Origin of the sequence: Pseudomonas sp. GGS8 (assembly GCF_024168645.1) — a bacterium.
Taxonomy (GTDB): domain Bacteria; phylum Pseudomonadota; class Gammaproteobacteria; order Pseudomonadales; family Pseudomonadaceae; genus Aquipseudomonas.
Genome location: NZ_JALJWF010000001.1, coordinates 792,672 through 849,259 on the forward strand (window position 1 = coordinate 792,672; position 56,588 = coordinate 849,259).

54 protein-coding genes and 1 riboswitch (2 of these 55 cut by a window edge) are annotated in these 56,588 nt (G+C 59.0%); of the genes, 24 read left to right on the forward strand and 30 right to left on the reverse strand.

Going from position 1 to position 56,588, the window contains the following annotated elements; translation table 11 throughout:
- Positions 1-379: the 3' portion of a BON domain-containing protein gene (locus J3D54_RS03495; RefSeq protein ID WP_019582358.1), read on the forward strand. 200 nt of this gene lie to the left of the window's left edge; the window shows 379 of its 579 coding nt (coding positions 201-579); its start codon lies off the left edge, out of view; the stop codon is at positions 377-379.
- A 99-nt stretch (positions 380-478) separates the two neighbouring features.
- Here J3D54_RS03495 and J3D54_RS03500 read toward each other — a convergent pair whose 3' ends face one another.
- The 7 genes from J3D54_RS03500 to rplM form a co-directional block, all read right to left on the reverse strand.
- Positions 479-892 (reverse strand): ClpXP protease specificity-enhancing factor, encoded by a 414-nt coding sequence (locus tag J3D54_RS03500; protein WP_064616201.1) that lies wholly within the window; start codon positions 890-892, stop codon positions 479-481.
- Between the two features lie 16 nt (positions 893-908).
- Positions 909-1,526 (reverse strand): glutathione S-transferase N-terminal domain-containing protein, encoded by a 618-nt coding sequence (locus J3D54_RS03505; protein WP_007905304.1) that lies wholly within the window; start codon positions 1,524-1,526, stop codon positions 909-911.
- A 150-nt stretch (positions 1,527-1,676) separates the two neighbouring features.
- A complete protein-coding gene (locus tag J3D54_RS03510) occupies positions 1,677-2,459 on the reverse strand; it encodes a cytochrome c1 (RefSeq protein WP_253416706.1) in 783 nt (260 codons plus the stop codon).
- Positions 2,459-3,670, reverse strand: coding sequence for a cytochrome bc complex cytochrome b subunit (locus tag J3D54_RS03515; protein ID WP_253416707.1), 1,212 nt, complete (start codon positions 3,668-3,670; stop codon positions 2,459-2,461). Before J3D54_RS03515 ends, J3D54_RS03510 begins: the two co-directional genes overlap by 1 nt.
- Positions 3,670-4,263 carry a ubiquinol-cytochrome c reductase iron-sulfur subunit gene (gene petA / locus J3D54_RS03520; protein ID WP_105347901.1) on the reverse strand — a complete coding sequence of 198 codons (594 nt, stop codon included), beginning with the start codon at positions 4,261-4,263 and terminating at the stop codon, positions 3,670-3,672. The genes J3D54_RS03515 and petA overlap by 1 nt, the downstream gene beginning before the upstream one ends.
- 266 nt (positions 4,264-4,529) lie before the next feature.
- Positions 4,530-4,922: a 30S ribosomal protein S9 gene (gene rpsI, locus J3D54_RS03525; RefSeq protein ID WP_003228056.1), complete on the reverse strand. Its 393-nt coding sequence runs from the start codon at positions 4,920-4,922 to the stop codon at positions 4,530-4,532.
- Positions 4,923-4,936: 14 nt separating this feature from the next.
- Entirely contained in the window at positions 4,937-5,365 is a 429-nt protein-coding gene (gene rplM, locus J3D54_RS03530; protein WP_007939824.1) for a 50S ribosomal protein L13, read from the reverse strand.
- Between the two features lie 245 nt (positions 5,366-5,610).
- On the opposite strand from rplM, the gene J3D54_RS03535 reads away from it, so the two are divergent.
- Positions 5,611-6,651, forward strand: coding sequence for an NADP(H)-dependent aldo-keto reductase (locus J3D54_RS03535; RefSeq protein ID WP_253416708.1), 1,041 nt, complete (start codon positions 5,611-5,613; stop codon positions 6,649-6,651).
- A gap of 129 nt (positions 6,652-6,780) precedes the next feature.
- Here the strand turns inward: J3D54_RS03535 and J3D54_RS03540 are convergent, their stop codons facing one another.
- The gene (locus J3D54_RS03540) at positions 6,781-7,917 is read right to left on the reverse strand and encodes an acyl-CoA dehydrogenase family protein (RefSeq protein WP_253416709.1); all 1,137 of its coding nucleotides are present in this window, start codon (positions 7,915-7,917) and stop codon (positions 6,781-6,783) included.
- Positions 7,918-8,161: 244 nt separating this feature from the next.
- Between J3D54_RS03540 and J3D54_RS03545 the strand changes: the two genes are divergently transcribed.
- The 5 genes from J3D54_RS03545 (at position 8,162) to J3D54_RS03565 (ending at position 14,615) form a co-directional block, all read left to right on the forward strand.
- Positions 8,162-9,058 (forward strand): GlxA family transcriptional regulator, encoded by an 897-nt coding sequence (locus J3D54_RS03545; protein ID WP_253426489.1) that lies wholly within the window; start codon positions 8,162-8,164, stop codon positions 9,056-9,058.
- Positions 9,059-9,285: 227 nt separating this feature from the next.
- Positions 9,286-11,232 carry an FAD-dependent oxidoreductase gene (locus tag J3D54_RS03550; RefSeq protein ID WP_253416710.1) on the forward strand — a complete coding sequence of 649 codons (1,947 nt, stop codon included), beginning with the start codon at positions 9,286-9,288 and terminating at the stop codon, positions 11,230-11,232.
- Between the two features lie 196 nt (positions 11,233-11,428).
- Positions 11,429-12,316: a nitrilase family protein gene (locus tag J3D54_RS03555; protein WP_253416711.1), complete on the forward strand. Its 888-nt coding sequence runs from the start codon at positions 11,429-11,431 to the stop codon at positions 12,314-12,316.
- 15 nt (positions 12,317-12,331) lie between these two features.
- The gene (locus J3D54_RS03560) at positions 12,332-13,540 is read left to right on the forward strand and encodes a hypothetical protein (protein WP_253416712.1); all 1,209 of its coding nucleotides are present in this window, start codon (positions 12,332-12,334) and stop codon (positions 13,538-13,540) included.
- A gap of 79 nt (positions 13,541-13,619) precedes the next feature.
- The gene (locus J3D54_RS03565) at positions 13,620-14,615 is read left to right on the forward strand and encodes an asparaginase (protein ID WP_253416713.1); all 996 of its coding nucleotides are present in this window, start codon (positions 13,620-13,622) and stop codon (positions 14,613-14,615) included.
- Between the two features lie 50 nt (positions 14,616-14,665).
- Here the strand turns inward: J3D54_RS03565 and zapE are convergent, their stop codons facing one another.
- The 3 genes from zapE to J3D54_RS03580 all read right to left on the reverse strand — a co-directional run bounded on the left by zapE (position 14,666) and on the right by J3D54_RS03580 (position 17,860).
- On the reverse strand, positions 14,666-15,760 hold the full coding sequence (gene zapE / locus J3D54_RS03570) for a cell division protein ZapE (RefSeq protein WP_253416714.1): 1,095 nt from the start codon (positions 15,758-15,760) through the stop codon (positions 14,666-14,668).
- A gap of 90 nt (positions 15,761-15,850) precedes the next feature.
- Positions 15,851-17,206 (reverse strand): tryptophan--tRNA ligase, encoded by a 1,356-nt coding sequence (locus J3D54_RS03575; RefSeq protein WP_253416715.1) that lies wholly within the window; start codon positions 17,204-17,206, stop codon positions 15,851-15,853.
- A 24-nt stretch (positions 17,207-17,230) separates the two neighbouring features.
- Complete coding sequence (locus J3D54_RS03580; protein WP_253416716.1) at positions 17,231-17,860, reverse strand: alpha/beta hydrolase; 630 nt, start codon at positions 17,858-17,860, stop codon at positions 17,231-17,233.
- A 145-nt stretch (positions 17,861-18,005) separates the two neighbouring features.
- On the opposite strand from J3D54_RS03580, the gene J3D54_RS03585 reads away from it, so the two are divergent.
- A complete protein-coding gene (locus J3D54_RS03585; protein WP_253416717.1) occupies positions 18,006-18,440 on the forward strand; it encodes a DUF1043 family protein in 435 nt (144 codons plus the stop codon).
- A gap of 150 nt (positions 18,441-18,590) precedes the next feature.
- On the opposite strand, the gene J3D54_RS03590 is transcribed toward J3D54_RS03585, so the two are convergent.
- The 7 genes from J3D54_RS03590 to J3D54_RS03620 all read right to left on the reverse strand — a co-directional run bounded on the left by J3D54_RS03590 (position 18,591) and on the right by J3D54_RS03620 (position 29,754).
- Positions 18,591-19,322: an OmpA family protein gene (locus J3D54_RS03590; protein WP_253416718.1), complete on the reverse strand. Its 732-nt coding sequence runs from the start codon at positions 19,320-19,322 to the stop codon at positions 18,591-18,593.
- Positions 19,323-19,427: 105 nt separating this feature from the next.
- A complete protein-coding gene (locus tag J3D54_RS03595; RefSeq protein WP_253416719.1) occupies positions 19,428-20,069 on the reverse strand; it encodes an MBL fold metallo-hydrolase in 642 nt (213 codons plus the stop codon).
- Positions 20,070-20,154: 85 nt separating this feature from the next.
- On the reverse strand, positions 20,155-22,893 hold the full coding sequence (locus J3D54_RS03600; protein WP_253416720.1) for a LuxR C-terminal-related transcriptional regulator: 2,739 nt from the start codon (positions 22,891-22,893) through the stop codon (positions 20,155-20,157).
- A gap of 230 nt (positions 22,894-23,123) precedes the next feature.
- On the reverse strand, positions 23,124-24,488 hold the full coding sequence (locus tag J3D54_RS03605) for a DUF1329 domain-containing protein (protein ID WP_253416721.1): 1,365 nt from the start codon (positions 24,486-24,488) through the stop codon (positions 23,124-23,126).
- Between the two features lie 28 nt (positions 24,489-24,516).
- Entirely contained in the window at positions 24,517-26,406 is a 1,890-nt protein-coding gene (locus J3D54_RS03610; protein WP_253416722.1) for a DUF1302 domain-containing protein, read from the reverse strand.
- A 334-nt stretch (positions 26,407-26,740) separates the two neighbouring features.
- Positions 26,741-28,423, reverse strand: coding sequence for a fatty acid--CoA ligase (locus J3D54_RS03615; protein WP_253416723.1), 1,683 nt, complete (start codon positions 28,421-28,423; stop codon positions 26,741-26,743).
- 146 nt (positions 28,424-28,569) lie between these two features.
- Positions 28,570-29,754: an MFS transporter gene (locus J3D54_RS03620; RefSeq protein ID WP_253416724.1), complete on the reverse strand. Its 1,185-nt coding sequence runs from the start codon at positions 29,752-29,754 to the stop codon at positions 28,570-28,572.
- An 84-nt stretch (positions 29,755-29,838) separates the two neighbouring features.
- Here J3D54_RS03620 and J3D54_RS03625 point away from each other — a divergent pair, with 84 nt between their 5' ends.
- Positions 29,839-30,609 (forward strand): helix-turn-helix domain-containing protein, encoded by a 771-nt coding sequence (locus J3D54_RS03625; RefSeq protein ID WP_253416725.1) that lies wholly within the window; start codon positions 29,839-29,841, stop codon positions 30,607-30,609.
- 13 nt (positions 30,610-30,622) lie between these two features.
- On the opposite strand, the gene J3D54_RS03630 is transcribed toward J3D54_RS03625, so the two are convergent.
- The gene (locus J3D54_RS03630; protein ID WP_253416726.1) at positions 30,623-31,252 is read right to left on the reverse strand and encodes a LysE family translocator; all 630 of its coding nucleotides are present in this window, start codon (positions 31,250-31,252) and stop codon (positions 30,623-30,625) included.
- A 290-nt stretch (positions 31,253-31,542) separates the two neighbouring features.
- On the opposite strand from J3D54_RS03630, the gene J3D54_RS03635 reads away from it, so the two are divergent.
- From J3D54_RS03635 to J3D54_RS03645, 3 genes are all read left to right on the forward strand, one after another.
- On the forward strand, positions 31,543-32,508 hold the full coding sequence (locus J3D54_RS03635) for a 2-hydroxyacid dehydrogenase (protein WP_253416727.1): 966 nt from the start codon (positions 31,543-31,545) through the stop codon (positions 32,506-32,508).
- A 33-nt stretch (positions 32,509-32,541) separates the two neighbouring features.
- The gene (locus J3D54_RS03640; protein ID WP_253416728.1) at positions 32,542-33,540 is read left to right on the forward strand and encodes a class I SAM-dependent methyltransferase; all 999 of its coding nucleotides are present in this window, start codon (positions 32,542-32,544) and stop codon (positions 33,538-33,540) included.
- A 195-nt stretch (positions 33,541-33,735) separates the two neighbouring features.
- A riboswitch (yybP-ykoY riboswitch) is annotated at positions 33,736-33,858 on the forward strand.
- 92 nt (positions 33,859-33,950) lie between these two features.
- Positions 33,951-34,535 (forward strand): TMEM165/GDT1 family protein, encoded by a 585-nt coding sequence (locus J3D54_RS03645; protein ID WP_253426491.1) that lies wholly within the window; start codon positions 33,951-33,953, stop codon positions 34,533-34,535.
- Positions 34,536-34,621: 86 nt separating this feature from the next.
- On the opposite strand, the gene J3D54_RS03650 is transcribed toward J3D54_RS03645, so the two are convergent.
- The gene (locus tag J3D54_RS03650; RefSeq protein ID WP_253416729.1) at positions 34,622-35,440 is read right to left on the reverse strand and encodes a M48 family metallopeptidase; all 819 of its coding nucleotides are present in this window, start codon (positions 35,438-35,440) and stop codon (positions 34,622-34,624) included.
- 274 nt (positions 35,441-35,714) lie between these two features.
- Here J3D54_RS03650 and J3D54_RS03655 point away from each other — a divergent pair, with 274 nt between their 5' ends.
- Complete coding sequence (locus J3D54_RS03655; protein WP_253416730.1) at positions 35,715-37,856, forward strand: methyl-accepting chemotaxis protein; 2,142 nt, start codon at positions 35,715-35,717, stop codon at positions 37,854-37,856.
- Between the two features lie 37 nt (positions 37,857-37,893).
- Here J3D54_RS03655 and J3D54_RS03660 read toward each other — a convergent pair whose 3' ends face one another.
- From J3D54_RS03660 to J3D54_RS03670, 3 genes are read right to left on the reverse strand one after another with little or no spacing between them, the layout of a single operon-like run.
- The gene (locus tag J3D54_RS03660; protein ID WP_253416731.1) at positions 37,894-38,517 is read right to left on the reverse strand and encodes an SOS response-associated peptidase; all 624 of its coding nucleotides are present in this window, start codon (positions 38,515-38,517) and stop codon (positions 37,894-37,896) included.
- A gap of 35 nt (positions 38,518-38,552) precedes the next feature.
- The gene (locus J3D54_RS03665) at positions 38,553-38,813 is read right to left on the reverse strand and encodes a DUF2007 domain-containing protein (RefSeq protein WP_253416732.1); all 261 of its coding nucleotides are present in this window, start codon (positions 38,811-38,813) and stop codon (positions 38,553-38,555) included.
- A 12-nt stretch (positions 38,814-38,825) separates the two neighbouring features.
- Complete coding sequence (locus J3D54_RS03670; RefSeq protein WP_253416733.1) at positions 38,826-39,008, reverse strand: CPXCG motif-containing cysteine-rich protein; 183 nt, start codon at positions 39,006-39,008, stop codon at positions 38,826-38,828.
- A gap of 138 nt (positions 39,009-39,146) precedes the next feature.
- Here J3D54_RS03670 and J3D54_RS03675 point away from each other — a divergent pair, with 138 nt between their 5' ends.
- A complete protein-coding gene (locus J3D54_RS03675; RefSeq protein WP_253416734.1) occupies positions 39,147-40,313 on the forward strand; it encodes a 1-acyl-sn-glycerol-3-phosphate acyltransferase in 1,167 nt (388 codons plus the stop codon).
- A 177-nt stretch (positions 40,314-40,490) separates the two neighbouring features.
- Here J3D54_RS03675 and J3D54_RS03680 read toward each other — a convergent pair whose 3' ends face one another.
- On the reverse strand, positions 40,491-40,769 hold the full coding sequence (locus tag J3D54_RS03680) for a hypothetical protein (protein ID WP_253416735.1): 279 nt from the start codon (positions 40,767-40,769) through the stop codon (positions 40,491-40,493).
- Between the two features lie 194 nt (positions 40,770-40,963).
- Here J3D54_RS03680 and J3D54_RS03685 point away from each other — a divergent pair, with 194 nt between their 5' ends.
- Entirely contained in the window at positions 40,964-41,170 is a 207-nt protein-coding gene (locus J3D54_RS03685) for a hypothetical protein (protein ID WP_007939788.1), read from the forward strand.
- 240 nt (positions 41,171-41,410) lie between these two features.
- On the opposite strand, the gene J3D54_RS03690 is transcribed toward J3D54_RS03685, so the two are convergent.
- Complete coding sequence (locus J3D54_RS03690; RefSeq protein WP_253416736.1) at positions 41,411-41,995, reverse strand: YajG family lipoprotein; 585 nt, start codon at positions 41,993-41,995, stop codon at positions 41,411-41,413.
- Positions 41,996-42,200: 205 nt separating this feature from the next.
- Here J3D54_RS03690 and J3D54_RS03695 point away from each other — a divergent pair, with 205 nt between their 5' ends.
- Entirely contained in the window at positions 42,201-42,434 is a 234-nt protein-coding gene (locus tag J3D54_RS03695; protein ID WP_253416737.1) for a hypothetical protein, read from the forward strand.
- A 740-nt stretch (positions 42,435-43,174) separates the two neighbouring features.
- Positions 43,175-44,683, forward strand: coding sequence for a malate dehydrogenase (quinone) (mqo, locus tag J3D54_RS03700; RefSeq protein WP_253416738.1), 1,509 nt, complete (start codon positions 43,175-43,177; stop codon positions 44,681-44,683).
- 218 nt (positions 44,684-44,901) lie between these two features.
- Here the strand turns inward: mqo and J3D54_RS03705 are convergent, their stop codons facing one another.
- Positions 44,902-45,189 carry a PA4642 family protein gene (locus tag J3D54_RS03705; protein ID WP_253416739.1) on the reverse strand — a complete coding sequence of 96 codons (288 nt, stop codon included), beginning with the start codon at positions 45,187-45,189 and terminating at the stop codon, positions 44,902-44,904.
- 63 nt (positions 45,190-45,252) lie between these two features.
- Complete coding sequence (locus J3D54_RS03710) at positions 45,253-45,738, reverse strand: hypothetical protein (RefSeq protein ID WP_253416740.1); 486 nt, start codon at positions 45,736-45,738, stop codon at positions 45,253-45,255.
- 150 nt (positions 45,739-45,888) lie between these two features.
- Here J3D54_RS03710 and dauA point away from each other — a divergent pair, with 150 nt between their 5' ends.
- A complete protein-coding gene (gene dauA / locus J3D54_RS03715; RefSeq protein WP_253416741.1) occupies positions 45,889-47,610 on the forward strand; it encodes a C4-dicarboxylic acid transporter DauA in 1,722 nt (573 codons plus the stop codon).
- A gap of 57 nt (positions 47,611-47,667) precedes the next feature.
- Here dauA and J3D54_RS03720 read toward each other — a convergent pair whose 3' ends face one another.
- Positions 47,668-48,225 (reverse strand): hypoxanthine-guanine phosphoribosyltransferase, encoded by a 558-nt coding sequence (locus J3D54_RS03720; RefSeq protein ID WP_253416742.1) that lies wholly within the window; start codon positions 48,223-48,225, stop codon positions 47,668-47,670.
- A 166-nt stretch (positions 48,226-48,391) separates the two neighbouring features.
- On the opposite strand from J3D54_RS03720, the gene upp reads away from it, so the two are divergent.
- Both upp and J3D54_RS03730 read left to right on the forward strand, forming a co-directional pair.
- Complete coding sequence (gene upp, locus J3D54_RS03725; RefSeq protein WP_007939777.1) at positions 48,392-49,030, forward strand: uracil phosphoribosyltransferase; 639 nt, start codon at positions 48,392-48,394, stop codon at positions 49,028-49,030.
- A gap of 2 nt (positions 49,031-49,032) precedes the next feature.
- Positions 49,033-50,307: a uracil-xanthine permease family protein gene (locus J3D54_RS03730; RefSeq protein ID WP_253416743.1), complete on the forward strand. Its 1,275-nt coding sequence runs from the start codon at positions 49,033-49,035 to the stop codon at positions 50,305-50,307.
- A 116-nt stretch (positions 50,308-50,423) separates the two neighbouring features.
- Here J3D54_RS03730 and hemH read toward each other — a convergent pair whose 3' ends face one another.
- Entirely contained in the window at positions 50,424-51,446 is a 1,023-nt protein-coding gene (gene hemH, locus J3D54_RS03735) for a ferrochelatase (RefSeq protein ID WP_253416744.1), read from the reverse strand.
- A gap of 13 nt (positions 51,447-51,459) precedes the next feature.
- The gene (locus tag J3D54_RS03740; protein ID WP_253416745.1) at positions 51,460-52,362 is read right to left on the reverse strand and encodes a TIGR01777 family oxidoreductase; all 903 of its coding nucleotides are present in this window, start codon (positions 52,360-52,362) and stop codon (positions 51,460-51,462) included.
- A 196-nt stretch (positions 52,363-52,558) separates the two neighbouring features.
- Between J3D54_RS03740 and J3D54_RS03745 the strand changes: the two genes are divergently transcribed.
- From J3D54_RS03745 to phrB, 4 genes are all read left to right on the forward strand, one after another.
- On the forward strand, positions 52,559-53,545 hold the full coding sequence (locus J3D54_RS03745; protein ID WP_253416746.1) for an NAD(P)/FAD-dependent oxidoreductase: 987 nt from the start codon (positions 52,559-52,561) through the stop codon (positions 53,543-53,545).
- Between the two features lie 155 nt (positions 53,546-53,700).
- Entirely contained in the window at positions 53,701-54,663 is a 963-nt protein-coding gene (locus J3D54_RS03750) for a DUF523 and DUF1722 domain-containing protein (protein ID WP_253416747.1), read from the forward strand.
- Positions 54,663-55,604: a MerR family transcriptional regulator gene (locus J3D54_RS03755; RefSeq protein ID WP_253416748.1), complete on the forward strand. Its 942-nt coding sequence runs from the start codon at positions 54,663-54,665 to the stop codon at positions 55,602-55,604. Before J3D54_RS03750 ends, J3D54_RS03755 begins: the two co-directional genes overlap by 1 nt.
- A gap of 34 nt (positions 55,605-55,638) precedes the next feature.
- A protein-coding gene (gene phrB / locus J3D54_RS03760) for a deoxyribodipyrimidine photo-lyase (RefSeq protein WP_253416749.1) crosses the window boundary here: on the forward strand, positions 55,639-56,588 show its 5' portion. The gene runs 490 nt beyond the window's last position; only the first 950 of its 1,440 coding nucleotides appear in the window; it begins with the start codon at positions 55,639-55,641; the stop codon falls past the right edge of the window.

Sequence of the window (56,588 nt, forward strand, 5' to 3'; positions counted from 1 at the left end):
CAACTCGCACATCGTCGTCACCAGCTTCAACGGCGTGGTGCTGCTGGCCGGGCAAACCCCGCGCGCCGACCTCAAGGCCAAGGCCGAACAGGTCGCCGCCTCCGTTCAGCGCGTGAAGAAGGTGCATAACGAACTGCAAGTCCTACAGCCCTCCTCGCTGTTGGCGCGTCAGAACGACACCTGGCTGACCACCAAGATCAAGACCCAGATGCTCACCGACCCCTCCATCCCGGGCTCGCGCATCAAGGTTGTGACTGAAAACGGCATCGTTTATCTGCTCGGCCTGCTGACCAAGCAGGAAGCGGCGCAAGCGACCAATCTGGTGCAAGGCGTTTCTGGCGTACAGAAGATTGTGAAGTTGTTTGAGTACATCGACTGATACTTGCTTACCGGCGATAGCGTTCTGGAGATCGCCTTCGCCGGCAAGCCTGGCTCCTACAGTCATAAAAAAGGCGATCCTTGCGGATCGCCTTTTTTATTACTTCACCACCTTCAAGCTCGGTCGACCGCTGGGACGCGGCGGCTCGCTGTCGGGTGGCGGAATATCATCATCCGGCTCGATATCTTCCTCGTCCTCCAGAGGCGATTCCATATCGAACACCATGCCTTGGCCGTTCTCCCGAGCGTAAATGCCCAGGATCGACGCGATAGGCACGTACAGTGTGTGTGGCACGCCACCGAAGCGCCCCTCGAAACTGACCGCCTCGTTATCCATGTGCAAATGACGCACGGCTGCCGGGGATACGTTCAGGACAATCTGCCCGTCACTGGCAAAACCCTGAGGCACCTGCACCGACGGATACTCGGAATTGACCAGCATGTGCGGGGTGCAATCGTTGTCCACAATCCACTCGTAGAGCGCGCGGACCAGATAAGGTCGACTGGAGTTCATAGCGGCTCCTTAAGCCTTAGCGCATATCGCGTTCGACACCAGACAGACTTGCCTGGAAAGCCTCACGCGCAAACGAGCGCTCCATGTAATCAAGCAGCGGCTTGGCAGGCCGCGGCAGTTCTATACCCAGAATCGGCAATCGCCAGAGTATTGGCAATAGGCAGCAATCCACCAGACTTTGTTCCTCACTGAGGAAAAACGGCTTGTCGGCGAATAACGGCGACACGCCTGTCAGGCTTTCGCGCAGCTCTTTACGAGCCACTACGCGAGCTGCTTCCTTGGTCCGCGAATCCAGAATCAGATCCACCAGACCACACCAGTCACGCTGAATACGATGAATCAGCAGACGACTGTTGGCACGCGCCACGGGATAAACCGGCAGTAGCGGCGGATGCGGATAACGCTCATCCAGATATTCCATCACCACGGTCGACTCCCACAACGCCAGGTCACGATCGACCAGGGTGGGCAGGCTTCCGTAAGGATTCACTTCAATCAGTTTAGGCGGCTGACGACCAGCCTCCACGTAAATGATCTCGGCGCTGACACCCTTCTCTGCAAGTACGATGCGCACTCGGTGGGAATAGTGGTCGGCGGGGTCGGAGTAACAGGCCAACCGATTGGTCACGCCCATGGCGGTCCTCCTCGCTTGTTGAAATTATCGGAAACGGAAAAACACGCGCGCCCAGAGGGCGCCTCCCGTAACGCCTGGCTCACCAGACTCGTTACACCTTCAGAGACGCCCCTGGGCGCGCGCGATTAACAGCAATGGCTTACCGCTTTATCAATGGACGTCTTTCCAGTATTCACGCTTGAGCAAGTAAGCGAATACGAAGAAGAACGCCAGGTACAGCAACACATAGGTACCGATGCGCTGATGCTGCAGCTTCACCGGGTTGGCCGAGTAGGCCAGGAAGGTCACCAGATTCTTGACCTTCTCGTCGAACTGCTCTTCGTTCAGCGTGCCGGTTTTCGGCAATACCGTCAGCTGGTCGCAGGCTTCATGGGTCAAAGCCGTACCGGTCAGCGGATCGTATTGCTTCTTGCCGTCATCGACGATTTGAACTTGTTTACAGCCTACCACTTGACGACCCTGCAGGCCGACCAAAACGTTAGGCATGCCGACGTTCGGGAACACCTTGTTGTTCACGCCCCAAGGACGCGACGGGTCTTCATAGAAGGAACGCAGATAGCCGTAGAGCCAGTCAGTGCCACGAACACGCGCCACCAGTGTCAGGTCGGGCGGCGCCGCACCGAACCAGGCTTTGGCGTCAGCTGGCTGCATGCCAGTGCTCATGTGATCACCGATCTTGGCGCCGGTGAACACCAGCTTCTCGAGCATCAGCTCGTGAGGAATGCCCAGGTCATCGGCAACACGCTCGTAGCGCTGGAACTTCGCACTGTGGCAGCCCATGCAGTAGTTGGCGAATGTACGTGCGCCGTCCTGCATGGCGGCCTTGTCGGAAACGTCGATATCGACTTTTTCCAGCTCGGGCCCACCGTGTTCGGCTGCAAAAGACAGCACAGGCATCGCCGCAAGAATCAGTACAGCAAATAGCTTTTTCATCAGCCAGTCACCCTTTCCGGAACCGGTTTGGTCTTCTCGAGCCTGGTGTAGAACGGCATCAGAATGAAGTAGGCGAAGTACAGGAAGGTACATACCTGCGACAGCAACGTACGTTCCGGGGTAGGTGCCATGACACCCAGCCAGCCAAGAATCACGAAGGAGATGCAGAACACCCAGAGCCAGATCTTGCTCAGCCAGCCCTTGTAGCGCATGGATTTCACCGGACTACGATCAAGCCAGGGCAGGACGAACAGCAAGGCAATCGAAGCACCCATGGCAACAACACCCAGGAGCTTGTCCGGAACTGCCCGCAGAATCGCGTAGAACGGCGTGAAGTACCAGACCGGAGCGATGTGTTCAGGGGTCTTGAAGGCGTTCGCCACTTCAAAGTTCGGCTTCTCGAGGAAGTAGCCACCCATTTCCGGGAAGAAGAACACGATCGCGCAGAAGATGAACAGGAACACCACCACGCCAACGATATCTTTCACGGTGTAGTACGGATGGAAGGCAATGCCGTCCAGCGGTACGCCGTTTTCGTCTTTGTGTTTCTTGATGTCCACGCCGTCCGGGTTGTTCGAACCGACTTCGTGCAACGCCAGAATGTGCAGCACCACCAGACCGAGGATCACGATCGGCAAGGCCACCACATGCAGGGCGAAGAAGCGGTTCAGGGTAATACCGGAAATCAGGTAGTCACCACGGATCCACTGGGTCAGGTCGTTACCAATGACCGGGATCGCACCGAACAGCGAGATGATCACCTGGGCACCCCAGTAGGACATCTGGCCCCACGGCAGCAGGTAACCCATGAAGGCTTCAGCCATCAGCGCCAGGTAGATCAGCATGCCGAACACCCACACCAGCTCGCGCGGCTTCTGGTACGAACCGTAGAGCAGACCACGGAACATGTGCAAATAGACCACGATGAAGAACATCGAAGCGCCGACAGCGTGCAGCAGGCGCAAGATTGGGCCGTAACTGACATCACGCATTATGCCCTCAACGGAAGCAAAAGCCTCTTCCGCCGACGGGGTGTAGCTCATGGTCAGCCAGACACCGGTAACGATCTGGTTGACCAGAACGAGCAGCGCCAGGGAGCCGAAGAAATAGAAGAAGTTGAAGTTCTTCGGGGCGTAATACTTGCTGAGATGGTCTTCCCACATTTTGGTCGCGGGAAAGCGCGCATCAACCCAATCCATGAACTTGCTCATCACGCTTTCTCCGTATCGACGCCAATGACAATGATGTCATCGGTCTCATAGGAATGCGGGGGAACTGGCAGGTTCAAAGGCGCGGGTTGCGACTTGTAGACGCGGCCAGCCAAATCGTAGTGGGAACCGTGGCAAGGGCAGAAATAGCCCCCTACCCAATCCTTGCCCAGATCGGCAGGTGCCACTTCCGGACGGAAGGTCGGTGAGCACCCCAGGTGAGTGCAGATACCGATCAGCAGCAGGACTTGCGGCTTGATCGAACGCGTTTGCGGGTCGACATAAGCCGGTTGTGTCGAGTTCTTGGAGGTGGGGTCAGACAACTGGCCCTCGATCTTTTTCAGATTCCCCAGGATTTCCTCGGTACGGCGGACGATGAACACCGGCTGGCCGCGCCACTCAGCAATCATTTGCTGGCCTGGCTCGATTTTGCTGACATTCACTTTCACCGGTGCACCTGCAGCTTTCGCCTTGGCACTGGGAAACCATGACCCCACGAACGGGACCGCAGCCCCCACCGCTCCTGCAGCACCCACCACGGATGTGGCTGCTACCAAGAAGCGACGCCGGCCTGCATTCACGCCGTCATTGCTCATTCAGTCCTCTCCCATCAGCTTTGTGGCCTGTTAAATCAGGCGTCTACTAAGTAAAAATCTGAACTTATAAAAATTTTGCCGAATGGTAATGAAAAGCCCCAATTCTGACAAGGTAATTACCGAAGGGCCCCACTGCCAAGCCTTGCAGTATAGGGGCTCTGCGGATGTGGCAAGTTGTCACAGCGTAATTCTTTGATAAATCGCGCCCATAAAAAAACGCCCAGCTTCGCGAGGAAACTGGGCGTTCTTTTTGAACGTGAAACGAATTAACGCTTCGAGTACTGCGGACGCTTACGCGCTTTACGCAGACCGACTTTCTTACGTTCAACTTCACGTGCATCGCGAGTTACGAAGCCGGCTTTGCGCAGAGCAGAGCGCAGAGTTTCGTCGTAGTCCATCAGAGCGCGAGTGATGCCGTGGCGGATTGCGCCAGCTTGACCACTTACACCACCGCCGATCACGGTGACGTAGATGTCGAACTTCTCGACAGTCTCAGTCAATTCCAGCGGCTGACGAACTACCATGCGGGCAGTTTCGCGGCCGAAGAAATTATCCAGCGAACGGTTGTTGATGGAGATGTTACCAGTGCCCGGACGCAGGAAAACGCGTGCGGTTGCAGTCTTGCGACGGCCAGTGCCGTAATTTTGAGTCGCCGACATAATGAACTATTCCGTTAAAACTTCAGTTCTTGGGGCTGCTGAGCAGTATGAGGGTGAGCAGCGCCCGCATAGACTTTCAGCTTACGATACATGTCGCGACCCAGCGGGTTCTTAGGCAGCATGCCTTTGACCGCGGTCTCGATCACGCGCTCAGGGGCTTTAGCGATCAGCTTTTCGAAGTTGATCGACTTGATGCCGCCCGGGAAACCGGAGTGGGAGTAGTACATTTTGTCAGTGGTTTTAGCGCCAGTAACACGTACTTGCTCAGCGTTGATTACGACGATGTAGTCGCCGGTGTCGACGTGAGGAGTGTACTCAGCCTTGTGCTTGCCACGCAGACGGCTCGCGATTTCAGTGGCCAGACGACCCAGGGTCTGACCAGCAGCGTCGACGACAAACCAGTCGCGCTTTACTGTTTCCGGTTTAGCAGTAAAAGTTTTCATTCTTTATAGCCTCAGGGGCCGCCCTGTAAATTAGACGGCGGATCTTACTGAATAGTGCGTACTTTGACAAGTCAAAGGCAGCCGGATACAGACGCTTTCGGGGGCTCGGGTCGGCGCGTCCGTTCAACGGCAAGATTCTTCGGCGGCGGCGCATCACTTCCACTGCAGAAAGAGGTGCGCAATTATGCAGATTGCGAAAAATATTTCAACCTGCTTTTATGATTGTTTTGCCCAAGGAGCACCCGATGGACTATCGCCAGCTAGGCCGTACCGATCTGAATGTGAGTGCCATCTGCCTCGGCACCATGACCTGGGGCGAGCAAAACAGCGAGGCTGAAGCCTTCGCCCAGATCGAACGCGCCAAAGGCGCCGGGATCAATTTCATCGACACCGCCGAGATGTACCCGGTACCCCCCAAGGCTGACACCTACGCCACCACCGAGCGCTACATCGGCAACTACTTCAAAAGTCGCGGAGATCGCGCCGACTGGATCCTGGCGAGCAAGATCGCCGGCCCCGGCAACACCATCGATTACATTCGCGACAAAAACCTGCGGCACAACCGCCAGCACATCAGCGAAGCCGTGGATGCCAGCCTCAAGCGCCTGCAAACCGACTACATCGACCTGTACCAGTTGCACTGGCCGGAACGCAGCACCAATTTCTTCGGTCAGCTCGGTTACAAACACAAGATCGAAGCCAATCTGACGCCACTGGAAGATACGCTCGAAGCACTGGACGAGCAGGTCAAGGCCGGCAAGATCCGCCATATCGGCCTGTCCAACGAAACCCCATGGGGCACCATGCGCTTCCTCGCCCTCGCCGAAGCCCGCGGCTGGCCGCGCGCGGTATCAATCCAAAACCCCTACAACCTGCTCAATCGCAGCTTCGAAGTCGGCCTGGCGGAAATTGCCATCCGCGAACAGTGTGGCTTGCTGGCCTACTCGCCACTGGCGTTCGGCTTTCTGTCGGGCAAGTACGAAGGTGGCGCGCGTCCGCCCAAAGGTCGCCTGAGCCTCTACAGCCGCTTCAGCCGCTATTTCAACCCGCAGTCGGAAGCAGCGTGCAGTCGCTACGTGGCACTGGCTCGTGAACACGGCCTGGATCCGGCGCAGATGGCACTGGCGTTTGTCACACAGCAACCGTTCGTGACCAGCAACATCATTGGCGCCACGACGCTTGAGCAACTGGACAGCAACATTGCCAGCTTCGACTTGAAGCTGTCGGATGAAGTGCTGGCAGGGATCGAGGCCATTCACCAGGATCATCCGAATCCTGCACCTTGATTGATCTTCAGATCCAATCGCGGGCAAGCCCGCTCCCACAGGTTCTATGTTGATCACAAATTTGTGATCAACCGCGGATCAGTCTGGGAGCGGGCTTGCCCGCGATGGCGTCCGCACACGCAACGCCAATCAAAGCGACCGCGCAATGATCTCCTTCATGATTTCATTGGTCCCGGCATAGATCCGCTGCACCCGCGCATCCGCCCATGCCCGGGCGATCGGGTATTCCCACATGAATCCGTAACCGCCATGCAACTGCACGCATTCGTCGAGCACCTTGCATTGCAGATCGGTGCCCCAGTACTTGGCCATCGCCGCGGTTGGTACATCGAGCTTGCCTTGCAGATGCAACTCCAGGCAGCGATCGACGAAGACCCGGCCGATCTGGATCTCGGTCGCCATTTCAGCGAGCTTGAAGCGGGTGTTCTGGAAGTCGGCGATGGCCTTGCCGAACGCCTTGCGCTCACGGGTGTAATCCAGCGTCCACTGCAACGCCGCTTCGGCTGACGCCAAGCCGCCCACCGCGACCGTCAAGCGCTCCTGCGGTAACTCCTGCATCAGGTATGCGAAGCCCATCCCGGCTTGGCCCAGCAGGTTTTCCTTGGGCACCCGAACGTCCTGGAAGAACAGCTCCGAGGTGTCTTGAGCCTTCATGCCGACCTTTTCCAGACGCTTGCCCTTGGCGAAACCCGGCGTGTTGGCCTCCACCAGAAACAAGCTGGTGCCCTTCGCCCCCGCCTTCGGATCGGTCTTGGCCACAACGATCACCAGGTCAGCCAGAAAGCCGTTGGTGATGAAAGTCTTCGAACCGTTGATCACGTATTCGTCGCCCTCCAGCACCGCTGTAGTCTTCACCCCTTGCAGGTCGGAGCCGGCACCCGGCTCGGTCATGGCAATCGCAGTGACCATCTCGCCGGATACCAGCTTGGGCAGGTATTTGTGCTTCAACGCCTCACTGCCGTAATGCAGGATATAAGGCGCAACAATGTCCGAATGAAGAGAAAAGCCGATCCCGGTCAGCCCCAGACGACCGACCTCCTCGATCACCACAGCGCTGTAGAGAAAGTCTGCCCCCAGCCCGCCGTATTCTTCTGGCAGATGCGAACAGAGCATCCCCGCCTCCCCCGCCTTGTTCCAGAGACTGCGGTCGATATAGCCTTGTTTTTCCCATTGCCCATGGAACGGCACGGCCTCTTTTTCGAGGAACGCTCGCACGCTGTCGCGAAAAAGTTCGTGCTCGGGGCTGAACAAGGTTCTGGGGATCATGCGTCACCTGTCGTTATTGTCAGACGGAATTGATCTTCAGAGACTAAGCCTCGCTTCCGATACGGGACACTGGACACATCCGACAAAAAATAAGACGATCCAGCCGTCTGGTGACCACTTTCCCCTATAAGAATAAAGTTGAATTATGTCTAATCATGTCTCCACGCCCTTGCGGCGCGTCAGTATCCTGGCTATCGACCGGGTTTTCGCTTCCACCCTCATGCAAGCCAAGGATTTCTTCCATCTGGCCAGCCTGCGCTATGGAAAACAACTGGGCCACGGCCTGACACCGGCATTCGAAACCCGGCTGGTCAGCCCCGACGGCAAACCGGTGAACAGCTTCAGCGACGTGATCATGCCGGTGGACGGCCGCCTGGAAAATGCCGACGTCATCATCCTCCCCGCCTTCTGGGACGATTTCGACACCCTGTGCAAACGTTATCCACAGGTCCTGCCGTGGCTGCGCGAACAACACGCCCGTGGTGCCGTGCTTTGCGGCGAGGCCACGGGAGTGTTCTGGCTCGCCGAAGCCGGGCTGCTCAACGGCAAGGAAGCGACCACGTACTGGCGCTTCTTCAATGCCTTCGCCGAGCGCTTCCCGCAGGTTCATCTCAATCAGGACAAACACCTGACCGACGCCGACAACCTGTATTGCGCCGGCGGCACCACCTCGGCCTGCGACCTCTACATTTACCTGATCGAGCGCTTTTGCGGCGCCAACGTGGCCCAGGCCGTGGCCCGCGACATTCTCTATGAAGTGCAGCGCAGCTATGCGCCGGGGCGGATCGGTTTCGGTGGTCAGAAACTGCACCAGGACGTGATCATCCTGCAGATCCAGCATTGGCTCGAAGAACACTTCGCCGACAAATTCCGCTTCGAAGACGTGGCCCGCGAACACGGCATGAGCATCCGTAACTTTATGCGGCGCTTCCAGACCGCCACTGGCGATAAACCGCTGCATTACCTGCAACGCTTGCGCATCGAGACCGCCAAGGGCTTGTTATCCGGCAGTCGCAAGAGCATCAAGACCATCAGTTATGAAGTCGGTTACGACGATGCAAGCTTCTTCGCCCGGCTGTTCCGGCAGCATACGGAGTTGTCGCCGAACCAGTATCGGCAGCAGTTTCAGCAGGCGGCATAGCCCCTAGAAAACAACACAAATCAACTGTGGGAGCGGGCAGGCCCGCGCCCACAGGCTCCATGGCTTGACTGACTGGCATCACCAGCAAATACAGGTTTTCTTCGCAATGTATTTTCCTACGCAAAAAGCGGAATGCAGAGCGCCAGCGCACCCGATTCGACTCACATACGCAGCCCCTTAAAAACTCCAACATCTTCCCCTGCAAACGCCATCAGGGAAGATCAAAAATGACTATCGGATCAAGCTACAACTACCCCTCTGACATTCCCAAGGATGTCGTTCGAAGCAAACGTTCAACTGAAAACAAATGGGCGACTCGCTTTCCAAATCCACCAGACTTGTGCTTCGACTACCGAGCACTGGTTGAACAGGAAAACGGCATCTCCAAGGCAACTGACCCGCAACATAAAATCTGCATTATTGGCGCCGGTGTCACCGGACTGACTGCTGCTAGAGAACTTTATCGTTGCGGGTTCACCCATATCACCCTCATAGAACAATCCAGACGTATAGGCGGCAGACACCTGACCGTCTCTGGAAGCAGCCCCTCCACGATGAGCCACACACCGTTTGAAATGGGCGCCATGCGCATGCCCTTCTTCAACCGGGCGGACGAGCCACCGACAGAGGGCCGGTCGCTGATGGCTTACTACACCAAGGCGTTTGATTTGGCGTTTTCGGATTTCGCCAATCCCGGAAGCCAATGGGTCCGCTCGACGGGCATCTATCTTCGAGAGGGCAGCATGGGCGGCGGATCGACTCCGCAGATGCTGATCTGGAAAAATGAAGACGGCCAGACACCGCCTCCCGGCGAGGAACTGCAAAAGGTCTATACCAAGTGGAAAGTCTTTGCCGATCGCATGACCCGGCACGTCGCCGAGGTTTACGCCAGTCAAGAATGGGAAGCCATGTGGGCCGCCATCGTCGAAAAATACGAGAGCGTTTCGTTTCGCGATCTGGTCAGCATGCCCACGGTGCAAGCCTGGGATAAACGCTCACCGGGGGATTTTGGCGGAATGGGAATGTCCGCAGAGGAGTCCGCAATCTTCTATGCCATTGGCATCGGCGACGGTAGCTGGGGAGCCTTTTACGATGTGTGCTCTCTTTACCCACTGCGCACGGCCATTTTTGGATTCAGCAGCCAGCTGCAACTGATCCATGGCCGGGTGGACTCAACTGGCGATCCGCTGGATTCACCCTACCTGCACAACGATGTGGTCTTTGACTCGACCGGGCGGAGTTTCGACAGGCCCCGCTACATCGGTCTCGCCGCGCTGGACGAATGCCTGCTGTTCATGAAAACCGCCGAAACCGGAAAGTCCTTCTACGAACACTGCCGGGAACGGAACAACGGCTTGCTCATGGACTCGTCCGTTACAAAACTTAAAAAACTGACCAATCAGAAAACACGCGTCTATTACAACCGCATCCACAGCCAACCCGAGCAAACCCAAGAATGCTCCGATGACTTTGACTCAGTCATCATGACCCTTCCCTCCTGGCTGATTGAAACTCGCATCACGCTTGAGAACTTCACACCACAGATGCTGCCTTTCGAGACGATCAATGCCTATAAAACGGCGCACTGGGAAACCAGTTGCAAGGTCTTCGCGCCATTAAAAAAAACATTCCTTTCGAAAAACAGCAAAATCCCGCAAGCCATCGTCACAGACAGTTTCATTCACGATGTCTACACCTACCGCTACAACGAAAACTACAGTTATGACTGCATCCTTTTAAGTTACACATGGGAGGATGACGCCACCAAACTCGCCTCATTCACCGACAAGGAACTGGTGAGAAAATGTGCCAAAGAGCTGGACCGAATCCTGATGAACTCCGCCAATATCCAGGAGAGGATTTCTCCCTATATCGGCCTTGATCAAGCGGTGGTTCAACGCTGGATAACCGATAAAAATTCGCTGGGCTGTGCGAAGTTATACCGCCCTGGCACCTACTACGATGCCGTCGGCCTGATGAAGTACAACCGGGACTTCGCGCATGTTTCAGGCCTGTATTTTTCCGGCGAGTCATTTTCAGTCGATGCCGGCTGGACGGAGCCTTGCTTTCGGGGCGCCGTCGATGCGGCCATTCATATCTGCAACAAAACCGCCGCGACCTTCAATGGCGGTTTTTCGATGAGCGACTATCCGCACTATAAAGTCGGAACCTGACGGCCGTCCCTGTTCTGGAGCCGTGCACGAGGCGCATTGGCTCCTTCCTTCCCCGCCAGTCAAGTGTCGAGCCCATTTATCTTGGGATACGGACTACAACCTAAACGGAAACAGCTGACTTACTCCCTGCCCCTGTTTCACCTCTTATGAATACGCAATTTAACCGCGTGAATAACAATAAAAAGAGGTTTCGGGAATGAACGAGCCAACAAGCCCTGTTCGTGTAGCAGTCGTGCAATTCGATCCACAAGTCGGCATGGAGAATCGTGAAAAGAATCTGCGTCGTAGCCTGGAACTGGCTATGGAGGCGGTGAACGGCGGAGCGAATCTCATCGTCCTGCCCGAGCTTTCAAGTACAGGTTATTTTTTCAGCAACCGGCAGGATGCGTTCAAACATTCGGAGGCGGTTCCCGACGGGCCGAGCGTGCAAAGCTGGATGGACTTCGCCCGCCAGCACAAGGTTTATCTGGTCGCCGGTTTGAGCGAGCGCGACGGCATGCAGCTGTTCAACACCGGTGTTCTTGTCGGGCCCGAGGGCTTTATCGGCAAGTATCGAAAAGCCCATTTGTGGAACCTGGAAAAAATGTGGTTCACGCCAGGTGATCTGGGCTTTCCGGTTTTCGACACCCCGATAGGTCGCATAGGGTTGTTGATCTGCTGGGATATCTGGTTCCCGGAAGTACCGCGTATTTTGAGTCAGCAAGGCGCGGACATCATTTGCAGTCTGAACAACTGGGTCTGGACGCCGCCACCTCTGTTCGATGACGCCGGCAAGTGCATGGCTTCGTACCTGACGATGACGGCCGCTCACGTTAACAATGTGTTTATTGCAGCGGCGAGCCGGATCGGTGAAGAGCGAGGTGCACGTTACCTGGGCTGCTCGGTGATCGCGGGCACCAATGGCTGGCCGATTGGCGCAGTGGCTTCAGCAGACAAGCAGGAAATCCTGTTTGCCGATATCGACCTCACCAGCTCGCGCAGCGCGCCCATCTGGAACAACTTGAACGATTTGCACCGCGATCGTCGAGTCGATCTCTACGATCAGATGCTCGGTTACACCCAGCACCCTTGTCTTCCACGCTGATAAGGGGCATGACCAATGGAAACTACAAACGAAAAACCGAAAAACCGGCTTACCACCAGATCGCCGCTGGATATGGCGATCATCTGGCTGATGCTCGGCACCACACTGTTGATCATCTGGCTTTCGTTCACCTACCGCTCATCCTGGTCAGCCCATTGGCCAGACTACAGTCACATGGTGTCGAGCCTTCCGGAACCGAATGCCTGGTTACGCTGGGTCCTGGGAGACATCAGCGAGGTGGCGTTCTACAAACACGAGTTCGCTTCGATCGGGCTGCTGGCTGGAGCCTATCTGGCCTACTGGGCGAATCGAACGGGAAAAGCGTGGCAGGGCTTTACCATTTCCTACGGCAGCGGATTATGGCCGTGGCTGATTACCAGTTCACTGCTTGGACTGCTGCTGAGTAACCTGCTGTGGGGCTGGACAGTCACAGCCACCAGTTGGCAACCCACATTTGCAGCCTTCGTTTCATTGCCGGCAGCGATGGTGCTGATGTTTGGCGCAGGCTGGAAGGTCACGATCAACGGCGCAATCATGGGCGCCGTGTTAGTCACCCCAATGTGTTTGCTGATCGTCAACTACGTCTGCAATCCACTCGGCTTGCCAGCCGTGATCGGCAATGTCTCGGGTATGGCAATTGCCAGCGTCGGCACGTTTCTACTCTGCCGTTACCTGCCGAGCCTGGTGAAGTCCGACTCACCCGAAAAGCCATCGGAGTCGCCGTCCGCATCCGCCATCACCAAGACACCTGACTACGGTATCTTCTGGAGCCTGCGCCGGATTTTGGCGGACTTTTCGGAAGCGCCGTTCTTTGGCAATGAATGGGCCAGCCTCGGCTTGATAGCGGGTGCCTTGGTGGCTTACACCTTGAACCCGACGAGCCCAGTGTACGGCACGGGCTTGCTGCCACAACTGATCGCCGCGCAGGCGCTGACCTCCGCGCTAGGGGTGATGATCTGGCGTCGACAATGGATGTTGCATGGCTGGTATCCCACCTACGTTCCGCTGGTGTCAGTCGTGCCGGCAGCCATTCTGACGTACGGCGGCAGTTGGCAGGTCATCACCTCAAGCGCATTGCTGGGGGCGCTGATTGCGCCACCGCTGGCGTGCGCAATCGCCAAGCGGTTACCGGCCGACATGCATCCCTTCATCGGTAATGTCCTGTCTATGGCCATCAGTACTCTGCTCATCATTCCGTTTATCGGACTGCTGATAGCCGACTGACAAATGCCGCTATCGGGCTGTATCACGAACTCAGCTCCGGATACAGCCGACTTCTTACCACAAGCAAGCGAGGTATCCCATGGACCTGCCCAAACTGGCCATTGCGGCGCTCGGCGGCACTATGAGCATGCGAACCAGGATTGCCGGTGAAGGTGTTATCCCGACCGTCAGTGGTGAAACCCTGCTGGCATCGGTACCGCACCTGACGACACTGGCTCGGTTCACCGTTGAAACACTCGGGCTGCTGCCAAGTGCTTCACTGAATTTCGAGTGTTTATTGAGCGTTCTTTCCTGGGCGAAATACCAGGTTGAGCAAGGCGCTGTTGGCGTTATCATCACACAAGGCACGGACACTCTCGAAGAAACAGCAACATTCTTTGATTATTTATGGGACTGCAGCGAACCGTTGATCATCACCGGTGCCATGCGCTCAGCCGCTCAGCCTGGAGCCGATGGTCCGGCAAATCTGTTGGATGCCTGCCGAGTCGCGCTCGCCGAAAACAGCCGGCAACGAGGCGTTCAAGTGGTCATGAACGGGCAGATTCACCAGGCATGCAGCATCCGCAAGACCGATTCATTGGCATTGCAGGCGTTTTCCTCTCCCATCGTTGGTCCCGCAGGCACGCTCGTGGAAGACACTGTCCGCTATCTCCGCCAGCGGACCCGACAGATGCGTTTACCCTTGCCACAACAGACCACACAGAAGATTGCATTGCTGGAAGCATCATTCTGCGCCGACACGCTGTTATTGGAAAACATCCTCGAACTGGGCTACGACGGGCTGGTAATCGCGGGTTTCGGTGCAGGACACGTCTCAGAAAGCTGGGCTGACGTCTTGGAAAAAATCGCAGAGAAAATCCCTGTCATCATCGCGACCCGGGCCGGTTCCGGCTCCACTGCTCAATCGACCTATGGTTTTATCGGCAGCGAAATGGATCTGATCCGTAAAGGTGCATTGATGGCTGGATTTCTCTGCCCGCGCAAAGCCAGGATTCTACTTTGGCTACTCGTTGGCTGCGGGCGACAAACTGAGCTGGCGCGCTACCTCAAAGAGGACATCCGGTTTCAAAATTGACCCACATAAAAAGGCCTGCATCGCAGGCCTTTTTTATTTTCCGAAATGTCCTACGGCTTGTGCGCCCGGGACAGGAATTCGTGAGACTGCATTTCCAGCAAGCGGCTAAGCGTGCGCTGGAACTCGAAGGTCAGGCGACCGCCGGTGTAGAGGTCTTTAAGCTCGACTTCGGCGGAGATGATCAGCTTCACGTTACGGTCGTAGAACTCGTCGACCATGTTGATAAAACGTCGGGCGATGTCGTCGGTGGTGACGCTCATCTGCTCAACATTGCTGAGCAACACAGCGTGGAAGATTTTACCCAGTTCGATGTAATCGTTCTGGCTACGTGGGCCGTCGCAGAGTTCGCGGAAGTCGAACCAGGCCACGTCATCGCAGGTGCGCACGGCACGAATTTCACGGTTCTCGATCACCAGTACGTCGTTCTCGATGGCTGCCGTGCATTCCGGCGTCAGGGCCCGGAAGCTCTTGCGCAGGCTTTCCTGGGCGGCTTCGTCCAGCGGGAAGTGGAACAGCTCCGCTTGCTCGAGGTGACGCAGACGGTAATCGACGCCGCTGTCGACGTTGACGATTTCGGTGTTCTGCTTGATCAGTGCAATGGCCGGCAGGAAACGCGCACGTTGCAGGCCGTCCTTGTACAGACCGTCCGGCACGATGTTCGAGGTCGCGACCAGGGTCACGCCGTTCTTGAACAGCTCTTCCATCAGCGTGCCAAGGATCATGGCATCGGTAATGTCCGAGACGAAGAATTCATCGAAACAAATCACTCGCGTCTCGTCGGAAAAGCGCTTGGCGATGATCGTCAGCGGGTTTTTCTCGCCGCCTAGAGTTTTCATCTCTTCATGCACGCGCTTCATGAAGCGGTGGAAGTGAGTGCGGGTCTTCTCCTTGAACGGCAGCGCTTCGAAGAAGGTGTCGACCAGGTAAGTCTTGCCGCGACCCACGCCGCCCCAGAAGTACAGGCCCTTGACCGGTGACTGGTCTTTCTTGCCAAACAGTTTGCCGAGCAGGCCCGGTTTACTCTGCGAGGCCGCGACCAGATCGTCGTACAGGCGCTGCAAATGACGCACTGCCGTTTCCTGCGCAGCATCGTGGAAGAATTCCGGGCGTTTCAGATCAGCTTGGTATCGTTCTAGGGGCGTCATAATTCGTTAGCAAGGCAACAAAAACGGGCCGTCACTGTAGCGACGGCCCGTGGGAATGGCAATCGGCCCTTGGTCGGACCGAGCCGTTGTTTATTCCTGAACCGGTGTCAGCGCAACCTGCAATGCGCCGATGGCAGCATCGCGAGCAGCGCTGTCAGCGAAGGCCGGGCTGTCGGCTACGCACTCGCCTTCCAGCCAGACGCTGAAGCTCAGGTCTTCACTGCGCACGTCCAATGGCAGGCCGGACTGCAGTTGTTTGGTCACCTGACCTGCGGTTTTGCCATCAGCGAAGTGGCGCGATAGCAGCAACTGCTCACCATCAGCCGCCAGCAGACGGAAGCGGAAACTGCCATCGTCTTCACGGAAGCTGACAAAACGCGCGGCTTTCACGGCTTTCTTCTTGGTGGTGGCAGCAACTTGAGTCTGGGCAACGAAAGAACGCAGGCCGACTGCTTCACGCAACTCGCCAAGGAACGGCGTGGCCACGGCACGGGCCTTTTTGGCGCCGATCTGCAGGATGTCTTCGAGGTCTGCCGGGCGGCCGATCAACTGGTGATAACGCTCGCGGGACTCGCCCAACTCGTTGTCCAGCAACTGGAACAGGCGATTCTTCGCCTCGCCCCAACCCAGGCCCTGGAGCAATTCGCTGCGGAATTCGTCGGATTGTGCCGGTGTAGCGAAGGCCTGGAACAAGGTGAACAGGTGCGAGTTGTCCGGATCTTTGGCTTCGCCCGGGGCACGGGAGTCAGTCACGATCCGCGAAATCGCGTCTTTCATCTCTTTGGCGCTGCTGAACAACGGAATGGTGTTGTCGTAGCTCTTCGACATCTTGCGACCGTCGAGGCCTGGCAGCGTGGCGACGCTTTCCTCGATCAGCGCTTCGGGCATGGTGAAAAACTCCTTGCCCTGGCCGAACAAGTGGTTGAAGCGCTGGCCGATGTCACGGGCCATTTCCACGTGCTGGATCTGGTCACGACCGACCGGCACCTTGTGAGCGTTGAACATCAGGATGTCCGCGGCCATCAGCACCGGGTAGCTGTACAGACCCATGGTGATGCCCGCATCCGGGTCTTCGCCATTCTCGACGTTCTTGTCCACCGACGCCTTGTAGGCGTGGGCGCGGTTGAGCAGGCCCTTGGCGGCCACGCAGGTCAGCAGCCAGGTCAGCTCCGGGATTTCCGGGATGTCGGACTGCCGGTAGAAGGTCACCCGGTCCACGTCCAGGCCACCGGCCAGCCAGGTCGCGGCGATTTCCAGACGCGAGCGCTGGATGCGTTGCGGGTCATCGCATTTGATCAGGGCGTGGTAGTCGGCCAGGAAGTAGAACGAATCGGCATTGCTGTCACGGCTGGCGATGATCGCCGGTCGGATAGCCCCGGCGTAGTTGCCCAGGTGCGGCGTGCCGGTGGTGGTAATGCCGGTGAGGATGCGGGTACGAGTCGTCATGGGTAATCGCTTGTCAGACTGCAATCAATTCGAAAGACGCGGCAGGATCAGATCCTTGAGATCGGTCAGCTTGCCATGAAAAAAGTGTCCGCATTCTGCCACTTTCAGCAGCTCATGGGGACGATCGAGTGCGTCAGACCAATCGTAAACGAGTTGCGGATCGATCACTTCGTCGGTTTCCGGCTGAATCAGAGTCAATGTACCTTGTTGCGGCAGTTGATCCTGATCACCCAGACGCATGACCGCCGGCGCGACCATGAACAGATGCTTGATCTGCTCCCCCTTGGCCTCCAGGCGTCCGCCGAGACTGGCTGCAACAAAACCGCCGAAGGAGAAACCGAACAGGGTCAAAGGTAATTCAGGATGTTTGGCCCGCAGCCACTCGGCCGCGGCCTGGGCATCGTCGACTTCACCGGAGCCCATGTCGTGCGAGCCTTCACTGGCGCCGACGCCACGGTAGTTGAAACGCAAGGTAATCAAACCGGCGTCCCGCGCGGTGCGCTGCAGGGTCGAGACGACTTTGTTGAGCATGGTGCCGCCCTGCACCGGGTTCGGATGGCAGATCAGCGCCAGGCCGCGGGGCTGCTCATTGTCCAGGTAAAGAGCTTCCAGTTGGCCCACCGGGCCATCAATCACTACAGGGGTTTCGCGCATAAGCAAGGAAGGAACTCCGTGACCTCGAATCGGGTCGACTCGTCTAGCAAATTGTCTGTGCCAAATCTATTGCGAGTGAATCGCGGTATACAGCGCAGGTTCGAGCCGTTAACGTAAAGCAAAGCCGTTTATAGAGGAAGGACTCGTGGAACACTCGCTCTTAGTTTGGTTGTTGCCGACTCTTGCCCTGGTTGTGGGTGTCGCCATTGGATTCCTGATCGCTCGCCTGGTGCCGAATGCCGCTCCGAGCAGCACGCAACGTCAGCTGGATGATATTCAGGAACGTTTTGACAAGTATCAGAACGAAGTGGTCACCCACTTCAACAGCACTGCAACACTGGTCAAGAAACTGACTCAGAGCTACCAGGAAGTGCAGGATCATCTCGCCGAGGGCGCCAACCGCCTGGCCCTGGACGAGCAGACTCGCCAACGCTTGCTGGCTGCCCTGCACGCCGATGCGGGGCAGGCTCCACGGGAGCGCCTGACGCCGCCGCGCGATCAGGAGCCTCCTCGCGATTACGCCCCCAAAGCCCCGAACGCGCCGGGTATGCTCGATGAGCATTACGGCCTGAAGAAGTAATCAGGTCTCGCGCGACACAAAAAGCCCTCGGACGAGTGATTGTCCGGGGGCTTTTTTTATTCTGAAGTTTTCATCGCCTGAACAAGCGGCACAAAAAATGCCCGATCCTTTAAGGATCGGGCATTTTCATTTCAAGGAGAGGTCAGCCTCTTATGGGTACTGCTGCACAGTGCCTTGCTGTTGCTGACCGCCATACTGCTGGCCCGGAATCGCCTTCAGGTTGACCTCGACGCGGCGGTTCTGTGCCCGGCCATTGGTATCACCGTTGCTGGCAATCGGGTTATCCGGCCCGGCACCACGTGCCGACAGGTTGGCGCCGCTGACACCTTGGGAGGTCAGGTAAGTCGCTACGCTCTGCGCACGACGCTGGGACAGGTCCATGTTGTGCTGGCGGCTGCCGGTGCTGTCGGTGTAGCCGACGATTTCGATCTGGTTCTGGTTGAACTCCTTGAGCGAGCCCGCCAGATTGTTCAGCGGCTGATAGAAGCTCGACGCGATGTTCGCCGAATCGGTAGCGAAGGTGATGTTACCCGGCATGATCAGCTTGATCTGATCGCCCTGACGCTGCACTTCAACCCCGGTATTGGCCATGCTGGCCCGCAGCTTTTTCTCCTGCTGGTCGGCGTAGTAACCGTAACCGGCGGCGGAAGCGCCCACCACGGCGGCACCAATCAGCGCGCCCTTGCCACGGTTATCGTGACTGATGGCAGCACCGGCCAGCGCACCGGCCAGGGCGCCGAGGCCACCGTATTTGGCGGTATTGCTCATGCCCGTGGAGCTGCCATCGGCCTGACCCTGGTTGTCATAAGGGTTCGGCGATGCACAACCGGACAACAGAGCCACTGCAGTAGCGACAACAATCAAACGACGCGAGGTGAACATGGAGGAGCTCCTACTTTTTTTGCATTCTGTGGTGCAACGGACTTAAGCAATGAACCTTTGCGGGCGTTGGATCACTGGCAACGACAAAAATTCCGTCAGTGCCATTCAAGCTCGCACGAAGGGGTTACCGCGCATTTCATCGCCCAGACAGGTGTCCGGACCATGCCCGGCCACCACGGTTGCCTCTTCATCGAGGGTATACAACCGCTGCTTGATCGACCGCACGAGCGTCGCCTGATCGCCGCCCCACAAATCCGTGCGTCCTACCCCGCGCTTGAACAGCGTGTCACCGGCAATCAGCAGCTTAGCTTCAGAAAACCAAAAGCTCATGGAACCCGGTGTATGACCCGGCGTGTGCAACGCCACACCACAACCGCAAGCCAGCTCTTCTTCATCGTCCAACCAGCGATCCGGCGATGGCACCGGGGTGTAAGGCACGCCGAACATCTGGCACTGCATTTCCAGGTTGTCCCAGAGAAATTGATCTTCTTTGTGCAGGTGCAGCGTCGCACCGGTTTTCTCCTTCAACTGGCCGGAGGCCAGGAAGTGATCGAGGTGCGCGTGGGTGTGGATGATGCTGACTACCTTCAGGCCCAAGGCGTCGAGCCGCGCCAGGATCAGCTCGTGATTGCCGCCCGGGTCGACGACGATGGCTTTTTTGGTGATGGGGTCGCCGATGATTGTGCAGTTGCACTGGAGGGGGCCGACGGGGAAGGTTTCGCGGATGAGGGTGGGTTGCTGAGACATCGGGCACGCTCGGAAAACAGGAATGGCCAATTCTGGCACAAAATCGCATTAATCCATTTACACCTATTCGCATCGTAAAAATGCGTTACCCCAACATCCCCAATTCCTTCGCTCGCGCCACCGCCTGGGTCCTGCGCTCAACCCCAAGCTTACTGTTGATATGGCTGGCATGGGTTTTAACGGTATGCAGCGAAATGAACAACTGGTCGCTGATTTCCTGATTCGAACACCCCTGCGCGATAAGTCGCAGGACAGCCAACTCACGCGTACTGAGTTGTTCGGCAGCGGGCAATAACTCCACCACCAGACGGGAGGCCATCGCAGGAAGTTTTTCCGAGAGGCTCTGCGCAACGGCCGTCGGTGCACAGAGTTGAAGTTGCCCACGCAGCCAGTCCGGGTGCTCGGCCAGTAATCGGTCAAACGGTTGCAGGGCACCTCCGGTGGCCGCTTCCAAAGCCTGGGCCAGCGCCTTGCGGGCTTCGGCCTCGCGTCCGCCCGCCAACAACAACGTAACGCTCTGATTCAGCGCCATCACGCTGAGCATCTGCCGACCGCTGCGCTGACCGTGTTCATGCAGTGCATTCAGGCGCCCTTCGGCGAGCATGGGCTGGCCCTTCATCATGTCCAGTGCGGCCTGTTGCAACTCAATGTGCAGCGGTAGTTGTGGATGGAATTCCGGGGGGGCCGCCGGGTGCTCGCCGTTGTAGGTCTGCCCCAATCGCGCGAGCCACGCTTCGGCTAGATCGATACGACCCTGGATCAGCCAGAGTTCACATTTGACCAGGGTAATCATCGCCAGATAGTAAATCGGTGGGACGTCCCAGATGTGCATCAGACGCTCGGCCTCGGCAAGTTCGGCGAAGGCCTTCGCGAATTCGCCGCTATTGCCCTCCAGCCGGGCAATCACGCAGTGACCGATCAATACGCTGATGTCGCGACAGGCCCGGGCTTCGCCCAACCCCGCTTGCAAACGTGCCCGTGCGGCCTGGGGTTGCAAGCGCAGCGCCAGCAAAAAACCCTCGTACAAGATCAGGCGCGCGCGCACCGCATAAAGCCGTTGTGGGGATAAACCTTGCAGGCGTTGCAGCCCCTGACGGACTTCATCCAGTGAACGCAGGATCTCCCCTCGCGCCTGTAATACCCGGGCGCGGTCGTAATGAGCCAAGGCCTCGAACAACGGATTGCCGACCCGTTGTGCCAGCTCAAGGGAATCACGATTCAACCCCCGTGCACGCCACAGGTCGCCATCGGCAATCGCCAGACTGGACAATGTCGACAGGCACATCAGGCGCTGTCCATACCGTTTGGCCGGCAGGCTCTCCAGCGCTTCGCTGCAGTACAGCAACGTCAACTCACGATTGCCTCGCCCCCGGGCAATGATCCCGCTCAGGGCCAGCCATTGCGCCAGCATGGATTTTTGCGCAGTAGCCGACGGCGCCGGCAGGAAGCGGCTCAGGTGACTGGCCAACTCCTCGGCGGCGTCCAGTTGACAGGCTAGCCCCAACGCCCAGCTGTAGAGCACGATCAGCCGAGGCGTGCTGATTAACAAGCTATCGGGCAAGTCCATTTTCCAGCGCAGCAACATGCCGACGTTCTGCTCAGCCAGCAGTTGCTCTTCAGAAAGGTTTTGCACCAAATTTGCCGCGACATCCAGGTGCCCGGCGCGCAACGCCTGCTCCACCGCCTCATCGAGTAGACCCTGGGCGTTGAACCAGCGGCAGGCGCGCAGATGCAAACTGGCCGTCGGCACCATCGCCTGGGCGGTGGGCCGGCTGCGCAGCAGGTCGGAAAAAAGGTGGTGATAGCGATACCAGTGACCGTGTTCGTCCAACGGCACCAGAAACACTTGATGCGCCAGCAGGAAACGCAGGATCTCGGCGCTGTCATGGGCCTCGCGCACGGCGTCACACAGCTCGCTGCAAAAGCGCTCCTGAGGCGCGGTGTCGTACAGAAATGACTGCACCTCGGCGGGTAGGCAATCGATGACTTCTTCGAGCAGGTAATCGCGAATCAGCCCTTCCCCACCGTACAGCGACTGAGGCAATGCCCCCTCGCGGCCCACCTCGGAGGCCGCCAGCAGCCAGAAACGCAGCCCTGCCACCCAGCCTTCGCTGCGCTGGATCAAATTCTCCAGCGCCTCGCCACGCAATGAAATGCTGTGTCGATCAAGCAGGCTCAGGGCTTCATCATGGGTCAACCGAAGATCCTGCTCATGCAACTCAAGCAGTTGCCGCGACAGCCGCAGGCGCGCCAGATGCCAGTCCGGACGTTGCCGGCTGGTGACCATGACCAGCAGGCCATCGGGTAAATGATTGAGGAAAAACTGCAAACAACGATCAAGCACCGGGCCCTGGGCCAGATGATAGTCATCAAGTACCAACAGCAGCGGCGTGTTGGGTGAGAGGTGCACGGCCAGCTCATCGAGCAAACCGTCCAGCCATTCTTCAAAGGCGAACGGTTGATGGCGTTGACGCATCTTCAGCAGCCCCAACGCCTGACTGCCCAGTTGTGGAAAGTAGTCTCGAAGACCTTCGAGCAGGCGCTCAAGAAAACGGCCGGGATCACTGTCCCGCAGACTCAAGCCCAACCACAGGCTTTGCCAGTGATCCGGCAACCCCTGACAAAACTCCACCGCCAATGAACTCTTGCCGAACCCTGCCGGTGCGCTGACCAGCAACAGCCTGCCACCGAGACCTGCACCCAAGCGCTCGCACAGACGCGGCCGCAGCACATGGCCGGCGGGCAGCGGAGGCCGGAAAAAGCGCCCGTCCAGTGCCGCGACGGCAACGCTTGCAGGGTCCGGAAGTGGGGACAGATCAGTCATGGCCGGCTCTTGTTCGAAAGGCTGATGGCGGCGTTGCAGATGTCCGCAGCCTAGCGGTAAACGAAGAGCTATTGAAGGTTATTGCTACAAATGGCTACAAAAAGACTACAACCAAAGATGTCGGTAAACCGGACAGCCACACCGGACGACGCTCTTTATGAACATCCAAAAAAATGCCCCGAACCAGTCGGGGCGTTTTTTCGAGGATGCGGCCTCGGGGTTACAACGTTTTAGCGAACGCCTTCCTGACGCAACGCGGCCGGGGTGAAGTCGGCGGTGCCGGCGGTGAAACCGAAGTTATACGCCGACTTCTCTTCGTTCTTCATGCCCAACGCCAGGTAGCGGCCCGATTGCAGGTCGTACAGGGTTTCGAGGGCGTACCACGGCACTTGCTTATCGTAGTAGTTCTCGGCGTGAGCCTCGGCGACACGCCACAGTTGCCCGCGACCGTCGTAGTGGTCGACCACCGCCGCCTGCCAGGTGTCTTCGTCGATGTAGAAGTCACGTTTGGCGTAGATGTGACGCTGACCTTCCTTCAGGGTCGCGACCACATGCCAGACCCGACGCAGTTCATAGCGAGCCAGGTCCTGGTTGATGTGGCCGGCCTTGATGATGTCAGCGTACTTCAGTTGTGGCGAATCGAGCTTGTAGCTGTCGGAGGCGATGTACATCTCTTTCTTGCCTTCGAGCTTCCAGTCATAGCGATCCGGCGCACCGTTGTACATGTCCAGGTTGTCGGAGGTACGCAGGCCATCGGCAGCGGTACCTGGCCCGTCATAGGACACTTGCGGCGCACGACGCACACGGCGTTGCCCGGCGTTGTAGACCCACGCCGAACGCGGCTCTTTAACCTGGTCGAGGGTTTCATGCACCAGCAGCACGCCACCGGCCAGACGAGCCGGCGCGGTCACTTTCTGCTTGAAGTAGAACAGAATGTTGCCCGGGTTCTTCGGATCGTAATCCTTCATCTTGTCGCGGAACACGAACTGGTCCTCGAAGTACACCAGGCTGAACGAGCCGTTCGGCTGCGGCGTGGCCTGGGTTATCAGACGGGTCACACTGCCGCCGCGATAACGGGTGATATGGTTCCAGATGACTTCAACGCCACTTTTCGGAATCGGGAACGGGATCGCGGTTTCGAAGTTCTCCAGACCATTACCACCGGACACCAGATTAGTGTTGGTAGCGTTCTTCTTGATGGAGGCAAACACCTCATCCGGCACGGTGGCGCCGCGATGGGACGGATAGACCGGCATCTTGAAGGTTTCCGGGTAGCGCTTGAACATCGCGTACTGGCCCGGCGCGAGCTTGTCCTTGTACTGGTCGACGTTCTGCGCGGTGATGGTGAACAGCGGTTTTTCACTCGCGTACGGATCAGACAGAAAACCCTTGCTGTCCACGCTACCGGCGTTTTTCGGCATGGGTTTCCAGGCCGGGATCGAACCGTCGGCGTTGCCCGCCATCTCGGCGCCCATCGGGGTCAGGCTCTTGCCCAGCTTGTCCGCTTCGGCCGCAGGGACCGCCGCCATGACACCGGTCGCCAACAGCGAAAGCCCCAGAACACCAACGTGGAACAGACTCTTTGTTAGTTTCATAAATGTGTTCGTCCTGAAAATGCAGTGCTTAGAAGTTCACGCCGAAGCTGAGCGCAACGAAGTCACGGTCATCTACGGTGGTGTACTTGCCGTCGAAGAAGTTGGTGTACGCCAGGCTCGCGGTGTAGGTGTTCTGGTATTCGGCATCGAGCCCCAGGCTTACCGCTTTACGACCTTCCTCGAAGTTGCCGCCAGGGCCAGGCGAATAACCGCTCACGTCGTGGGACCAGGCCACGTTTGGTTTGAGGTTCACACCGGCGAATACGTCGGGGTATTCCCAAATGGCCCGGGCGCGATAACCCCACGAAGTGGCCGTAGTGAAGCCGTCGTCGTTGCAATTGCGGCTGCGGTTGTTGGTAGCGGCACCTGCGCCGGCACCATTGATGGTGCTGGTGTTGAGGATCGCCGAGCAGGTATCAAGGCCACCGGTGGACGGCAGTTCGCCAGGCCCATAGACCGGGTCACGGCCATAGCGGACGTCAGAGGTGCTTTCCAGGCCGCCCACATGGGTCACGCCCACTTCGCCCACCAGGGTCAGACGATTGGCGCCCATGACCTGATCGAAGAAGTGCGTCAGGGTGGTCTGGAACTGGGTGATTTCCTTGCGGCGATAGCCGTGCAAGTCCTGACCCGGCACACCATTAAGCAGCGAAGCATTGGTCAGAGCGCCGCCCAATGGACGCACGCCGGCGAACAGAATGTCGGTGGAGTTGAGCTGCACCGGCGCGTTCGGACGGTAGCTGATCTCGCCGCTCCACGCCGTACCGGTAGGCAACGTGGTGGAGAAGCTCAAGCCATACAGGCGGATGTCTTCCGGGTACTCGACGAAGTAGTTCGAGTTACCCGCGACCACCAACGGCGCCAGAGCCCGAAGCGCCCCCGGCAAGGCCGCTGCCTGCGCATAGGCCGATGCTGGAGCCCCCGTAGCGCTGAAAATCGGCGCACGGCTGTGGTAGTTCATGAAGTAGGCGCCGAACTCGGTATCCAGCGGATCGAACATGTATTTGAGAGACGCGCCCCACTGGCCGCTGTCCCGTGCATCGCGATCCGGGCCACGACGCACCAGCACACCTTCGTCGTTAACGTCGACGCCCAGCCTGGTCAATGTAGGCAGGGCGGCGGCCGGAACGGTCGAACGCTTGTTCAACACGCGCAGGTTGTTGTCGCAACCGTCGGCAATGATGTCGGGCTGGGAGAAGAAGGTGCCGCAGTTATCGACGACGGTCTGGTCCCATTCCAGCTGATAGAAGGCTTCGGCCGACAGCGTGTCGGTGAGGCTCTGGGACACGTAGAACATGTTGACCGGGATCAGACCTTCCTTGACCTCGGCGCCGGGGCGACGGAACGCGGAGACATCGATCGGGTTGATCGAGTTGATGCCGCCGCCGATGAAAGTACTTTCACCCCAGCTCACAACCTGCTTGCCCAGACGCACGGAGCCCGGCTGATCGGCAATGGCGTAGTTGTGGTAGACGAAGGCGTCGAGGATCTCGCCGCCGGAGGACTTGGCGCCTTCCTTGCGGTTGTTGTCGCTGATGTCCTTGAACTCGCGGCTTTCATCCTTGAGTTCGAAGTCGTACCAGTATTTGCCCCGGACGAAGACGCCAGTGTCGCCGTATTTCAATTCAAGGTCATGGATACCCTTGAAGATCTTCGAGAAAGTTTCGCCTCTCTTGAAGTTGGCGTGACCGTCATCGGACGTCTGGGACAGGCCACGGCCCCCGTTATTGACGCCGATGAGGTTTTTGTTGGGACTCTGAGTAGACCAACTGGCTCCGATCGACAGGGATGAGTCGAATTGACCTTCGATTTCACCGACGTTGAAACTGACGCCGAATGCAGGCCCGGCGAGCGAAGAAGCAAGACTGACCGCCAGGGGCAGTTTCGCCCGGCGCCAGAACTGGTTTACTGATGTCATCGACGCTACTCCATGTGCATTATTGTTATGGCTGAGTACTTTTAAAAACGCTGTGGGTGACCGGAAGCCAGGCGGTCCGAAGTCACTCCAAAGTTGCATCGCCCCTTTTAGTACGTGAGCTCCGTTCTTAAAAATCCGTGAGCGGACTATAGCCAGCAGGTAGTAGTGCTTGATCCCTCTAAAGTGTGATTTGCAACTGCGGGCCACTCTGGAACAGTCCTTTCGCCAGTCCGACACATGTCGGCACGGCAAGGATGGCTGAAAATTCGAATTTAACAAGCCAAGCGCTTGCTTGGTGGCTCTGGCGCGCCCTTTCGGGCACGCCAGATGACGCTTAAAGCGTCGAGAGGAAGGTGCTGTTGTTAGCTTGCCATTCGGTGATGTCGACGCGAATACGCTTCTTGTCGAGCTTGCCGACGCTGGTCTTGGGAATTTCAGTAACAATGGCGATCTGGCTCGGGATAGCCCACTTGCTCAGGTGCCCCTGTTCAACGAACGGCTTGAGGTGCTCCTTGAGTTCCCTGGCCCCGATCTGATGCCCTTCGCGAACCACCAGCAGCGCAAACGGGCGCTCGCCCCACTGCGGATCGGCGATACCCACTACTGCTACCTCGCGTACCGCAGGGTGGCGACTGATCAGGTCTTCCAGGTCCAGAGAAGAGATCCACTCGCCCCCCGTCTTGATCACATCCTTGATCCGGTCACGGATGTCGATCACGCCCATGCTGTCCAGGGTTGCCACGTCGCCGGTGTGCAGCCAGCCCCCGGCCCAGAGTTCGGCGCCTTTTTGCGGCTCGTTGAAGTAACCCTCGGTGAGCCACGGCGCACGCAGTACCAGTTCGCCCTGGGTTTCGCCATCGGCAGGCAGGAAGTTGCCGTCGGTGTCGATGATTGCCGCCTCAACCAACGGCCCCGGTACACCAGCCTTGATCCGGTAGGTGGTGCGTTCGTCTTCAGTGCCGGCCATCAGCTCATCGTTGAGGTGGGCGCAGGATACCAATGGCCCGGTTTCCGACATGCCGTAAGCGGCGGTCAATTGGATGCCCTTGGCCTTGGCGGCGTCGTACAGCGCATGGTTGAGCGCACTGCCGCCGATGACGATTTTCCAGCCACCGAAATCGACGTTTTGCGCCGCCTTGGAGTTGAGGATCATTTGCAGAATGGTCGGTACACAGTGGGAAAAGCTCACCTTCTCCTTGCGCCACAGCTCCACCAGATACTCGGGGTCATAACGGCCCGGATAGACTTGCTTGAGCCCGAGCATGGTCGCCACATACGGCAAGCCCCAGGCGTGCACATGGAACATCGGGGTGATCGGCATATACACGTCGTTGGTGCCCAACAGCCGCACGCTGTCGATGGCGCCCATGATGGTCGACACGCCCATGGTATGCAGCACCAGTTGCCGGTGGGTGAAATACACGCCTTTGGGGTTACCGGTGGTGCCGGTGGTGTAGAACGTAGTGGCCACCGAGTTTTCGTCGAAGTCCTGGAAGTCGTACTGCGGGCTCGCCGCGGCCAGCAGTTGCTCGTACTCGCCGACAAGGTTCGGCAGCTCGGCGGTCTTTTCCGGCAAGTCGGTCAGCAGCAGGGTTTTCTCCACCGTGGTCAGGTGCCCGGCAATCGCCTTGTACAAACCGACGAACTCACTGTTGACCAGCACAAAGCGGTCCTCGGCGTGGTTCATGGTGTAGAGAATCTGTTCCGGCGACAGGCGCACGTTGATGGTGTGGATCACCGCGCCGATCATCGGGATGGCAAACATGCACTCCAGGTAGCGATGGCTGTCCCAGTCCATCACCGCCACGGTGTCCCCGGCCTTCACGCCGGCCTCTGTCAGCACATTGGCCAGCCGCGCGACCCGCTCGATCAGGGTCGGATAGCTATAGCGCAACTGATCGCGGTAGATGATCTCGCGAGTTTTTTCGTAACGGGCGCCGGACATCAGCAGCCGTTTAATCAACAGCGGATACCGGTAAGCGCCCTCGGCTGGAGGAATAACGCGAGTCTGCAACATAAGAGTCCCTTTTTGACTGCACAGTCTTGGCTGCTAAAGCTAAGCACTCTAGTGGCCTTGAACGCCAGTCAAATCAGCCAAAGGTATGATTTGCAGAGCCGTACAAATGCTAGCTTTGCGCCATTACTTGCAGGAATTCATCGCCGTTACACCGCTTTTCCTACGGCCGCCTCGGATGGTGTCCGAGGGAAAACCACTGCTGCCACGAAGGTCAACGCCGCAAAACCCGCCAATATCAGGTAAAGGCCTACAAAACCTTGGCGCGGTTCGACGAACGAAATCAGCGGAATGGCGCTAGCACTGGCACCGAATGATAAACAGTAACGCAGCGCGAAGACTCGGGACTGCCATTGCGGCGCGACGAAGTTGGCGACCATCGCATCATTCACCGTGACCTGGCCAAACACCACGAACATGAACGCCGCGCCCAGCGCTATCACGGCCCAACCGTCGACATAGGCCAACCCGAACAACAGCGGCGCCTGGCACAGCGTCAACACCATAAACGGCCATTTCAGACTGAAATGATGCAAGACCCGACCGATGCTCAACTGCGCCGCGGCGCCGAAGGCATACGCCAGGCTGACCACGACGCCAAGAGTTTGCGGTGAAGCGAACAAATCGTGCAGGCGCTCCTGAAACAGTTTCGGATAGGTCATGGTCGTGGCGTTGAACACCACACCGCCGGTCGCGGTGGCCAAGGCCAGTACGCCGAACACCATGAACATGGAAATCCGCTGGCCAGCCACACCTTTGAGCGGCATGTGCGCACGCTTCGGGATCGGTTCTTCGCGCACCTGAAACGCGAAACCGATGCCCAGCACAATCGCTACCACGCCGGGCAAAATGAATGCCGAACGCCAGCCGAACTGCGCCACCAGCAACCCGGTGATCAGCGCCGAAAATGCCACGCCGAGGTTGCCCCACATACCGTTGATACCGATTTCCCGACCGCGATGCTGCGCGTAAGCCACCAGCATCGCGGTGCCTACCGGGTGATAGATCGCGGCGAAAATCCCGATCAGCGTCAGGCCGAGTACCAGCATCGGTGCACTGCTGCTCACGCCGGTAAAGATTGCCGAGGCGCCAATGCCGAAAAAAAACACCAGCATCATTTTCCGTCGGCTCCAGTGATCCCCTAGCCAACCGGCCGGCAGCGAACAGGCGCCAAAGGCAATGAAACCGCCGAGGGACAGGCCGATCAGCGTGGCGTAGTCCAGCGCGAAGGCCTGGGTCATGCCGAGAATGGCGGCGGGAAAAATCAGCATGAACATGTGATCGATCACATGGGCTGCGTTGATGTAGCGGAGGACATTTCTAGTCTGGTTCATCGCGGCACGCTTACGTTGTAGTGAGCGGCTTATGCTAAGTTGGCGAAAAAGAGCATTCCTGACAACAAAGTCATTGGATCTGACATGTTAATCAGCCATTTCCTGCACGGGCCGGTCAGCGCCTATCCGCGAGATTACGTGGACGGCGCTCACCAGGAGCTGCATCAACACCGCGAAGCGCAGTTGCTGTACGCCGTTTGCGGCACCATGCGAGTGGTCACGGAGCAAGGTGCCTGGGTCATTCCACCGACCCGAGCCGTATGGATTCCGCCATTGGTGGCACATGAGATTTTCATGTCGGGCGCGGTGCGCATGCGTTCGCTGTTCATTGCCCCCGAACTGTCGCCGTCAACTCTGCAACAGTGCTGTGTGCTGGCCGTCACACCGCTGCTGCGCGAGCTGATCCTGCGCGCAGTGCAAGGTCCGCGACACGCGGAAAACTCATTGATTCAGAAGCTGATGCTGGAAGAGATCGCCAGCCTGGAAAACCTTCCGCTACACATTCCAATGCCCGAAGATCGGCGCCTGCTGGGCATCTGCCTGGCGCTGATGCGCGCACCGGAGCATTCCAACACCCTGGAAGACTGGGCACAGCAGGTCGGCGCCAGTTCTCGAACCTTGGCGCGGCTGTTCCAGCAACAACTGAAGATGAACTTCAATGCCTGGCGCCAGCAACTGCGCCTGATGGAAGCCCTGCCGCGCCTGCTCGCCGGGGAAAGCGTGCAGAGCGTGGCGCGCGATCTGGGCTACGGCAGTGCTCGGGCGTTCAGCGCGATGTTTCGCCGTTTGCTCGGGGAAAACCCTCGGGAATACCTGAACGCGCTGAACAAATTGAGCGCGCTCAATCCCCCATAGACACTCAGCGCGATCAATGCATCTCGGTGAACGCGAGTTTCACGCCGATGGCGATCAGCACCGCGCCCATGGTCCGGTCGAACCAGTGGCCCATACGGGCGAAACCGGCACGCACGCGCTGTTGACTGAACAACATCGCCACCAGGCAAAACCAGACCGCCGTCGCTGCTGCCAGATAGATCCCGTAACCGGCCTGTACCGCCAGTGGCGTGTGCGGGTTGATCACCACAGTGAACAGCGACAGGAAGAACAGCGTGGCTTTCGGGTTCAGGCCATTGGTCACGAACCCTGAAGTGAAGGCACCCCGCGCGGTGCGTTCGCCGGCTTCCTGGTGCAGATCGTCGGCCGCAGGTGAGGCCGGTTGCGCACGCAGAGCCTTATAGCCGATGTACAGCAGGTACGCGGCAGCGGCCCATTTCAAGGCGTTGAACAGCACGATCGACTGAGACACGATCAGCCCGATCCCCAGCAGCGAATAGCCGACGTGCAGGAAAATCGCTGAGCCGACACCCAATGCCGTCCAGGTGCCGGCGCGGCGCCCGTGGGTCACGCTCTCACGCACCACCACGGCGAAGTCCGGGCCGGGGCTGGCGACAGCCAGCAGGTGAATCAGGGCAACGGTCAAGAATTCTGTCCAGTACATGGGGGCTCCTTTTGGGCAGGTCGATCAATAAAAATCTTCGAGGCAAACCTCACCTTTTTGCCACGTTTCGTATCTGTGGCGAGGGAGCTTGCTCCCGCTCGGCTGCGAAGCAGCCGCAAACCGGATAACGCGGTATGCCTGACAATACTCGGTCGCCTGAGTTAGGGCCGCTGCGCAGCCCAGCGGGAGCAAGCTCCCTCGCCACAGGTTTTGTGCCAGACCAGGCAGTACATTCATCTGGTAGGCTCGGCAGATTACGCCCTCAGTTCAATGCACAAAAGGTACAGTTGATGACGAACTCTCGCCGCGCCGTTTTCCTTGACCATCCGTCTCTGGACCTCGGCGATCTCGACCTCAGTCCGTTGCGCAACTGCTTCAGCGACTTGCAACTGTTCGCCCAGACCACGCCTGCGCAAGTGATCGAACGCCTCAAAGGCGCCACTGTCGCCATCACCAATAAAATCCTGATTGATGCGGCGGCCATGGCGGCCAGCCCCGAGTTGAAGCTGATCCTGATCACCGCCACCGGCACCAACAACGTCGACCTGGCCGCCGCCCGCGCCCATGGGATCACCGTTTGCAATTGCCAGGGTTACGGCACGCCGTCAGTGGCTCAACACACGATCATGTTGTTGCTGAACCTGGCGACGCGCCTGGGCGACTATCAAAAAGCCGTCGCCGAAGGTCGCTGGCAGCAGGCGAAACAGTTCTGCCTGCTGGATTACCCGATCGTCGAACTCGAAGGTAAAACCCTCGGCCTGCTCGGCCACGGTGAACTGGGCAGTGCCGTGGCACGGTTGGCCGAAGCGTTCGGCATGCGCGTCTTGTTGGGGCAGATTCCGGGCCGCCCTGCCCGCCCGGATCGTTTGCCTCTGGGTGAACTGCTGCCGCAAATCGACGCCCTGACCCTGCACTGCCCGCTTAACGAACACACCCGCCACTTCATCGGCGCCCGTGAACTGGCCTCGATGAAGCCCGGTGCTTTCGTGGTCAACACCGCGCGCGGTGGCTTGATTGACGAGCAGGCCTTGGCCGACGCCCTGCGCAACGGTCAGCTGGGTGGCGCGGCCACCGACGTGTTGAGCGTCGAACCACCGAGCGCGGGCAACCCGCTGTTGGCCCGGGACATTCCACGGCTGATCGTCACCCCGCACAATGCCTGGGGCAGTCGCGAGGCGCGGCAGCGAATCGTTGGGCAGTTGACGGAAAACGCTCAGGCTTACTTCAGCGGTAAAGCGCTACGGGTCGTCAGTTGATAAACTGCGGCACTTTTTTTCAAGGAGCAGAGTATGGATCCGCGCAGTGAAGTACTGCTTCGTCAGGCCGAGTTGTTCCAGGGTTCGGTGCTGCTGGCCGGTTTGCCCGCCGACGACTTGCTGGGTCGCCTGCCTGGTGCCCACGGCTGGTGCTGGCACGCCGGCGATCAAGCAGCACTGGACGCCCGTTTCGCCGAGCGCAGCCATTTTGGCGTGAATGCCCCCGAACGCGAATTCGACGCCGCCGTGGTGTTTCTGCCCAAGTCCAAAGACCTGACCGACTATATCCTCAACGCCCTCGCCTCTCGTCTGGCCGGGCGTGAGTTGTACCTGGTCGGCGAAAAACGCAGCGGCATCGAAGGCGCAGCCAAGCAGCTGACCCCCTTCGGCAAACCACGCAAGCTCGACAGCGCACGGCATTGCCAGCTCTGGCAGGTCACCGTGGCCAATGCGCCAGAAGCCAAATCGCTGGAAAGCCTGGCCCAGACCTATGAACTGCCATTGGCCGAAGGGCCGTTGACAGTCATCAGCCTGCCGGGCGTGTTCAGCCACGGTCGACTGGATCGCGGCAGCGCCCTACTGTTGGAACATCTGGACAAACTGCCCAGCGGCCACTTGCTGGACTTCGGTTGCGGCGCAGGCGTGTTGGGGGCTGCGGTCAAACGGCGTTATCCGCACAATCAGGTCACTCTGCTCGATGTCGACGCGTTTGCCGCTGCCAGCAGTCGCCTGACCCTGGCCGCCAACGGTCTGGAAGCAGAGGTGATGACCGGTGACGGCATCGATGCCGCGCCCATGGGTTTGAGCGCGATTCTGAGCAATCCACCGTTCCATGTCGGTGTACACACCGACTACTTCGCTACAGAGAACCTGCTGCGAAAAGCGGCCAAACATCTGAAAAATGGCGGTGAACTACGCCTGGTAGCGAACAGCTTCCTGAAGTATCAGCCGCTGATCGAAGAGCACCTGGGCGTATGTGCAATCAAGGCTGAAGGACAGGGTTTCCGAATCTACCGGGCCAAGCGCGGCTGAAAACACTTTTGAAAAACAGGGCTTGCCCTGGAACGACGAGGATCCTGTGGGAGCGTGGCTTGCCCGCGAAGAACGATGACGCGTAAGGCCTGAAAAACCGCGGTGTTTTCTTCGCGGGCAAGCCCGCTCCCACAGGTTCTGCGGATTAACTACCGACATTGGGGCTTGCCCAATCGGATTTGCCTAGGCAGAATCCGCTCCGTCCTAGGGGAGTAGTCTCCCACGAGCGCCATGCTCGTCCGGCATACGTCAACATACTTGGTCCTCAGACCATGGCGTATGCGACCCAAGCGTCCGCACCAGACGGATCGCAGGGTTTGACAAGACCTATGACACGAACACCTTACCCGGGGCGGGAAGGCTGTACGTGTCATAGCCGTGTCGACCCGCCCCTTAGGAAAACCCTGATGATGCTGGACTCTCTACTCGTTCCCACCGCAATCGTTGCCTTGGCCGAAATCGGCGACAAGACGCAACTGCTCGCGCTCATTCTCGCGGCACGCTTTCGCAAACCCTGGCCGATCATTGCCGGCATCGTCGCCGCGACTCTGGCCAACCACGCGGCGGCCGGTGCGGTAGGCGCCTGGTTTGGCAGTTTCTTCTCAAATGCGACGCTGCACTGGATCCTCGCTGCGAGCTTCACCGCCACCGCGCTGTGGACCCTGGTGCCGGACAAGATGGACGAAGACGAAGCCAGCACCGCCCGCAAGTTCGGACCGTTCCTGACCACGCTGATTGCATTCTTTCTCGCAGAGATGGGCGACAAGACTCAGGTCGCGACCGTGATGCTTGCCGCGCAATACCCGGATCTGTGGCTGGTGATCCTCGGCACCACCGCCGGGATGTTGATTGCCAACGTGCCGGTGGTACTGGCGGGTAACTTTGCGGCGGACAAACTGCCCTTGACCCTGATCCGTCGCCTGGCGGCGTCGGCGTTCTTCATTCTGGCGATTGTCGCGGTGTACAAGGCGATGCAGAGCAGTGGGTGGGTTTGACGCGGTAGGTCGTTAGACCGCGTCATCGTTCTTCGCGGGCAAGTCGGATCGCCCGCGAAGGCGTCAGCGGTATCAACCCATATCTATCAGGATTTCCGTGCCTTCTCGTACAACGGCATCACTTTCGGAATCGCCGCCTGCAACGAAGCAATCCGACTGGCCGACGCCGGGTGCGTGCTCAAGAACTCCGGCGGTGCGCCTTCCGAGGCTTTGCTCATTTTGTTCCACAGAGTGATCGCCGCGTTCGGGTTGTAACCGGCGCGGGCGGCCAGTTCGAGGCCGATCAAGTCGGCTTCGTTTTCGTTCTCGCGACTGTTGGGCAACGTCATGCCGTATTTGGCCACGGTGTCTGCCAGGGCCAGGCTGTCCTGCCCCAGACCGAGCAACGCACCGGCGCCCTGCTTGGCCATTTCGATACCGTAAGCCTTGGACATTGCTTCGCGACCGTGCTCGCGCAAGGCGTGAGCGATTTCATGGCCGATGATGGCGGCGATTTCGTCGTCAGTGAGTTGCAGGGTGTCGATCAGCCCGGTGTAGAAAATGATCTTGCCGCCAGGTCCGCAGGAGGCATTCAGCTCGTCGCTCTTGATCAGGTTCACTTCCCATTGCCACTGGGCCGAATCCGGACGGAACACGGGTGCCTGGGCAATCAACCGATTGGAGATCGCCTGGACGCGCTTCGCGTCGTTACTGGATTTGTCCAGCACGCCTTTGGTGCTCGCCTCCCCGATAGTCTGTTGATAAGACTGGGCGTACATCTGGTTGACCTCGGAGGTCGACAACATACTGAACATGTATTGCTTGCGTTCAACACCCACGGCGCCACCGTTGGTGGTGTTGACCGACTGACAACCGGCGAGCAGCAGGCCTGCGCTCAGTGCACACAATACCAATGTCTTATTCATCAAAAAGCTCCCTGGAAACATGCCGCGTATCCTAGGTGGGGATTTGTATCAGCGCCAGATACAACGGACGTGTAGCACGCACATTTCAGACAAAACCCCGATCCCCGTAGGAAAAAATTCACACAACAGCGCCCGCCCCGGTCGATCACGGTCAGCAATGATTCATTTACGACATCCAGCACTCTAAAACAGCCATTTCATCACTCCTCGCTCATGCCCCTCAGGCCCCATGCCGATACAGCTCTGCAGACGTCCTCTTGCGTGCGGAGCACCCATGAAATTCAAGTCGATCCAGTTTTCCGTTGCCGCCCTGGCCGGGGCCATTGTGCTCAGCGTTGTCGCAGCCCTGGTGCTGTACACGCTGTTTTCCGGCGCCCGGACCCAAGACATGGTCCAGCAACGGACTCAGGCGCAGTTCGAGCAAGTCATCGAACAGCGCCTGACGTCGCTGGCTCAGACCCAGGTCAGCCAAATCCAGCGCGAACTCGAAGCGCCGCTGCTGATTGCCGGCGGGCTGGTGCGGGTCAACGCATTGATCGGCACGCCGGGCATCGACGGTCAACCGCAACTGAGCCTGAGTCGCGAGCAGCTGATCAGCCTGATCAAGGAAAACGTCGCCCGGAACCCGAAAATTCTCGGCACCTACATCGGTTGGGAAAAAAACGCCCTCGACCACAACGATGCGGCCTACGTCGACACCAAAGTGGTCGGCATCGACGCCAGCAACGGGCGCTTCCTGCCGTGGTGGTTCCGCAACGAAGACGGCAGCCTGGGCCTGGACAAACTGGTGGACGTCGACGACCAGAAAACCCTGTCCACCGGTGTGCGCGCCAGCGAGTACTACCTGTGCTCGAAAGAAACCAAAAAAGCCTGCGTGATCGATCCGGCGCCCTACAAGGTCGGCGACAAGATCGTCATGCTCGCGTCCTTCATTGAACCGATCATGCTCAACGGCGCTTTCCAGGGCATCGTCGGCGCCGACCTGTCGGTGAACTTCATCCAGGAAATGCTCCTGGGGGCGAACCAAAAACTGTACAGCGGCGCCGGGGAAATGGCCCTGATTGGCGGCAATAGCCGGATCGTCGCCTACACCAAAGACCCGAGCAAATTCGGCGAAAAGGTCAGTGACATCCTCGACAGCAAGCAGATTGCCAACATGGCCAATCTCAAGCGCGGCGAAGTCACTTACACCGTCGACAAGGCCCAGGGCCGGATCGAGTTGTACCTGCCCTTCGGCATCGGCCAGACCGACGCCCGCTGGACCTTAATGCTGCAACTGCCGCTGAACGCGGTGATGGCCGACCTGCAAAAACTTCAGGGTGACCTGAACGCACAGCGCAAGTCCGACACGTTTGGCATGGCCATGGTCGGCCTGCTGATCGCCGGCATTGGCTTGTTGGTGATCTGGCTGGTGGGGCACGGCATTGCCCGGCCGCTGAAGCAGATGGTGACCATGCTCGATGACATCGCCCAGGGCGAAGGCGACCTGACCCGCCGCCTGACCAGCGACCGCAGCGACGAACTGGGCTCGATCGCCAAGGGCTTCAACACCTTCCTGGCCAAGTTGCAGGCGATGATTACTCAAGTGGTGACATCGGTGCAGAGCGTCAGCGATTCGTCGGAACACACTGCCGACATCGCCATTCGCACCAACATCGGTGTGCACAAACAAATGGCCGAGATCGATCAGGTCGCCACCGCCGTACACGAGATGACCGCCACCGCCCAGGACGTGGCGCGCAACGCCACCCAGGCCGCGCAAGCCGCCAGCCATGCGGATCAGGCGGCGGCACAGGGCATGCAAATCGTCCGGGATACGTCGAATTCGATTGGTGTTCTGGCAGTGGAAATCGGTAAGGCCGTCGGCGTGGTGCAGACCCTGGCCAAGGACAGCGAGAACATCAACGCGATCCTGACCGCTATTCGCGGCATCGCCGAGCAGACCAACCTGCTGGCCTTGAACGCGGCCATCGAAGCAGCGCGCGCCGGTGAACAGGGTCGGGGTTTTGCGGTGGTGGCCGATGAAGTGCGCAACCTGGCGCAGAAAACCCAGAAGGCCACGGAAGAAATCCAGACCATGATCCAGCAACTGCAACAAGGCACCCGCGATGTGGTGCGGGTCATGGAAGACAGTCAGAACCGCACCGACGAAAGCGTGCAGCACGCGGCGAAAGCGGCCCAAGCGCTGGAAACCATTACCCAGGCGGTATCGGTGATCAACGACATGAACACCCAGATCGCCAGCGCCGCCGAGGAACAGAGCGCGGTGGCCGACGACATCAACCGCAACGTGATCAATATCGGGCAAGTGGCCAATGAAGTGGCCGGTGGCGCGGATGAATCGAGCGCGGCGAGTGCGGATTTGACCAAGTTGGCGGAACAGCAGCGGCGGTTGATCAATCAGTTCAAGGTTTGATCATAGGGCCCCATCGCGGGCAAGCCCAGACAACTCATCAGCCGGGGGTCAAACACTCCGGCCCATTAAGCTTCGGATCATTCACCATGTTCGCCAGCACCCGCTCACGCAACGCCGCGGGTTCGCTGGCCAGCAGCGCCTGCAAGGCATGCAATGGGGTTTCAGGGTTGAGCCAGGCTTCCTGCCCCGCCGCATCGAGAATCAACGGCCGACGCTGACTCGAAGCAGGCTGGGTGATCACCGCCGTGCTCAGCCACACCTGCTCCTGCACCGGATACGCCTCCCAGATCGCCGCGAAAAACAGCGTCGAACCCTCCCCCGGGGTCAGCCAGTACGGACGTTTGCGTGTGGTGCCGCGCCATTCGTAAAAACCATTGGCTGGCAGCAGGCAGCGACGCAAGCGCAAGGCTTCGCGAAACATCGGCTGCTCGGCAACGGTTTCGGCGCGGGCATGGGCTGGCGTGCGGGACAGGTCGGTCAGCCACGGCGGCGTCAGGCCCCAGCGGGCGCGGGCCAACGCTCGCTGGCCGTCGACTCCGGCACGCAGCATCAACACCGAATCATTGGGAGAAATATTCCACTGGGCCTGCTGATCGGCGGGAAAACCGGGCAGGGCCGCGAAGGCGGGGTTCCAGCGAAACAGGGCATAACGTCCACACATGGGGCAATACGACTCTTGATCAAACGAACGTCAGCCTAACAGACCAGCGTGCCGGGAAAGCTGTCCGGCTCATCGCCGGACAGCGGCAGCGCGGCATTGTACGCGGTGATCAGCTCACGAGCGTATTGCGCCTGGTCGTTATCAACCGATAAACCCAGCAGGCCGAACATCGGCAATTCCCCGGTGCCACCGATCAAGTCCCGGCCCACCAGATGCGCCTCGATGCCCTCGCTGGCCAGCATGCTCTGCAGCAATTCGCCTTCCATCAGGTTTTCCGGCTCGTAGATTCGCTGCATGGGTGACCCCTTTCATTCATTTTCGCTATGAACTTCGAGTAACCATTCCTGACCGTCGGTTTGCAGAACAAATGTAATCGGACGACAACACACCGGACAATCTTCGATATAGGTCTGATCGCCACCGGACAAGTCCAGAACCGCCTCGGACTCTTCACCGCAATACGGGCATTCATAGCGCTCGGTTTCCAGCATCGCGGTCTCCCAGGTGACTTGTGCGTATAATCGCCGGTCTATTTGCAGGGCTATTTTCGTCTGACTACCTTTCAGACCATGCCCCGTTGGTTTTCGATCAAAACCTTTACTTACCCTAGCCGTTTCTAACAAGAGAGCATGATGGGCGAATTCGATGCCATCCGACCTTACGACGACAGCGAAGTCCCAGCGGTGCTGGCACGGCTGCTCTGCGACAAGGCGTTTCTAGATATCCTCACCCACTTCCGCTTCCCGCGATTTGCCGGTGCCTTCGGCTGGATGCTCAAACCTCTTATAGCGCATCGGCTGCGTCGTGAGTTCGCCGGCGTCACGTCGGTGGCCACCTTGCAGGACAAAGTCGAGTTTTACGTCGACCACACCATCGAGCGCGCTACGGACGGGGTGACCTACACTGGCGTGGAGCAATTCAAGTCCGGCAGCGCCTACCTGTTCATCGCCAACCACCGCGACATCGTGATGGACCCGGCCTTCGTCAACTACGCCGTGTACCACGCTGGCTTGCCGACCCCGCGCATCGCCATTGGCGACAACCTGCTGCAAAAGCCTTTTGTCAGCGACCTGATGCGCCTGAACAAGAGCTTTATCGTGCACCGTTCGATCACCGGTCGTCGCGAGAAAATGGCGGCATATCAATTGTTGTCGGCCTACATCAATCACTCGATCCGCAACGATTGCGCCTCGATCTGGATTGCTCAGGCTGAAGGCCGGGCCAAGGACGGCGACGACCGCACCGAATCGGCGATCCTCAAGATGTTCCACATGAGCCGCAAGGACGAGCCGTTCGGCGAAGTCATCCGCTCGCTGAATCTTACCCCGGTGTCGATCAGCTACGAATACGACCCCTGCGACCAGGCCAAGGCCCGCGAGCTATATATTCGCGCCACCACCGGCAGCTACACCAAGGCACCGGGCGAGGATGACGTGAGCATCGCCAAGGGCATCACCGGTTACAAGGGCCGGGTTCATGTGAACTTCGCCGCGCCGATCACCGAACTGTTCGAAGACACCAAGCAATTGGCGATCGAAATGGACAAGCAGATCCTTGGTGGTTACCGGTTGTTCCCGGTGCACTACCTGGCGTATGCACAGTGGAAAGACGCCGACCCGCAATTGCAGGTGCCAAAAGCGGCCGAGCTGTTTGCGGCTGATGAACTGGCCAAGGCTCAGGAAGAATGGCAGCGTCGGCTGGAGGCTTGCCCTGAGGAACATCGTCCGTTCCTGGTGCTGCAATATGCGACGCCAGTGCGTAATCAGTATCGGGTCAAGGCCGGATTGCCGCTGTAGGGTAATGGCTGGATACGACAACGGCGCCCTGTGGCGAGGGGGCTTGCCCCCGTTCGGCTGCGCAGCCGCCGTAAAGTCGGTGGTCGTGATCTGAAAGAACAGCGATTGCAGATTCTGGGGCTGCTTCGCAGCCCAACGGGGGCAAGCCCCCTCGCCACAGGGGCTTGTGTCAGATGTTCAGACGCGAGTACTGACCCACGACACCAGTAACGCCATCCCGAGGCAGACAAAACCGAAGCGGTAGAAAAACCGGTTCATGCGCAAGGTCGCCCAATCGAGCGTTGGCTCTTCGCTGGGTCGACTCTGGCGCTGGGCTTCGATACTGGCCAATGCACGTTGTTCACGACGACGGGTGGCGTGCAGCAACCAGCCGCCCGGGCAGGCAAACGCCAAAGCCAGCAGGTTGATCAATTTGGCAGGATGAGCGGTAAAGAGCGAAATCAATTGCAGCGACATCACAAACCTCAGGCAAACCGGTGTAACAGACGCCGGGACCGACGACCACGGCGCGGATTCTACCGAAAGCGCCCTGACCTGCCCCCCCTTTCCGACAAATAACGAAACCATTTAGCCGATTATTGTCCTGTGTCACGGCGCCGTCATCTGAATCCGCCAGTCTGTTGCCCCTCGAAACCGACACGGACCGCGTCATGCTCCACGCCGAAAACCAGGACCGCCTCTACCTCATTGCCCAAAGCGACGAACAACAAACCTTAGTCGGCAGCCTCGCCTTCAACGTTCAGGACCGCCACTGGCTGGTGTATTGCGCGTTGGGCGGGCATCAACATGCGGATTTGCCGGAGACGGATTTGCTGACAGGAGTGAGTGTTCTGGACTTCTATTCGGAAGCGGCTTGATTCCTTTGTAGGAGCGAGGCTTGCCCGCGAAGGCATTCTCACATTCAACATGGATGTCACCTGACACACCGCCATCGCGAGCAGGCTCGCTCCCACAATTGAATCGTGTGCATCTGCGAGGGATTGGTCGGTTGTCAGGCCGTCTTCGCGGGCAAGCCTCGCTTCTACAGGTGAATCTGCGGACACAAAAAAACCCGGCGCCATCACTGACACCGGGTTCTTTAAACAAGCCGCAAACCGTTACTCGGCAAGCACCTGACCAATCGTCGGGTCCTTGAACAAGCGGGTCAACGCATCGCTCAACACATCACTGACCAGCTTGGTATTGGTTTCCTGATTCGGCGCCATGCCAAAACGCTGATCCAGCGACGCGCCGTAGCGACCGCTGTAACGACGGTTGGCATTCTGCACATCCGAACGGAACGTCGCGCCAATCGTTGCTTCAGTCACATACAAACCTTCTTTAGGCGACTGATACTTAAGCTCGGCCAGGGTCACCGTCAATTGCGGTGCATTCAGCGCATTGGCCGTCGGCGTGAAGCCCAGCAACCGCACGGCGGCCTCAGCCTGGGCTTGCAGCTTCGGCAGAATCTGCGCGCCCTGCACCGTGATCGCACTGGTCTCCGGGTACAGACCGCCACGGGTCCCCAGGGTTGGCGACGGACGACCGTCCACCACACGCACCACCACCGGCTGACCATGGCCGACCGGCGCCAGCTGAGCCGTCAGCTTGGGTTCCGGGCTCAGTTGTTGCGGGCTGTGGGCGCAGCCGACGAGGGTCAAACTGGTCACAGTGATCAAACCGAACAACAGGCGTTGCAACATGCTCTTCTCTCCAGAATCAGGCACTAACAGTGCCTGCAGTATAGCGGTGCGCCACTGCGGCGAACTAGCTTCGCGCAATGATTACTGAAATCTCTGACAAACCCGGCACAGCGCGGTTCCTGTCACACTTTTGTCACCGCCCGGACACGCGCACGTCATCGCCCGCTGGCAACCTTCACGGCAGCTATCCACACGGTACTTTGCCATGCGTTTTCTCATCTCGATGTTCGCGCCACGCCCGCTACACCGCAGCTTCGCCCTGCTCGACCGTAATGGCCACTGCCAGGCATTCAAGCAGTGCAGCCTCCAGCCCATGGGTGATGGCTGGGTCGAAATCGAAGAAATCCGCCTCAACTGGCTGCACCAGCCCCTGCCCGCCAGCGCCCGTGTCAGCCAGCACCCGCCACGTGCACGCGCGCAACAACTGCTGGCCACCTGACCGGGCACCTAATAAAAGTCATTAAACACGACCATTTCCCTGCGTTTCTTCGTTACAATCTCCCCCCGATTATAAGGACGTCTCCTGATCGGGCCTCGCAGCATCGTTCAATGCCTCGGTATTGACACCCCGCACCGCCCACAGAGAGCCGCCCACACAGATCGAGTGAAGCTGGTGCGCTTGCTGTTTCTCAAGCAAAACCCCCACTTTTCGCGAATCTGCAGAGCTGTCATTACGCTCGGTTACTGAGCTGTTTGCCCGTTTTGCCTGTCATGTATCCCATGGCGGCAATCCATCCGGGCGCGGTGCCAGGCTGGGACAGCCCTTTTTTGAGGTTCACGTCTTCAAAAGAGCGTGAAAAAAACGGGTTTTCACAACTTCACAAGAGTGTGGCGAGCAAATGAATAGTTTTGCGTCTGAACATGCACCATTAGCGTCTACAACAGCCCAACGACACAGGACCGAGTACGCCTCGAATACCGGGGCCTGAAGCCTGTCCGCTACGGATTTGGTTGCACAAACGGATGTCTCGACCATAAGTCGAATTGCCAGCCGCGCGTCGAAATGAGTTCATGTGACTCTTGAGGCCAGGCCGCATGCATCCGTCGAAGTTGCGAAAAATTGCGAAGATTCGGACATGGCGATCCTGGCCATGGGTACCTGGGGCATCACTGACACGCCCCGGAACGCCTGGCAGCTATGCCGACAATTTGGTGCTGCAGATTTTGGAGACGCGTTAAATGGCGCATAACGAAGCAGTCGACGTAGTACTGGTTGGGGCCGGCATCATGAGTGCCACCCTTGCTGTACTGCTCAAAGAGCTCGACCCCGCGATCAAGCTGGAAGTCGTCGAGCTGATGGATTCCGGTGCCGCGGAGAGTTCCAATCCGTGGAACAACGCCGGTACCGGTCACGCCGGGCTGTGTGAGCTGAACTACACGCCGCAGGCCGCAGACGGCACCGTCGACATCAAGAAAGCCGTGCACATCAACACCCAGTTCGAGGTGTCTAAGCAGTTCTGGTCCTACCTGACCAAGAAAGGCACCTTCGGTTCGTGCAAATCGTTCATCAGCCCGGTGCCGCACCTGAGCTTCGTGCAGGGCGACAAAGGCGTATCCTTCCTCAAGGAACGCTTCAAGGTGCTGAGCAAGCACCACGCCTTCGCCGACATGGAATACACCGAAGACAAGGCCAAGATGGCCGAGTGGATGCCGCTGATGATGCCAGGCCGTCCGGCCGACGAAGTCCTCGCCGCCACCCGCGTGATGAACGGCACCGACGTCAACTTCGGCGCCCTGACCAACCAATTGCTCAAGCACCTGACCAGCGCGCCCGATGCCCAGGTCAAGTACTGCAAACGGGTCACCGGCCTGAAGCGTAACAACGGCGGCTGGACCGTCAGCATCAAGGACGTCAACAGCGGCAACACCCGTGAAGTCGACGCCAAATTCGTCTTCCTCGGCGCCGGCGGCGCGGCACTGCCGCTGTTGCAAGCGTCGGGCATCGAAGAAAGCAAAGGCTTCGGCGGCTTCCCGATCAGTGGCCAGTGGCTGCGTTGCGACAACCCGGAAGTGGTCAAGCACCACCAGGCCAAGGTTTACAGTCAGGCCGCGGTCGGTTCGCCACCGATGTCCGTGCCGCACCTGGACACCCGTGTGGTCGATGGCAAGAAGTCCCTGCTGTTCGGGCCTTATGCCGGTTTCACCACCAAGTTCCTCAAGCATGGTTCGTTCATGGACCTGCCGATGTCGGTTCGCGCCGGCAACATCGGCCCAATGCTGGCCGTGGCAAAAAACAACATGGACCTGACCAAGTACCTGGTCAGCGAAGTGATGCAGTCGATGGAGCAGCGTCTGGAATCCCTGCGTCGCTTCTACCCTGAAGCGAAAGCCGAAGACTGGCGCCTGGAAGTGGCCGGCCAACGGGTGCAGATCATCAAGAAAGACCCGAAGAAAGGCGGCGTTCTGCAGTTCGGTACCGAACTGGTCGCGGCCAAGGACGGTTCCCTTGCCGCCCTGCTCGGTGCCTCGCCAGGCGCTTCGGTGACGGTGTCGATCATGCTGGAACTGATCGAGAAATGCTTCCCGAACAAAGCCTCCGGCGAATGGGCTGCCAAACTGGCGGAAATCTTCCCGGCTCGGGAAAAGGTCCTGGAAACCGACGCTGCGCTGTATCGCAAGATCAATGCGCAGAACAACGTCGCGCTGGAACTGGTTGAAGCAAGCAGCGAAACCCAAAGCTACGCTTGATTCAACTCCATGAAAAACGCCCCGTCCTCATTGAGGGCGGGGCGTTTTTTTATGTGCGGTGAAACAATCTTTGTGGCGAGGGAGCTTGCTCCCGCTTGACCGGGCTGGCGCACCAGTGCGCAGCACTCACAAAATCTCCGCCATTCGCGGCATTTTGGGGCCGCTTCGCAGCCCAACGGGAGCAAGCTCCCTCGCCACAAATTCCAGTGTGCCTGACGTTAACCGCGAGCCTTGTCGATCAACTCGATGTACTCGGCCGCGTTGCGTTGATCCTTGATCAGAGCGACAAAGTCATTGCCGTGCTCATCCTTGCCGTCCAGATCGTAGCCGGCTTCGACAAAGAACGTCAGAAAACGCTCGAAGTCATCGATACGCAGGCCGCGGTACGCCTTGATCAGTTTGTGCAGCGACGGCGAAGTGGCGTCGACCGGCTCGAAATCGAGGAACAGTTTGATCTGCGCATCGCCGATCTCGTCACCAATCACTTGCTTCTTATCTTTACGCATTGCCGACTCCAGCTCGCAGACATTTCACAGGGCGGGCAGTTTACCCCCGCACGGCCATGGGGCTCAACGCGGACGAACGCTGCCGGTGTGCAGATCGGCCCAAATATGGCCATTGTCGTAACTCAGAAACTGGCAATACACCGTTTCGTTTCGCAACAAGTCGATCACCACCCGGTACTGGGCCAACGGGTAATAGAGCGTTAGCGTTTTGCTTTTGTTGTCGTAGATCGGCTTTTTCAGGCTTTTGCTTTCGCCATCGAAGTTGACCAACACCTGGCTGATGGTCGCGCCCTTGTTCAAGGGCTTGCCCTTGAGGCGGATCAGCAACGGTGACGTGACCGGGATCGGTTGTTGGTTGGACTGACGCTGGCTGCCGAGGACCACCGAATACTCGGTGACCTGCAACAGTTGTTGCTGCTCGGGTTCCGCGTCACGCAGAGTCAAGTCGTCCGGGGGCAGAAACTGCACGTGCATCGGTGCCGGGGCGGCGGCCAGGGGCAGGCTAAAGACCAACATCAGGGCGGCGCAGCTGCGGATCATAAGACTCATGACAGGCTCCAGGGACGAGGCCGAGCACTCTAACATGTGATCAATCGAGCGAATAACCGATCCAGATCAATACTCTGGAAGACAAGGCTGGGCATACTGAAAGAGCCTTCAGCCCTATTTCGACGGCGCGCCGTCTACTGTGGAGTCCCCATGTCATTCTCCATCCCTCCGTTATTCGCCGCCTGGCGTCAGACCCTGCACGCAGGTTATAGCCTCAGACGCTTGCGCGGCGACATCAGTGCCGGGGTGACGGTAGGGATCATCGCTATTCCCCTGGCCATGGCCCTGGCGATTGCGGTGGGAGTAGCGCCCCAGCAAGGTTTGTATACGGTGCTGATTGCAGCCCCCCTGATCGCGCTGACGGGAGGCTCGCGCTTCAACGTCAGCGGGCCGACAGCCGCATTCGTGGTGATACTGCTGCCGATCACCCAGCAATATGGTCTGGGTGGCCTGCTGCTTTGCACCATGCTTGCCGGGGCCATCCTGATTGCCTTGGGGCTGATTCGGGCCGGACGGCTGATTCAGTACATTCCTTATCCGGTGACCCTGGGCTTTACCGCCGGGATCGGCATTGTCATCGCCACCCTTCAATTGAAGGATTTGCTGGGCCTGAGTACCACCGGGCATGCCGAACATTACATCGAGCAATTAGGTGCGCTGCTCCAGGCATTGCCCAGCGCCCGCCTGGGGGATGGGATCATCGGTGTTATGTGCCTGGCGGTTCTGATCGTCTGGCCGCGCTTTGTGCCGCGGATTCCGGGGCATCTGGTGGCACTGGCCGTCGGCGCATTGTTGGGGCTGGCGCTGGAAGGCGGCGGATTACCGATTGCGACGCTGGGCGAACGCTTCAGCTATGTCGTCGACGGCGTCAGTCACCCCGGGATTCCGCCGTTCCTGCCGAGCTTCGACTGGCCGTGGAATCTGCCGGGGCCCAACGGCCAGCCGCTGCATTTGTCTTACGACCTGATCCGCCAATTAATGGCGCCAGCGTTCGCCATTGCCATGCTTGGCGCCATCGAATCGTTGCTGTGCGCGGTGGTGGCCGATGGCATGACGGGCAGCAAACATGACCCCAACGCAGAACTCCTGGGTCAAGGCATTGGTAACCTGGTCGCACCACTGTTCGGCGGCATTACCGCCACCGCGGCGATCGCCCGCAGCGCCACCAACGTACGCAGCGGGGCGTTTTCGCCATTGGCGGCAATTATCCACAGCGCAGTGGTACTGCTGGCGATACTCGCCCTCGCCCCGCTGTTCAGCTACTTGCCGATGGCCGCACTGGCGGCATTACTGGTGATGGTGGCGTGGAACATGAGCGAGGCCCGGCATGTCGTGCACACCTTGCGCATCGCACCACGCAGCGATGTATTGGTCTTGCTGACCTGTCTGAGCCTGACAGTGCTGTTCGACATGGTGCTGGCCGTTGCCGTTGGGCTGTTGCTGGCCGCCGGGTTGTTCATCAAGCGCATGAGCGACCTCACCGACACCGCCGAATTGCCTCGAGAGTTCCATCAAGCCTTACAGGATATGCCGGAGCATGTTCGTTGCTATGCGATACGCGGGCCGTTGTTTTTCGGTGCGGCGGAAAAAGCCCTGGGCGTGCTGCGCAAATTCAGCCCGGAGGTCAAAGTGGTGATTGTCGAGATGAGTGCCGTGTCCATGCTGGACATGACGGCGCTGGCGGCCTTCGACAATATCCTCAGGGATTACCGCACCGACGGCATCGGCCTGATTCTGGTCGGGACGGCTGCGCGCGTGCGCCTGAAACTCAGGCGCGCGGGTATCCATCGGGAACAGCGTCAGTTGGCTTACGTGAACAATCTGGAACAGGCTCGACGCAAAAGCGAACGCTGGCTCGCCGGGCAGGACTGAACGCGCAGTTCAAGCGAACTTCGCACGGCAAAAACCGCCCCCGGACAGCCACCCTGCTTACATGCCTTTTACGGCAAAAATCCCGTTCGCGTTACGCCAGTAGCCTTTGTAATCCATGCCATAACCGAAGATGTAACGGTCAACGCACGGCAAGCCGACGAAATCGGCTTTCAGGTCCGGGCGAGCCTTGCGGTCGTGGTCCTTGTCGATCAGCACGGCGGTGTGCACTTTGCGGGCGCCGGCGTGCTTGCAGAAGTCGATGATCGCACCCAGGGTGTGACCTTCGTCGAGGATGTCGTCGATGATCAGCACGTCACGGTCGATGAACGAAACTTCCGGCTTGGCCTTCCAGAACAGATCGCCGCCGCTGGTTTCGTTGCGATAGCGAGTGGCGTGCAGGTAGGACGCTTCCAGCGGGAATTGCAGATGGGTGAGCAGCTTGCCGGCGAAAATCAGGCCGCCGTTCATCACACAGAACACCACCGGATTGCTTTCAGCCAGTTGTTCGTTGATGTGTGCACCGACGCGGGCGATGGCCGCCTCGACTTCAGCTTCGGTGTACAGGCAGTCAGCCTCTCGCATGATTTGACGGATATGCTCGAGATCAGCGGACATGGCGCTCTCCAAGGGGGGGTTGTAGTCACGAAAGGCGGGCAAAGGTACGCATCAAGCGAGGCCAGATCAAGCGTTTGTGGACTAACGTACTGTATGTCTATAGGACAACAACCTCGGATAGATTAATCTAGACCGGTTTTTTTGCCCGCCGCCGGAGCCTTTCCCCATGCCCATCCGTGAGATCCGCCATCCGCTGATCCGTCATAAACTTGGCCTTATGCGTCGCGCCGACATCAGCACGAAGAACTTCCGTGAGCTCGCTCAGGAAGTCGGTGCCCTGCTGACCTACGAAGCCACCAAAGACCTGCCACTGGAAAGCTACGACATCGAAGGCTGGTGCGGCACGGTGTCGGTCGAGAAAATCGCCGGCAAGAAGATTACCGTGGTGCCGATCCTGCGTGCCGGTATCGGCATGCTCGAAGGCGTGCTGAGCCTGATTCCCGGCGCCAAGGTCAGCGCGGTGGGCGTGGCCCGTAACGAGGAAACCCTCGAAGCCCACACCTACCTGGAAAAACTGGTGCCGGAAATCGACGAGCGCCTGGCGATGATCATCGACCCGATGCTCGCCACCGGCGGCTCGATGGTCGCCACCATCGACTTGCTGAAAAAGGCCGGCTGCAAGGACATCCGCGCGATGGTCCTGGTGGCCGCTCCTGAAGGCATCGCCGCTGTGGAGAAGGCTCACCCGGACGTGACCATCTACACCGCTTCCATTGACCAGAAACTGAACGAACACGGTTACATCATCCCAGGCTTGGGTGATGCCGGTGACAAGATCTTCGGCACCAAGCAGAAGGACGCGTGACCATGCAGCAAGCGTTCAACGATCCGCTCTGGCGCACGGTACTGTCCGGTGCGCAGATGCTGTTCGTGGCCTTCGGCGCCCTGGTGTTGATGCCGCTGATTACCGGCCTCGACCCTAACGTGGCGTTGTTCACCGCAGGTTTAGGGACGATCCTGTTCCAGATCGTCACTGGGCGTCAGGTGCCGGTATTCCTGGCGTCGAGCTTCGCCTTCATCACCCCGATCATTCTCGCCAAGGGCCAATTCGGCCTGGCGGCGACCATGGGTGGTGTGATGGCGGCCGGGTTCGTCTACACCTTCCTCGGCCTTGCGGTGAAGATCAAAGGCACCGGGTTTATCGACCGTTTACTGCCTCCGGTGGTGATTGGCCCGGTGATCATCTCCATCGGCCTGGCCATGGCGCCGATTGCCGCCAACATGGCGATGGGCAAGGCCGGCGACGGTACTGAGCTGATTCATTACCAGACGGCGATGATGATTTCGATGCCAGCGCTGCTGACCACCCTGATCGTCGCGGTGTTCGGCAAAGGTATTTTCCGCCTGGTGCCGATTATCTCCGGTGTGCTGGTGGGCTTTGCCATGGCGTTCTATTTCGGTGTGGTCGACACCGCAAAGATTGCCGCGGCACCGTGGTTTGCAATTCCACACTTCACTGCACCGGAATTCAACTGGCAGGCGATTCTGTTTATCGTTCCGGTGGCTCTCGCCCCGGCTATTGAGCACATCGGCGGCGTGATCGCGGTCGGTAGCGTGACCGGTCGCGATTACCTGAAGAAGCCCGGCTTGCACCGCACCCTGCTCGGCGATGGCATTGCCACCACTGCAGCCGGCCTGTTCGGCGGCCCACCCAACACCACCTACGCCGAAGTGACCGGCGCGGTGATGCTGACCAAAAACTACAACCCGAAAATCATGACCTGGGCGGCGATCTTCGCCATCAGCCTGGCGTTCATCGGCAAGTTCGGCGCGCTGCTGCAAAGTATCCCGGTGCCGGTGATGGGCGGGATTCTCTGCCTGCTGTTCGGTTCGATTGCCGCGGTGGGGATGAACACCATGATCCGCCACAAGATCGACCTGGGCGAAGCACGCAATCTGGTGATTGTCTCGGTGACGCTGGTGTTCGGGATTGGCGGCATGCTGGTCGGCACCGGTAACGGCCCGGACGATTTCGGCCTCAAAGGCATCGCGCTGTGCGCGGTGGTGGCGATTGCGCTGAACCTGTTGCTGCCGGGCAATGACAGCTGGAAGCACAAGAAGGCGGATGAGCCGTTGTTGTAAGCGGTCGCAAGCATGCCTTCGCGGGCAAGTCGGATCGCCGCACCGCTCGCTCCTACAAGGTCAGCGCAAAACCTGTGGGAGCGAGGCTTGGTCTGGGCGGCATTCCGACGATGCTTTTAAAGCGCCAACGGCGCCCTTTCGCACAAAGCGCTCAACGCCCGCGCCCATTGCGGCTCATCATTAAGGCAAGGCACCAGCACCAACTCCTCCCCTCCCGCTTCGCGGAATTGCTCCTTCCCACGATCACCAATCTCTTCCAGTGTCTCGATGCAATCGGCAACGAACGCCGGGCACATCACCAGGACTTTCTTCACACCGCTCTTGGCCAACTCGTCGAGGCGCGCTTCGGTGTAGGGTTCGATCCACTTGGCCCGGCCCAGACGCGACTGGAACGATACCGACCACTTGCCGTCCGGTATGCCCATGCGCTTGGCAAACTCTGCGGCCGTGCGCAGGCACTGACCGCGGTAACAGGTCGCGACCACTTCCGGCGGCGCACCGGCACAGCAATCGCCGCCGCCTTCGAAACTGTGCCCCGGATTGAGCTTCTTCAGGTGACGCTCCGGCAAACCGTGGAAGCTCAGCAGCAGATGGTCGAAATCCTGTTGCAGATAAGGCCTGACACTGGCCACCAACGCATCGAGGTATTCCGGCTGATCGTAGAACGGCTGAAGAACCGAGAACTGCACGTCGAGATTTTTTTCCCGCACCACGCGCTTGGCTTCTTCGATCACCGTGGTCACGGTGCTGTCGGCGAATTGCGGATAGAGCGGCGCCAGGGTCACTCTCTTATGCCCCTGGGCAGCCAGCCGCACCAGCGCGGACTCAATGGACGGCTCGCCGTAACGCATCGCCAGCTCAACAGGCCCATGCGTCCACTGCCGGGTCATGGCCTGCTGTAAGCGACGACTGAGCACCACCAGTGGCGAGCCCTCCTCCCACCAGATCGACGCATACGCGTGGGCCGACTGCTCCGGGCGCTTGATCAGAATCAACGACACCAGCAAACGCCGCACCGGCCACGGCAGATCGATCACATACGGGTCCATCAGAAATTGATTGAGGTAGCTGCGCACATCCGCCACCGAGGTGGAAGCGGGTGAACCCAGGTTGACCAGAAGCAACGCGTGATCGGTCATGCAACGTCCTATTTCAGAGGCGGCTGGACAGATCGTCCAACGCCGCGCGCAAATCAGTGAACCGGAAAGTGAAACCCGCTTCCAGCAAGCGAGCCGGCATGGCCTTCTGACCACCCAGCAACAACAATGACAATTCGCCCAGGGCGACCTTCAAGACGAGGGTCGGCATCGGCATGAACGCCGGACGATGCAACACGTCACCCAACGTTTTAGCGAATTCGCGATTGCGCACCGGCTTCGGCGCGCAGGCATTATAGGGACCGCTGGCCTCATTGCGATGCAGAAGAAAATCAATCAGGGCGATTTGATCTTCGATATGAATCCACGGCATCCACTGCCGACCGTTGCCGATCGGCCCGCCCAGCCCCAGTTTGAATGGCAACAACAGCCGCGACAAAAAGCCGCCCTCGGCGGACAGCACCAGCCCGGTACGAATGAGGATTACGCGAACGCCCAAGGCTTCGGCGCGCTGCGCGGTTTCTTCCCAGGCAATGCACAATTGGCTGGCGAAATCATCAATGACCGGTGGCGATTTCTCGGTCAACTCCCGCTCACCGCCGTCGCCGTACCAACCGATCGCTGAACCGGAGATCAGCACCTGCGGTTTCTGCTCACGACTTTCGAGCCAGGCCAACAGGGTTTCGGTCAGGGTGATCCGGCTGCTCCACAACAGCGTTTTGCGTTTATGGGTCCAGAGCCGATCCGCGATCGGCGCACCCGCAAGGTTGATAATTGCATCCACAGGTTCTGGCCCCAGCTCCTCCAGCCGTGCGATTCCACGTACCTGAGCGCCACAGATTTTGGCGACTTTGGCAGGTGTGCGGCTCCACACTGTCAGGCGATGTCCCTGACCTGACCAGTATCGGCAGAGCTGACGTCCTATCAAACCAGTACCGCCGGTCAGCAATATGTGCATGACTTCTTCCTCGCGTGGCGTTTTACCCGGATCACTAGTCTATTTTTATAAGCAGGGATCTTTGGTATCGGGCAGGCTCTGTGTTTAACAATAGGCCAAGCTCTCAGAACGAGAACGCTAAAAGTTATACCAAAAAACAATATTGTACAGGTTTGAACCACGGCGTAGTCTGTACAGAAAGGCAAACGAGGCCCCTATGACTGTACCTATCGCAATCATCGGCACCGGCATCGCCGGACTCTCAGCCGCCCAGGCCCTCACGGAGGCCGGGCATGTCGTTCAACTTTTCGATAAAAGCCGCGGCAGCGGCGGACGCATGTCAAGCAAGCGCAGCGATGCGGGTGCCCTGGACATGGGCGCGCAATATTTCACCGCCCGCGACCGTCGCTTCGTCACCGAAGTCCAGCGCTGGCAAGCCAACGGTTGGGTCGCCGTGTGGACGCCGCAGCTCTATACCTTCCACGGCGGCCAGCTCAAACCTTCGCCGGACGAACAGACACGCTGGGTCGGTACGCCACGCATGAGCGCGATCACACGCGGCCTGCTTGGGGATCTGGAAGTGCATTTCGCCTGCCGCATCACCGAGGTCTATCGCGGTGAAGAACATTGGCATCTGCAAGACGCCGAGGGTTTCACTCACGGCCCGTTCAGTCATGTTGTCATCGCCATGCCCGCCCCTCAGGCGACCGCGCTGCTGGCTGCCGCACCGAAACTTGCCGGAGCCGCCGCCGGAGTAAAAATGGAGCCCACCTGGGCGGTCGCCCTGGCGTTCGAAACGCCACTGGAAACCCCTATTGAAGGCTGCTTCGTGCAAGACAGCCCCCTCGACTGGCTGGCGCGCAACCGTAGCAAACCGGGACGCGACACCACCCTCGACACTTGGGTGCTGCACGCCACCAGCGCTTGGAGCCGGCAGCATATCGATCTGTCCAAGGAGGCGGTGATCGAGCAATTGCATGGTGCCTTTGCCGAACTGCTGCACGACGCCATGCCTGCACCGACCTTCAGCCTCGCTCACCGCTGGCTTTACGCTCGTCCGGCCAGCAGCCATGAATGGGGAGCCCTGGCCGATGCTGATCTAGGCTTGTATGTGTGCGGCGACTGGTGCCTGTCCGGCCGTGTCGAAGGCGCCTGGCTCAGTGGCCAGGAAGCCGCCCGCCGTCTGCACGAACACCTGCAGTAAACCGCCTCGACTCGAACACATTGCTGCTGTCGACATGGACAGCAGCCCTGCAAAAAACTTATACAGAAAAATTGACTTGTACACCTTTGAATCTATGATGAACAGATGTTGTACAGGTTTAATCATCCGTACAAGTCTGGATTCGAGGTGCTCCGATGCCCGCACAATCAGCGACCCCACCCAAAATCGCCATCAGCGCCTGTCTGATGGGGGCCGAGGTGCGCTACAACGGCGGGCACAAAACGTCACAGCTGTGCAGTCGCATCCTTTCTGATTATTTCGATTTCGTCCCGGTATGCCCGGAAGTTGCCATCGGCCTGGGAATCCCTCGCGAACCGATTCGACTGGTCGGCAACCCCGAGCATCCACAGGCGGTCGGCACGATTAACCCTGAGAACAACGTCACCCGGCCGCTGGCCGAGTATGCTCAGAAAATGGCGCTGGAACTGGGCGACATCTGCGGCTATATCTTCATGCAGAAATCCCCTTCGTGCGGCCTGGAGCGGGTCAAGGTCTACCACGCCAACGGCGCGCCGGTGGACGGCGGCGGCCGTGGCATTTACGCCCGGATCTTCTGCGCACTGCACCCCGATTTGCCGGTGGAGGAAGACGGTCGGCTCAACGATCCGGTGCTGCGGGAAAACTTCCTCACCCGCGTATTTGCCTACAGCGCCTGGCAGCAGTTGCTGCAAACCGGCCTGACCCGGCGCAGCCTCACGGATTTTCACTCGCGCTACAAATACCTGTTAATGGCCCACAACCCGGTGCAATACAAAACCCTGGGCAACCTGCTCGGCAACATGGGCCGCACCGATCCCGAAGTCATCGGCCCGCGCTATTTCAGCGAGTTGATGGCCGCCTTGAAAAAATGCGCCACGCGCCGCACCCACACTAACGTCCTGCAACACCTCAGCGGCTACCTCAAACAGGCCATCAGCACTGAAGACAAACAGGAAGTGCAGCACGTCATCAGCCAGTATCGTCACGGCATCGTGCCGCTGGTGGTACCGCTGACATTGCTCAAACACTACTTTCGCCAACACCCGGATCCGTACATTGCGCAACAGGTCTACCTGCAACCGCACCCGGAAAACCTCAACCTGCGAAACGCAATCTAATGAAAACCCCACCGGACACCAGCGCCAGCGAAGACCTCGGCACCGACTTCAAAAAAGCCCTGGACGCAGGCTGGTTGCCCATTCGTGAAGTGGCTCGGCAGACCGGGGTCAACGCCGTCACCTTGCGCGCCTGGGAGCGGCGCTACGGGCTGATCGTGCCTCAGCGCACACCCAAGGGGCATCGGCTGTTCTGTGCCGAACACGTTCAACGAATCCTGACGATCCTCACCTGGCTCAATCGCGGTGTGGCGGTCGGTCAGGTCAAGCAACTGCTCGACACGCCTCAGGTACTTGCCGAGCCCGTCGGAAACGATTGGCGGGTGCTGCGCCAGACACTGCTGCATGCCGTCACCCAACTGGCCGAACGCACCCTTGATGACACCGTGAACCAGGCGATGGCGCTTTATCCGCCACGCACCTTGTGCGAACACTTGTTGATGCCGTTATTGGCGGAACTGGAACAACGCTGGCAAGGCCAGTTCGGCGCGCAGATGGAGCGGGTGTTTGTCTATTCCTGGTTGCGCAGCAAATTCGGCGCAAGGGTCTATCACAACAACCGTCAGTTGCGCACCGCGCCGCTGCTGCTGATCAATCACTCGGACCTGCCACTGGAGCCTCATCTATGGCTCACCGCCTGGCTGATCAGCAGCACCGATTGCCCGGTGGAAGTTTTCGACTGGCCACTCCCTGCCGGCGAACTGACGCTGGCGGTCGATCACCTGCAAGCCCGCGGCGTACTGCTGTATTCCAGCAAAGCCATGAACCTTGCAAAATTGTCGAAACTTTTGAATGGTGTCAGTTGCCCAAAAATGATCGCCGGACCAACGGTGTGCATCCACCACGCCGATTTGACCGCAAAAAACACCGCCATTGCTGATTTGATCCTGGCCGATAACCCGTTATCGGCCCATCTGGACTTGATTCAGCGCGGGCTCATTTGATGGCGCTTTTTTAATGAATCGTACGGATACGACCATGCAATTGATCTGGCTGCGCAGCGACTTGCGTCTACACGACAACACCGCCCTCTCGGCCGCCGCTGCCCGTGGCCCGTGTGTGGCGGTGTATTTGCTGAGCCCGCGGCAATGGCTTGCGCATGACGACGCGCCGTGCAAAGTGGATTTCTGGCTGCGCAACCTCGGCGAATTACGCCGCGCGCTGGACGCCCTGAACATCCCGCTGCTGATTCGCCAGGCGTCCCGCTGGGATGAGGCACCCAAGGTTCTGCTCGAACTGTGCCAGCAGTTGAAGATCGACGCGGTGCACGTCAACGAGGAATACGGCATTCATGAAACTCGCCGTGATGCGGCGGTGGCCCAAGCGCTGAAAGCCCGGGGCGTCGACTTTTACAGCCACCTCGATCAGTTGCTGTTCAAGCCAGGCACCGTGCTCACCAGAACCGGAACCTACTTCCAGGTCTTCAGCCAGTTCCGCAAGGTCTGCTACGAACGCCTGCACGCGTCACTGCCCGGATTGGTCGCTGCACCCGCCCTCCAGGCTCCGCTGCCTATCGGCAGCGACGAACCGCCCTCCTGCGTCGAGGGCTTCAATTCCCCCAACAACAGCTTGCGTGCCCTCTGGCCAGCCGGTGAAACCGAAGCCCGGCGCCGTCTCGACACCTTTGTCGACGCCCAGATCGACTACTACCACAGCGAACGCGACTTCCCGGCAAAACCCGGCACCAGTCAGCTCTCGGCCTATCTCGCCGCCGGGGTGATTTCCCCTCGTCAGTGCCTGCACGCCGCGTTGCGAAGTAATCAGGGTGAGTTCGAAAGCGGCAAGGTCGGCGCCGTCACCTGGATCAACGAGCTGCTGTGGCGCGAGTTCTACAAACACATCCTGGTGGGCTATCCACGTGTATCCCGGCACCGCGCCTTCCGCCCGGAAACCGAAGCCCTGGCTTGGCGTGACGCCCCGGAAGAACT

Bases quoted from the DNA above. Each gene is read 5' to 3' on its own strand.
- J3D54_RS03680 (WP_253416735.1), bottom strand. From the start codon at position 40,769: ATGTCGCTGCAATTGATTTCGCTCTTTACCGCTCATCCTGCCAAATTG.
- upp (WP_007939777.1), top strand. From the start codon at position 48,392: ATGCCCATCCGTGAGATCCGCCATCCGCTGATCCGTCATAAACTTGGC.
- J3D54_RS03655 (WP_253416730.1), top strand. From the start codon at position 35,715: ATGAAATTCAAGTCGATCCAGTTTTCCGTTGCCGCCCTGGCCGGGGCC.
- hemH (WP_253416744.1), bottom strand. From the start codon at position 51,446: ATGACCGATCACGCGTTGCTTCTGGTCAACCTGGGTTCACCCGCTTCC.
- J3D54_RS03635 (WP_253416727.1), top strand. From the start codon at position 31,543: ATGACGAACTCTCGCCGCGCCGTTTTCCTTGACCATCCGTCTCTGGAC.
- J3D54_RS03710 (WP_253416740.1), bottom strand. From the start codon at position 45,738: ATGAGTCTTATGATCCGCAGCTGCGCCGCCCTGATGTTGGTCTTTAGC.
- J3D54_RS03505 (WP_007905304.1), bottom strand. From the start codon at position 1,526: ATGGGCGTGACCAATCGGTTGGCCTGTTACTCCGACCCCGCCGACCAC.
- J3D54_RS03695 (WP_253416737.1), top strand. From the start codon at position 42,201: ATGCGTTTTCTCATCTCGATGTTCGCGCCACGCCCGCTACACCGCAGC.
- J3D54_RS03705 (WP_253416739.1), bottom strand. From the start codon at position 45,189: ATGCGTAAAGATAAGAAGCAAGTGATTGGTGACGAGATCGGCGATGCG.
- zapE (WP_253416714.1), bottom strand. From the start codon at position 15,760: ATGACGCCCCTAGAACGATACCAAGCTGATCTGAAACGCCCGGAATTC.
- J3D54_RS03675 (WP_253416734.1), top strand. From the start codon at position 39,147: ATGATGGGCGAATTCGATGCCATCCGACCTTACGACGACAGCGAAGTC.
- J3D54_RS03535 (WP_253416708.1), top strand. From the start codon at position 5,611: ATGGACTATCGCCAGCTAGGCCGTACCGATCTGAATGTGAGTGCCATC.
- J3D54_RS03730 (WP_253416743.1), top strand. From the start codon at position 49,033: ATGCAGCAAGCGTTCAACGATCCGCTCTGGCGCACGGTACTGTCCGGT.
- dauA (WP_253416741.1), top strand. From the start codon at position 45,889: ATGTCATTCTCCATCCCTCCGTTATTCGCCGCCTGGCGTCAGACCCTG.
- J3D54_RS03685 (WP_007939788.1), top strand. From the start codon at position 40,964: ATGCTCCACGCCGAAAACCAGGACCGCCTCTACCTCATTGCCCAAAGC.
- J3D54_RS03605 (WP_253416721.1), bottom strand. From the start codon at position 24,488: ATGAAACTAACAAAGAGTCTGTTCCACGTTGGTGTTCTGGGGCTTTCG.
- J3D54_RS03550 (WP_253416710.1), top strand. From the start codon at position 9,286: ATGACTATCGGATCAAGCTACAACTACCCCTCTGACATTCCCAAGGAT.
- J3D54_RS03575 (WP_253416715.1), bottom strand. From the start codon at position 17,206: ATGACGACTCGTACCCGCATCCTCACCGGCATTACCACCACCGGCACG.
- J3D54_RS03660 (WP_253416731.1), bottom strand. From the start codon at position 38,517: ATGTGTGGACGTTATGCCCTGTTTCGCTGGAACCCCGCCTTCGCGGCC.
- J3D54_RS03510 (WP_253416706.1), bottom strand. From the start codon at position 2,459: ATGAAAAAGCTATTTGCTGTACTGATTCTTGCGGCGATGCCTGTGCTG.
- J3D54_RS03515 (WP_253416707.1), bottom strand. From the start codon at position 3,670: ATGAGCAAGTTCATGGATTGGGTTGATGCGCGCTTTCCCGCGACCAAA.
- J3D54_RS03755 (WP_253416748.1), top strand. From the start codon at position 54,663: ATGAAAACCCCACCGGACACCAGCGCCAGCGAAGACCTCGGCACCGAC.
- mqo (WP_253416738.1), top strand. From the start codon at position 43,175: ATGGCGCATAACGAAGCAGTCGACGTAGTACTGGTTGGGGCCGGCATC.
- J3D54_RS03555 (WP_253416711.1), top strand. From the start codon at position 11,429: ATGAACGAGCCAACAAGCCCTGTTCGTGTAGCAGTCGTGCAATTCGAT.
- J3D54_RS03645 (WP_253426491.1), top strand. From the start codon at position 33,951: ATGCTGGACTCTCTACTCGTTCCCACCGCAATCGTTGCCTTGGCCGAA.
- J3D54_RS03500 (WP_064616201.1), bottom strand. From the start codon at position 892: ATGAACTCCAGTCGACCTTATCTGGTCCGCGCGCTCTACGAGTGGATT.
- J3D54_RS03630 (WP_253416726.1), bottom strand. From the start codon at position 31,252: ATGTACTGGACAGAATTCTTGACCGTTGCCCTGATTCACCTGCTGGCT.
- J3D54_RS03595 (WP_253416719.1), bottom strand. From the start codon at position 20,069: ATGTCTCAGCAACCCACCCTCATCCGCGAAACCTTCCCCGTCGGCCCC.
- J3D54_RS03740 (WP_253416745.1), bottom strand. From the start codon at position 52,362: ATGCACATATTGCTGACCGGCGGTACTGGTTTGATAGGACGTCAGCTC.
- J3D54_RS03650 (WP_253416729.1), bottom strand. From the start codon at position 35,440: ATGAATAAGACATTGGTATTGTGTGCACTGAGCGCAGGCCTGCTGCTC.
- J3D54_RS03610 (WP_253416722.1), bottom strand. From the start codon at position 26,406: ATGACATCAGTAAACCAGTTCTGGCGCCGGGCGAAACTGCCCCTGGCG.
- J3D54_RS03750 (WP_253416747.1), top strand. From the start codon at position 53,701: ATGCCCGCACAATCAGCGACCCCACCCAAAATCGCCATCAGCGCCTGT.
- J3D54_RS03600 (WP_253416720.1), bottom strand. From the start codon at position 22,893: ATGACTGATCTGTCCCCACTTCCGGACCCTGCAAGCGTTGCCGTCGCG.
- J3D54_RS03580 (WP_253416716.1), bottom strand. From the start codon at position 17,860: ATGCGCGAAACCCCTGTAGTGATTGATGGCCCGGTGGGCCAACTGGAA.
- J3D54_RS03565 (WP_253416713.1), top strand. From the start codon at position 13,620: ATGGACCTGCCCAAACTGGCCATTGCGGCGCTCGGCGGCACTATGAGC.
- J3D54_RS03670 (WP_253416733.1), bottom strand. From the start codon at position 39,008: ATGCTGGAAACCGAGCGCTATGAATGCCCGTATTGCGGTGAAGAGTCC.
- J3D54_RS03620 (WP_253416724.1), bottom strand. From the start codon at position 29,754: ATGAACCAGACTAGAAATGTCCTCCGCTACATCAACGCAGCCCATGTG.
- J3D54_RS03540 (WP_253416709.1), bottom strand. From the start codon at position 7,917: ATGATCCCCAGAACCTTGTTCAGCCCCGAGCACGAACTTTTTCGCGAC.
- J3D54_RS03640 (WP_253416728.1), top strand. From the start codon at position 32,542: ATGGATCCGCGCAGTGAAGTACTGCTTCGTCAGGCCGAGTTGTTCCAG.
- J3D54_RS03720 (WP_253416742.1), bottom strand. From the start codon at position 48,225: ATGTCCGCTGATCTCGAGCATATCCGTCAAATCATGCGAGAGGCTGAC.
- J3D54_RS03560 (WP_253416712.1), top strand. From the start codon at position 12,332: ATGGAAACTACAAACGAAAAACCGAAAAACCGGCTTACCACCAGATCG.
- J3D54_RS03690 (WP_253416736.1), bottom strand. From the start codon at position 41,995: ATGTTGCAACGCCTGTTGTTCGGTTTGATCACTGTGACCAGTTTGACC.
- petA (WP_105347901.1), bottom strand. From the start codon at position 4,263: ATGAGCAATGACGGCGTGAATGCAGGCCGGCGTCGCTTCTTGGTAGCA.
- J3D54_RS03590 (WP_253416718.1), bottom strand. From the start codon at position 19,322: ATGTTCACCTCGCGTCGTTTGATTGTTGTCGCTACTGCAGTGGCTCTG.
- rpsI (WP_003228056.1), bottom strand. From the start codon at position 4,922: ATGTCGGCGACTCAAAATTACGGCACTGGCCGTCGCAAGACTGCAACC.
- J3D54_RS03625 (WP_253416725.1), top strand. From the start codon at position 29,839: ATGTTAATCAGCCATTTCCTGCACGGGCCGGTCAGCGCCTATCCGCGA.
- J3D54_RS03745 (WP_253416746.1), top strand. From the start codon at position 52,559: ATGACTGTACCTATCGCAATCATCGGCACCGGCATCGCCGGACTCTCA.
- J3D54_RS03615 (WP_253416723.1), bottom strand. From the start codon at position 28,423: ATGTTGCAGACTCGCGTTATTCCTCCAGCCGAGGGCGCTTACCGGTAT.
- J3D54_RS03665 (WP_253416732.1), bottom strand. From the start codon at position 38,813: ATGCAGCGAATCTACGAGCCGGAAAACCTGATGGAAGGCGAATTGCTG.
- rplM (WP_007939824.1), bottom strand. From the start codon at position 5,365: ATGAAAACTTTTACTGCTAAACCGGAAACAGTAAAGCGCGACTGGTTT.